This is a genomic window from Streptomyces violaceoruber (assembly GCF_033406955.1).
Classification (GTDB): domain Bacteria; phylum Actinomycetota; class Actinomycetes; order Streptomycetales; family Streptomycetaceae; genus Streptomyces; species Streptomyces violaceoruber.
In genome coordinates this window covers 7,388,123-7,445,242 of sequence record NZ_CP137734.1, presented here as the reverse complement: position 1 = coordinate 7,445,242, position 57,120 = coordinate 7,388,123, and the positions used below count along the sequence as shown (strand labels likewise).

The 57,120-nt window shown below is 72.7% G+C and carries 47 protein-coding genes and 2 pseudogenes (2 of these 49 only partly in view); 29 read left to right on the top strand and 20 right to left on the bottom strand.

What is annotated here, in order from left to right; genetic code table 11:
• From R2E43_RS33430 to R2E43_RS33410, 5 genes are all read left to right on the top strand, one after another.
• Nucleotides 1-1,092, top strand: the 3' portion of a protein-coding gene (locus tag R2E43_RS33430; RefSeq protein WP_332056837.1) for a helix-turn-helix domain-containing protein. The gene continues 135 nt to the left of window position 1, outside the view; 1,092 of the gene's 1,227 nt are visible here — the last part of the coding sequence; its start codon lies beyond the left edge, outside the window; it ends in the stop codon at nt 1,090-1,092.
• 59 nt (nt 1,093-1,151) lie between these two features.
• Nucleotides 1,152-2,402 carry a restriction endonuclease-related protein gene (locus tag R2E43_RS33425; protein ID WP_332057138.1) on the top strand — a complete coding sequence of 417 codons (1,251 nt, stop codon included), beginning with the start codon at nt 1,152-1,154 and terminating at the stop codon, nt 2,400-2,402.
• On the top strand, nt 2,399-5,698 hold the full coding sequence (locus R2E43_RS33420) for a hypothetical protein (protein WP_332056836.1): 3,300 nt from the start codon (nt 2,399-2,401) through the stop codon (nt 5,696-5,698). Before R2E43_RS33425 ends, R2E43_RS33420 begins: the two co-directional genes overlap by 4 nt.
• A 91-nt stretch (nt 5,699-5,789) precedes the next feature.
• A complete protein-coding gene (locus R2E43_RS33415; RefSeq protein WP_332056835.1) occupies nt 5,790-8,774 on the top strand; it encodes an RNaseH domain-containing protein in 2,985 nt (994 codons plus the stop codon).
• Between the two features lie 1,127 nt (nt 8,775-9,901).
• Nucleotides 9,902-11,290, top strand: coding sequence for an MFS transporter (locus tag R2E43_RS33410; protein WP_191848833.1), 1,389 nt, complete (start codon nt 9,902-9,904; stop codon nt 11,288-11,290).
• 42 nt (nt 11,291-11,332) lie between these two features.
• Here R2E43_RS33410 and R2E43_RS33405 read toward each other — a convergent pair whose 3' ends face one another.
• From R2E43_RS33405 to lnt, 4 genes are all read right to left on the bottom strand, one after another.
• Nucleotides 11,333-13,237, bottom strand: coding sequence for a helix-turn-helix domain-containing protein (locus tag R2E43_RS33405; protein ID WP_329432969.1), 1,905 nt, complete (start codon nt 13,235-13,237; stop codon nt 11,333-11,335).
• A gap of 56 nt (nt 13,238-13,293) precedes the next feature.
• Nucleotides 13,294-14,094 carry a 3-hydroxybutyrate dehydrogenase gene (locus tag R2E43_RS33400; protein ID WP_011027518.1) on the bottom strand — a complete coding sequence of 267 codons (801 nt, stop codon included), beginning with the start codon at nt 14,092-14,094 and terminating at the stop codon, nt 13,294-13,296.
• Nucleotides 14,095-14,149: 55 nt separating this feature from the next.
• On the bottom strand, nt 14,150-14,629 hold the full coding sequence (locus R2E43_RS33395) for an NUDIX hydrolase (protein WP_003977815.1): 480 nt from the start codon (nt 14,627-14,629) through the stop codon (nt 14,150-14,152).
• A 68-nt stretch (nt 14,630-14,697) separates the two neighbouring features.
• Nucleotides 14,698-16,311, bottom strand: a complete 1,614-nt coding sequence (gene lnt / locus R2E43_RS33390) for an apolipoprotein N-acyltransferase (protein WP_016325593.1) — start codon at nt 16,309-16,311, stop codon at nt 14,698-14,700.
• A gap of 291 nt (nt 16,312-16,602) precedes the next feature.
• Between lnt and R2E43_RS33385 the strand changes: the two genes are divergently transcribed.
• Nucleotides 16,603-17,616 carry an O-antigen ligase family protein gene (locus tag R2E43_RS33385; RefSeq protein WP_332056834.1) on the top strand — a complete coding sequence of 338 codons (1,014 nt, stop codon included), beginning with the start codon at nt 16,603-16,605 and terminating at the stop codon, nt 17,614-17,616.
• Nucleotides 17,617-17,672: 56 nt separating this feature from the next.
• Here R2E43_RS33385 and R2E43_RS33380 read toward each other — a convergent pair whose 3' ends face one another.
• Both R2E43_RS33380 and R2E43_RS33375 read right to left on the bottom strand, forming a co-directional pair.
• Nucleotides 17,673-18,215, bottom strand: coding sequence for a lipoprotein (locus R2E43_RS33380; RefSeq protein WP_003977812.1), 543 nt, complete (start codon nt 18,213-18,215; stop codon nt 17,673-17,675).
• Between the two features lie 79 nt (nt 18,216-18,294).
• Nucleotides 18,295-19,080 (bottom strand): glutamate racemase, encoded by a 786-nt coding sequence (locus R2E43_RS33375; RefSeq protein ID WP_030873288.1) that lies wholly within the window; start codon nt 19,078-19,080, stop codon nt 18,295-18,297.
• A gap of 57 nt (nt 19,081-19,137) precedes the next feature.
• Between R2E43_RS33375 and R2E43_RS33370 the strand changes: the two genes are divergently transcribed.
• Nucleotides 19,138-20,373, top strand: coding sequence for a glycosyltransferase (locus R2E43_RS33370; protein WP_079028373.1), 1,236 nt, complete (start codon nt 19,138-19,140; stop codon nt 20,371-20,373).
• Between the two features lie 18 nt (nt 20,374-20,391).
• Here R2E43_RS33370 and R2E43_RS33365 read toward each other — a convergent pair whose 3' ends face one another.
• Nucleotides 20,392-21,714 carry a TerD family protein gene (locus tag R2E43_RS33365; protein ID WP_332056833.1) on the bottom strand — a complete coding sequence of 441 codons (1,323 nt, stop codon included), beginning with the start codon at nt 21,712-21,714 and terminating at the stop codon, nt 20,392-20,394.
• A gap of 295 nt (nt 21,715-22,009) precedes the next feature.
• Here R2E43_RS33365 and R2E43_RS33360 point away from each other — a divergent pair, with 295 nt between their 5' ends.
• The 4 genes from R2E43_RS33360 (at nt 22,010) to R2E43_RS33345 (ending at nt 26,721) form a co-directional block, all read left to right on the top strand.
• On the top strand, nt 22,010-22,453 hold the full coding sequence (locus R2E43_RS33360; RefSeq protein WP_003977808.1) for a DUF6643 family protein: 444 nt from the start codon (nt 22,010-22,012) through the stop codon (nt 22,451-22,453).
• Nucleotides 22,454-22,495: 42 nt separating this feature from the next.
• Nucleotides 22,496-23,323 (top strand): MOSC domain-containing protein, encoded by an 828-nt coding sequence (locus R2E43_RS33355; RefSeq protein ID WP_093455566.1) that lies wholly within the window; start codon nt 22,496-22,498, stop codon nt 23,321-23,323.
• Nucleotides 23,324-23,565: 242 nt separating this feature from the next.
• Entirely contained in the window at nt 23,566-24,174 is a 609-nt protein-coding gene (locus R2E43_RS33350) for an Rv1733c family protein (RefSeq protein WP_003977806.1), read from the top strand.
• 108 nt (nt 24,175-24,282) lie between these two features.
• Complete coding sequence (locus R2E43_RS33345) at nt 24,283-26,721, top strand: right-handed parallel beta-helix repeat-containing protein (RefSeq protein WP_332056832.1); 2,439 nt, start codon at nt 24,283-24,285, stop codon at nt 26,719-26,721.
• A 50-nt stretch (nt 26,722-26,771) separates the two neighbouring features.
• Here R2E43_RS33345 and R2E43_RS33340 read toward each other — a convergent pair whose 3' ends face one another.
• Nucleotides 26,772-29,129 carry a hypothetical protein gene (locus R2E43_RS33340; protein ID WP_332056831.1) on the bottom strand — a complete coding sequence of 786 codons (2,358 nt, stop codon included), beginning with the start codon at nt 29,127-29,129 and terminating at the stop codon, nt 26,772-26,774.
• Nucleotides 29,130-29,386: 257 nt separating this feature from the next.
• On the opposite strand from R2E43_RS33340, the gene R2E43_RS33335 reads away from it, so the two are divergent.
• Entirely contained in the window at nt 29,387-30,211 is an 825-nt protein-coding gene (locus R2E43_RS33335) for a DeoR/GlpR family DNA-binding transcription regulator (RefSeq protein WP_003977803.1), read from the top strand.
• 131 nt (nt 30,212-30,342) lie between these two features.
• Nucleotides 30,343-30,816: an SRPBCC family protein gene (locus R2E43_RS33330; protein ID WP_003977802.1), complete on the top strand. Its 474-nt coding sequence runs from the start codon at nt 30,343-30,345 to the stop codon at nt 30,814-30,816.
• Between the two features lie 34 nt (nt 30,817-30,850).
• On the opposite strand, the gene cds1 is transcribed toward R2E43_RS33330, so the two are convergent.
• Complete coding sequence (gene cds1 / locus R2E43_RS33325) at nt 30,851-31,975, bottom strand: L-cysteine desulfhydrase Cds1 (protein WP_003977801.1); 1,125 nt, start codon at nt 31,973-31,975, stop codon at nt 30,851-30,853.
• Nucleotides 31,976-32,252: 277 nt separating this feature from the next.
• On the opposite strand from cds1, the gene R2E43_RS33320 reads away from it, so the two are divergent.
• Nucleotides 32,253-32,576, top strand: coding sequence for a hypothetical protein (locus tag R2E43_RS33320; RefSeq protein WP_193484599.1), 324 nt, complete (start codon nt 32,253-32,255; stop codon nt 32,574-32,576).
• Between the two features lie 185 nt (nt 32,577-32,761).
• Nucleotides 32,762-33,310, top strand: a complete 549-nt coding sequence (locus R2E43_RS33315; RefSeq protein WP_173668703.1) for an ATP-binding protein — start codon at nt 32,762-32,764, stop codon at nt 33,308-33,310.
• A 225-nt stretch (nt 33,311-33,535) separates the two neighbouring features.
• On the opposite strand, the gene R2E43_RS33310 is transcribed toward R2E43_RS33315, so the two are convergent.
• Genes R2E43_RS33310 through R2E43_RS33300 form a run of 3 tightly spaced genes read right to left on the bottom strand, consistent with a single transcriptional unit; the run spans nt 33,536 to nt 37,130 of the window.
• The gene (locus tag R2E43_RS33310) at nt 33,536-36,103 is read right to left on the bottom strand and encodes an ABC transporter permease (protein WP_332056830.1); all 2,568 of its coding nucleotides are present in this window, start codon (nt 36,101-36,103) and stop codon (nt 33,536-33,538) included.
• On the bottom strand, nt 36,100-36,849 hold the full coding sequence (locus R2E43_RS33305; protein ID WP_011027531.1) for an ABC transporter ATP-binding protein: 750 nt from the start codon (nt 36,847-36,849) through the stop codon (nt 36,100-36,102). The genes R2E43_RS33310 and R2E43_RS33305 overlap by 4 nt, the downstream gene beginning before the upstream one ends.
• Nucleotides 36,846-37,130, bottom strand: a complete 285-nt coding sequence (locus tag R2E43_RS33300) for an SHOCT domain-containing protein (RefSeq protein WP_030864673.1) — start codon at nt 37,128-37,130, stop codon at nt 36,846-36,848. The genes R2E43_RS33305 and R2E43_RS33300 overlap by 4 nt, the downstream gene beginning before the upstream one ends.
• A 192-nt stretch (nt 37,131-37,322) precedes the next feature.
• Here R2E43_RS33300 and R2E43_RS33295 point away from each other — a divergent pair, with 192 nt between their 5' ends.
• From R2E43_RS33295 to R2E43_RS33275, 5 genes are all read left to right on the top strand, one after another.
• The gene (locus tag R2E43_RS33295) at nt 37,323-37,886 is read left to right on the top strand and encodes a TetR/AcrR family transcriptional regulator (RefSeq protein WP_030864677.1); all 564 of its coding nucleotides are present in this window, start codon (nt 37,323-37,325) and stop codon (nt 37,884-37,886) included.
• Between the two features lie 10 nt (nt 37,887-37,896).
• A complete protein-coding gene (locus tag R2E43_RS33290) occupies nt 37,897-38,484 on the top strand; it encodes a DUF4865 family protein (protein ID WP_319122023.1) in 588 nt (195 codons plus the stop codon).
• Nucleotides 38,481-39,389 (top strand): phosphotriesterase family protein, encoded by a 909-nt coding sequence (locus tag R2E43_RS33285; RefSeq protein WP_332056829.1) that lies wholly within the window; start codon nt 38,481-38,483, stop codon nt 39,387-39,389. The genes R2E43_RS33290 and R2E43_RS33285 overlap by 4 nt, the downstream gene beginning before the upstream one ends.
• Nucleotides 39,390-39,498: 109 nt before the next feature.
• A complete protein-coding gene (locus tag R2E43_RS33280) occupies nt 39,499-39,900 on the top strand; it encodes a tautomerase family protein (protein ID WP_030864687.1) in 402 nt (133 codons plus the stop codon).
• Nucleotides 39,894-40,292, top strand: a complete 399-nt coding sequence (locus tag R2E43_RS33275; protein WP_030864690.1) for a VOC family protein — start codon at nt 39,894-39,896, stop codon at nt 40,290-40,292. Before R2E43_RS33280 ends, R2E43_RS33275 begins: the two co-directional genes overlap by 7 nt.
• Nucleotides 40,293-40,313: 21 nt before the next feature.
• Here the strand turns inward: R2E43_RS33275 and R2E43_RS33270 are convergent, their stop codons facing one another.
• A complete protein-coding gene (locus tag R2E43_RS33270; RefSeq protein ID WP_003977790.1) occupies nt 40,314-41,552 on the bottom strand; it encodes an ROK family protein in 1,239 nt (412 codons plus the stop codon).
• Nucleotides 41,553-41,589: 37 nt separating this feature from the next.
• Nucleotides 41,590-42,240, bottom strand: a complete 651-nt coding sequence (locus R2E43_RS33265) for an alpha-ketoglutarate-dependent dioxygenase AlkB family protein (protein WP_136208225.1) — start codon at nt 42,238-42,240, stop codon at nt 41,590-41,592.
• 165 nt (nt 42,241-42,405) lie between these two features.
• Between R2E43_RS33265 and R2E43_RS33260 the strand changes: the two genes are divergently transcribed.
• Nucleotides 42,406-43,539, top strand: coding sequence for a methyltransferase (locus tag R2E43_RS33260; protein WP_319122066.1), 1,134 nt, complete (start codon nt 42,406-42,408; stop codon nt 43,537-43,539).
• A gap of 122 nt (nt 43,540-43,661) precedes the next feature.
• On the opposite strand, the pseudogene R2E43_RS33255 reads toward R2E43_RS33260, so the two are convergent.
• A pseudogene (locus tag R2E43_RS33255) lies at nt 43,662-43,937 on the bottom strand (sugar isomerase); the annotation flags it as partial.
• A gap of 125 nt (nt 43,938-44,062) precedes the next feature.
• Between R2E43_RS33255 and R2E43_RS33250 the strand changes: the two are divergent.
• Nucleotides 44,063-44,842 (top strand): DeoR/GlpR family DNA-binding transcription regulator, encoded by a 780-nt coding sequence (locus R2E43_RS33250; protein ID WP_011027539.1) that lies wholly within the window; start codon nt 44,063-44,065, stop codon nt 44,840-44,842.
• 21 nt (nt 44,843-44,863) lie between these two features.
• Here R2E43_RS33250 and R2E43_RS33245 read toward each other — a convergent pair whose 3' ends face one another.
• On the bottom strand, nt 44,864-45,871 hold the full coding sequence (locus tag R2E43_RS33245; protein ID WP_332056828.1) for a hypothetical protein: 1,008 nt from the start codon (nt 45,869-45,871) through the stop codon (nt 44,864-44,866).
• 190 nt (nt 45,872-46,061) lie between these two features.
• Between R2E43_RS33245 and R2E43_RS33240 the strand changes: the two genes are divergently transcribed.
• From R2E43_RS33240 to R2E43_RS33230, 3 genes are all read left to right on the top strand, one after another.
• A complete protein-coding gene (locus R2E43_RS33240) occupies nt 46,062-46,295 on the top strand; it encodes a heavy-metal-associated domain-containing protein (RefSeq protein WP_003977784.1) in 234 nt (77 codons plus the stop codon).
• Nucleotides 46,296-46,381: 86 nt separating this feature from the next.
• A complete protein-coding gene (locus R2E43_RS33235) occupies nt 46,382-48,643 on the top strand; it encodes a heavy metal translocating P-type ATPase (protein ID WP_030864704.1) in 2,262 nt (753 codons plus the stop codon).
• A gap of 292 nt (nt 48,644-48,935) precedes the next feature.
• Nucleotides 48,936-49,589 (top strand): phosphatase PAP2 family protein, encoded by a 654-nt coding sequence (locus R2E43_RS33230; protein ID WP_398651037.1) that lies wholly within the window; start codon nt 48,936-48,938, stop codon nt 49,587-49,589.
• Here R2E43_RS33230 and R2E43_RS33225 read toward each other — a convergent pair.
• Both R2E43_RS33225 and R2E43_RS33220 read right to left on the bottom strand, forming a co-directional pair.
• Nucleotides 49,562-50,014: a phospholipase gene (locus R2E43_RS33225; RefSeq protein WP_319122015.1), complete on the bottom strand. Its 453-nt coding sequence runs from the start codon at nt 50,012-50,014 to the stop codon at nt 49,562-49,564. The genes R2E43_RS33230 and R2E43_RS33225 overlap by 28 nt on opposite strands.
• Nucleotides 50,015-50,141: 127 nt before the next feature.
• Complete coding sequence (locus R2E43_RS33220; protein WP_136208221.1) at nt 50,142-51,257, bottom strand: Gfo/Idh/MocA family protein; 1,116 nt, start codon at nt 51,255-51,257, stop codon at nt 50,142-50,144.
• A 209-nt stretch (nt 51,258-51,466) separates the two neighbouring features.
• Between R2E43_RS33220 and R2E43_RS33215 the strand changes: the two genes are divergently transcribed.
• Both R2E43_RS33215 and R2E43_RS33210 read left to right on the top strand, forming a co-directional pair.
• The gene (locus R2E43_RS33215) at nt 51,467-52,069 is read left to right on the top strand and encodes a Dps family protein (protein ID WP_003977779.1); all 603 of its coding nucleotides are present in this window, start codon (nt 51,467-51,469) and stop codon (nt 52,067-52,069) included.
• Nucleotides 52,070-52,080: 11 nt separating this feature from the next.
• Nucleotides 52,081-53,154, top strand: coding sequence for an ABC-2 transporter permease (locus tag R2E43_RS33210; protein ID WP_193484611.1), 1,074 nt, complete (start codon nt 52,081-52,083; stop codon nt 53,152-53,154).
• 24 nt (nt 53,155-53,178) lie between these two features.
• On the opposite strand, the gene R2E43_RS33205 is transcribed toward R2E43_RS33210, so the two are convergent.
• Nucleotides 53,179-53,847, bottom strand: a complete 669-nt coding sequence (locus R2E43_RS33205; RefSeq protein ID WP_011027545.1) for a helix-turn-helix domain-containing protein — start codon at nt 53,845-53,847, stop codon at nt 53,179-53,181.
• 316 nt (nt 53,848-54,163) lie between these two features.
• Between R2E43_RS33205 and R2E43_RS39040 the strand changes: the two are divergent.
• A pseudogene (locus tag R2E43_RS39040) lies at nt 54,164-54,355 on the top strand (aspartate/glutamate racemase family protein); the annotation flags it as partial.
• Nucleotides 54,356-54,518: 163 nt separating this feature from the next.
• On the top strand, nt 54,519-55,721 hold the full coding sequence (locus R2E43_RS33200) for a cysteine desulfurase-like protein (RefSeq protein ID WP_332056827.1): 1,203 nt from the start codon (nt 54,519-54,521) through the stop codon (nt 55,719-55,721).
• A gap of 108 nt (nt 55,722-55,829) precedes the next feature.
• On the opposite strand, the gene yicI is transcribed toward R2E43_RS33200, so the two are convergent.
• Nucleotides 55,830-57,120, bottom strand: the 3' portion of a protein-coding gene (gene yicI / locus R2E43_RS33195; protein WP_332056826.1) for an alpha-xylosidase. 980 nt of this gene lie beyond the right edge of the window; the window shows 1,291 of its 2,271 coding nt (coding positions 981-2,271); its start codon lies beyond the right edge, outside the window — the gene reads right to left on this strand; its stop codon occupies nt 55,830-55,832.

Sequence of the window (57,120 nt, the reverse complement as noted above, 5' to 3'; positions counted from 1 at the left end):
GGTGACCGAGCTTTCGGCCGATTGCTAGAGGTTCTGCGATGTGGTGCGCAGGATCTGACAGGGCGCGAACCGGGTACCGAGAATCTGGCCGACTTGCGTCGTGATGCTGGCTTGAGCACGGAAGAAGCCGCCTCAGTTCTACGACGCAAGCGTGGTGCGCACGGCCTACATATCAGCGCCGAGAAGATCCGCGATCTTGAACGCGGCAGACGTGTGCGCGGCTGGATGTGGGGATCTCCCGAGACCCTGGGGAGGGTGGCGCACATGATCGCCCAGGTCTATAAAGTCCCCGACCGGGTGGTAATGGATGCCTGGCGCCGCAGCCGCCCGGAGGACCCCCTTCCAGTGCTTCCCATCCGACGTCCCCGTCAGCCTTCCGAGGAGTCGATGGCTGTATGGAGGGCCCTCAACAAGCGGCAACGTACCTATCTGACGTGCATCTTCCGTCACGATCAGGAGGTAGAGGAAGAACAGCGGCAGGCCCGCTTGGTGGGAGCGGAACAGCGACCGGCAGCCGAGTGGCGGCGCATGACGTTGGCGGTCTCCGCCTCGTCTGATGTAGTCGGGTACACCCGCATTCAGGAGGGGCTGCGCGCAGCGGGGGTACATGACCCAGGAGCTGGATCGTCGGTGGCCGCTTTGGAGCGGCGTGGCCTGATCGTCGTGTACCGGGACCGGCTGTATGTCGACGGTCTGGGGGATATCCCCCGTACCCGGGTGGAGATGACCCGGCACGGGCGAGCGGTGGCCCGTGCGGCCCTCGGGGCTCCCCGGGAAGCAGGACCACCTGCGCCGCTGCTGTCGTTGTGGCTCTGGAAGATCATGGTCCGGGTCGCGCGCGCCGGAGCGCAGGGGGTGGACGGCAGCCTCGCCGGGCGTGGGCCGCATTACCTGGCGGTGGGGCAAAGCCCTGATGGACGGACCCCGAGCCGGGGCTTCATCGTGTTGCGGCACCCCGACGGAGTGACTCACGGACCGTACCGGTGGTTCCTCACCGACTCCGGGCGAAGCCACATCGCCGACCACCTCGACGCCTACCGCGGCCTGTATCCCAGCATCGACACCGAGGGCCTCGACGAGAGCTCTGGCTGAACTCCCCTCCGGATTCCCAGGGCCCATTGTCAGTGGCCTGCCGTATGGTCCGGCACGTGATGCAAGCTGACGACACAACGGACATTCAGCAGACTCACGCACTGCTGGAAATCGTCAAGGCGTTCGCCGTGTGCGAGCACGCGATGGTCGGCGAGGGACTGGACGGGCCGAGACGCCTGAACCGCCTCATGGAGGCCCACGGCATCCTGATGGCGGCATGCGGCCCGGGGCACCTGATCCTGTTCGACGAACTGATGGGCAGGCTCACTGGCGACCGGGCTGGCTCCCTGGAAGGGCTGCTGCCCGACTGGATCGACAGCGAGGCTCTCGCTGGCGTGCGGCTCATGGACAGCGAGGGCGTTGCCACGGAGGACGGGTTCGACTTCCGGCACGAAGCCCAGCGCGTCCTGCGGGCCGCGCAGAAGGTCGGGAAGTTCACCGGGCAGGTAACGAAACCGAAGCTGGATGACGAGTACAGCCAGGAAGCCGTCTTCAGCGCGATCAAGGGCTCCTTCTACCAGAGGCACCGCACCACTCTGGTTGAGAACCCGACGGTGCCGACGGGCAGTCTCACGGAGCTCAAGCTGCCCTCCCGGGCGAACGACTTCTACAAGCCGATCGCCCAGTACGCGCAGTTCAACGGCTGGTGGTGGCCCTGCCCCGCCTGCAAGTGGCCGATGAAGGTGACAACTGCCCGCACCGGCGCGCGCACAAGGGGAAGGGTGCGGTGTCTGTACCCCTGGCACGAGGAGACGGGCGCGTCGTACGAGTTCGTCGTGACCGCCCGGAAGAAGTCGGCCCCCGAACTGAGTCCGACGTTCGAATGCCGGGTCCCGTCCGGCCGGTTCGCACGCCTATGGACCGGGACCGTACCGCACGTGCCGCAGGCTAAGCCGGCCGCAGAGTACATGGCGCTGGTACGGCCGGTGTGGCGCTACACCGTCATCCCTGGCCTACCCGAACTGGCCCTGCACCGAGCCGCCGCGGCGGCCCTGGAGGGAACCGCCTGGACATCACATCTGTGGCCCAACGGGGACCAGTGTGACCTGTGGATCACCCGCGAAGGAAGCGAACAGCCGCACTTTCCCGCTGACTTCAAGGACTACACCTGGCCGAATCACCTGGTCAGCAAACTTCATATGGATGGCGGCGATAAGGGCGGCGCCGAGTACCTGGTAGTGCCCGACCATCGCCAGGACCAGGTGGCCCAGCTCCACGCGGTGTGCCGCACATACAGGATGAAGGCGGCGATGACCGCGACGGACTACCTCGAGATGGTCATCACGCAGATCAAGGAGGGCAAGGCGTGAGGGGGGAGATGACGGGTAAGGAAGCCGGCCTGGCTGGAGCACTCGCTCTGGCCGCGCACTACTTTCCCCGCAAGGACGACGAGGGGCGCATCCTGGCCGGCTTCGAAGAAGCCACGTTCTTCGCCCACCGCAAGCCGCAGGCATGGTCGGAGTGGGCGAGCTTGCCAGTGGCCGAGCGGAACCTGATCCGTCAGGTGATGGCCTTGATGGCTCCCGAATGGACGGATGCGAAGAAACTCAGGGCCGCCGTCCTCGCGCTCCTAGGCACCCTGGCCCCCGATCCCGACCTCGCGGACAGGTCGGGAGGTTCGCTGCGGCTGCCGACCGGAGACCCACAGCTGGCCGAGGCGGTGATCCCCAGGGTGGGAGGGGATTTCCTTGGCTACGCACAACGCGTCACCGGGCCGTTCTTCACCTTCGGCAAGCGCCCCAAGGCACAGGCGTTCGCGGGCCCAGGGACCCTCAAGACGAGGACGGCCTACCTGGGCCAAGAGCACGGCACGACCAGTAGAGAGATCCATATCCAGGCGACTCCCGGCTTCCTTGAAGCGCCCGGCCACGAGGTGCTCCCGCAGGTGCACACTCGCCCGCAGCGCGACCGGGTCGCGCCGACAGTGAACCAACTCCTGGATGTCGCCAAGATCCTTAGCGGCCAGGACAAGAGCGTCGCCTACCTGCACAAGGTGCTCAAGCGCTTCTTCAAGGCAATGAAGACGACCGACGGCGAGCTGACCGAACTGGACCTGACGTCCGGAGACCTGCAGGTCCTCAACGCCCCCACGGGAAGCGGCAAAACGGTACTCGTACGGGTCATGGCGTCCTGGGCAGCGCTCAACGACCGGCGAATCGCCCTCGCCGTCACCGATGTCCGCGCCACCCTGGACATGGCCTGGGACATCAACAACGACCTGGCCTATCTGCACAAGAACAAGCACCTAGCCGAGCCCGCTCACTGCACTCCGCTGATGTCCCCGTCGAGCATGCACCGGCGGGCCATGGACTACGCCGCCCTGGGTACCTCCACCCAGATCGACGAATGGGACCGGCGCGCCAGGACCGACATCGCGCTGCTGTCGGCCGGCTGCGCGCAGCGGGCGTTGATGGACCCGCCCACCCTGTATCCGTACGGGGAGGAGAACTGCACCTCGCTGACCTCTCCGGCCACCGGCTCCACCCGGCTCACCTGCTCCTTCGCCCCGGTGTGCGGCAAGTTCCAGCAGTTCTACCGGGCCACCGACGCGGCCGTGATCGTCACCAACCACGCCAACCTCCTGGAAGGCCGCACACGCATCGGTGTCGTCCTGGACGGGCAGGAGTTCCGCGGCAAGGCACGTGGCACCAGGGGCATGAGCGTGCTGGAGATGACGCTGCGCGCCTGCGATGCGCTGGTGATCGATGAAATCGATGCCTTCCAGACGGCCGCCATCAGCCGCTGTACCTCGGAGCTCACTCTGGCTTCCCGGAAACGGACGACCGCGTTGCGGGAGATCGACTCGGACGCCAGGAACCTGCCCGTCGTCCATGAGATGTCCCTTGCAGCGCCGGTCAGCCACGCGCGGCTCATGGCCGAGATGCTGCTGCTGTGGCTCTGCTCAGGCAGCGGGCTCAGGCTGAACCCGGGCAACGAGGCGGACAGCCCTGACGGGGCCAGCCGCGACAACACCGGCTGGCGCCTGGCCCGCTCGAGGGACCGTGAAATCCTTCAGCTCCTGTTCCCCCACCAGACCGCGGCCGACGACGTTCCGCCCGAGCTGTTCGCCTTCCTCGACGAGATCATGCCCGCCCGCTGGTACGCGGCCGGACCGGATGAGGAGGCCAAGCTTCCCGACGGAGCCGACTGGGACGCCATCCAATCAGCCCTGACGATCCTCACCGCGCAGCGCGGCCAGGACCACCTCACCGACACTCGCGACGCGATGCGCACGCTCCTGCGTGAGCTCGTGCCCGATGCGCATCAGCAGGCCGCCGTGGTGAACCTGTTGATCACCCGCACCGTGCTACGGGAACTCGACAGCGCGCTGGACGAGCTGCGCATGCAGGCCCAGACCCTGCGCTATCTCGACCTGGGATCGGTCCGCAAGATCCTTGAAAGCATGCGCAGCAGCACGGTCGCCACCCTCTACCCCCTGGCCATGCTGGGCCGCTCCATCCACGGCTACCAGGTCAAGGGCATGGACAAAAAGGAGCAGGAAGCGGAACTCCTGTCACGTTCTTTCGGCGGCGATCCGCACACCTTCGTCAGCGAACTCGGCGGCCTCACCGCTCTGCTGGCGGCCGGCGTGCAGCGCCCCGTCATGGGCCTGTCCGCCACCGCCTACCTACCACAGGCCGTACAGGAACACATCCATGCCCCGGTCCGCTGGTGGCTCCCCGACACCCGTCCGGAGTCCATCGTCACCCTCGCCACGCCTGTACGGGGCAGCAGCGGGGATGCCATGAGGATCGGGGGTCTCCCACCAGAGCTGAAGCCCAACGCACTGCGCGATGTCGGCCGGGGCCTGTACGAGCAGCAGCTCGCCAAGCGCCTGGCCCGCCTGGAGAAGCACGAACCGGAACGGGCCCGCGTCATCCTCGCCGTCAACTCCTATGAGCAGGCCGCCTACCTCGCTTCCGGGGTGGCACAGGCCGACGGGCTGAACCACCGGATCTGCCTGCTGGTGAAGAAGCCGGAGAAACACAACTACGAGGAGCACCTACCTGCCCACGTGGACCGGATGGTCCGCGAAGAGCTCAAGGAGTTCCCCGACCGCGGAGAGATCCTTATCGCCCCCCTCGCCGTCATCGGCCGGGGCCTGAACATCGTCGTCGGAACGCGCTCGGCAGTCCGCGACATCTATCTGTGCGTCCGGCCTGTCCTGAGCATCGAGGACACCGACTGGCTGCACGCAAGCGTCAACGCCGCCGGTTACAACACCCTTCCCGCCGGCGGCAGCGACGAGCCCTTGGCCGTCCTGCGCGCAGCAGGCGAAGCCTCCTGGAAGCAACTCACCAAGATCCTTCGCTCCCCGGCCCGGTTCTCCAACATGGACCACGACCTGCGCAAGGAACTCGTCGCAGGAATGCTCGTCCTGCTCATCCAGCTCGCCGGCCGTGCCCGGCGGGGCGAGACCGACATGACCCTCCACATCGTGGACCACTCCATCCACGACAAGAAGTTCAGCTCCGACCTGGCCACGATCATCGAACAGATCTACCGCGACTGGACTCCGAAACAGCGCGACATCATGAATGAGCTCTACGGTCAAGCGCTTCAGGCATTCCTGACCTATGCAGGGCTCGACCGCGAGACGCTCTGAACTGACCACGCCCGTCGCCGCCTTGCCGCGGCGGAGACGGACCCGCATCCTCTCCCAAGCGGAGAGACCGAGAGACGAGGTACCCCCGCTCATGGGGCGAAGCAACACGCAGCGGGATCTCACCGCGCACACCACATCGATCCGGTGCACCCCCGAGCTCCTGGACGGCATGACCGCCCTGGTCTGGGACTTCGGCGACTACCACTCGCCCATCCGCACGGCCTGGCGGGATTTGGGGAGCACGGCCTCAAAGAACGCGAAATGGATCAAGGGTGTCCAGGAATCCGACCCCTTCCTGGTCCCCTATTCCATCGCTGTCACCGTGCTCCAGCAGATCACCGATGGCTACGTCTACCTGGACAAGTACCTGGCCTTCATGGTGACGCTCAACCCCGTGGAGCCCGACGCCCTCAGGACGGTCTTCACTTACCTGGAAGGCATCGTCCGCCGGATTCCTCTGGATGAGATCCCCTTCATGGATCCACCCACCTTGGCCCGACTGGTCGCGGACGTCGCTCCTGAGCGCCGAAGCCTGGCTAAGAACATCCTCCAGGAGGAAGACGGCAAGCCCGCCAGTCCGGACAGCTGGGCCTATGAGGCGGTGAAGTGGCACATCGCCAAGAAGCTGGCGGCAAAGCCCTTCCTCGACCGGGAAGTCGAGCCGGTCCGTGAGGCGTACGAGGCGACGAACGGCCAGGTGAAACACAGGACCGTCGGCTGGCAGCCCTCCGACAACGTCGCGGCCGTGCAGTACCGGCCCATCAGCAACGGTGACCTGATCGCCTGGGAACAGCCCATCGGCCCGGTCTTCGCCACCCTCGCCCACCCGGTCGACCTCGCCGAAGCGCTCAAGGCCCGTCCCGAGAACCCCACCCGCAGTCAAGTCCAGTACGCGCTGTCCCGCCTGTCGGTGAAGATGGCCACCTACACGGCCGAGCCGAACCCCGTCCTGAATCTTGACGCTCACATCCGGCGCATCAACAACACGGTGATCCACGCCAGCACCGTTCTCGTGGACCAGGGAACAGACCGGCCGATCATGTCTGTGTCCCTGGATGGGCGCGGTCTGCGACAGACGAACAAGCATGCGCTGGAAATCCTGGCGAAGATGGACGCCGACCGGTCATCGCTCAACGCCATCGAGGAAAGCGTCGCCGGTGAGCGCAGCCGCCTGAACGCCAGGGACGAAAATGGCAAGAGGATCGACATCCTGACTCCTCCTCCTGGCGCGATCAGGCCGACCATGCCGAAGACGGACTCCTTCGCCGTCGGTACCGGCGCCGGCATCTACCATCTCTCCCTGCTGCGGGAACACATCCAGCGAGTCTTCGGTGACGCCGTCTCCCTGCTCGACCTGAAGTCGAAGGGGAATGTCTTCGGTAAGCGTTCCCACGAGCCCGCCACCGCCGCCCAGGAGAAAGAGAAGAAACAGAAGAAGCAGGATGGCGAATACGTCGATCTCATCGGCAAGCCCTCCCCGGAGGGTATTCGCCGTTCCATCGAAGCGGCCGGATACAAGAAACTCCGCATCCTGTGCCTGTGGTACCGCGACGCGACCCTCACGCGGATGATCCACGGTCTCGCCCACCCCTACGGGCTGGACCCGGAGGGCATCGATCCGGACCCTGGCGGAAAGAAGTCCTTCCCGCTCGCAGACGGCATCGAAGCTGTCTTCTGCAACGCCGAAGCCCTGCTGGAGCACGGCCCCGGCACTCAGCGCGCCACTGACGCCCAAAGGATCGCCGGCACCTTCGCAGAACCCGGCGTCCTCCTCGCCGCCTGGTGTGAGACAGAGATCCCGGTGCGCGGCGAGGAACACGAGGGCATGAAGCCCGCCGAAGTGAAGACCGCCCTGGCGGAGAACGACGCCAAGCACCAAGTCGTCCGGGAGCTCGCCAAGGCTGCAGTCCCGTCCCAATTCCTCGTCGGCCGCGAGTACGACCCGTTCACCAAGACCTTCACCATCATCAAGAGGCCCGCGAAAGCCTTCGAGGATCACCGCGTCTACATGGGTCTGCTGGACCTCTACCGTTCGTGCGGGGTCGTGGACAACCGCTTCGAGCGTGCCCTCTACCCCGGCGACGACCCCTACCCGCTGCCCTGCATGGCCTTCTGCGGCATCCACATCCGCAAGCAGGCCACGGACCGCAAGTACAAGGGCCAGCCCAAAAGGATCATCACCGCCAGCGTGATCATCCCCTCCCCTGAACCCGGCGGCCCGTGGCGCATGATCGGCTGGAGCAACATCCACCCGCAGTGGGAGCACTACGCCCTCGCACAGAGCAACTTCCACGCCGCCAACTACCCTCTTCACACTGAAAACGGCGACGGCGAAATCCAGCGCTGGGCACAGGCCGGTGAAGACGTCCGCACCGCCCTCCAAGAGCTCCACGACGAACTCGACGGCCTGCCCTACGCCTTGATGATCGACGGTCACGCCAGCCGCCGTGTATGGCCCGGCCTCCACAACAACAAGCAGGGCCTCGGAAAAGATCCCGGGGACCCGCGCCTCTGGCTCCCCGCAAGCGGACTGCCCCCGTCCTGGAATCCGGTCAGCATCATCCGCATGAACTGCGCGCAGGCGGAAATGCCCCGTCTGGTCGCCGTCACCGAGAAGCAGAAGAACGGCAAGACCGTCCCGCTCAAGACCTCCAGCGACCTCTACTACCCGGAAGCCCGGCCCGAAGGCCACCCCTGGTTCCTGTTCACCGAACCCCGCAACTACGGCAAGAAGCGCCATGGGCAGTGGAAGACCCGCTGGCGCGCCGACCCGGGGAAAGCATCGAAGAATGCCGACGAGCGCAAGGAGAACGAACTGAACGCACCCTGGTACAGCATGACCACCAGGGAGATCACCCCGATGCACACGCGGGACGGCTACGACCGAGAGATTCTCGCGGTTGCCGCGGCGCGGCTTTGTCACCAGGCGCTCTCCTGGTCAGACCGGACGCGATACCCGGCCCCGCTCCACGCCGCGCTTCAGATGGACCTTGGCCACCCCCAGTACCGACGCTCCGAGCCGAAGGACCCTGAGAGCATGGAAATCCTGAAGGAAGCCAGCGGCACCGACCTGTAGATACCGGGACGGCTCCGAGCCGTTCGGCGTGGCGGCCTCGAAGATGAGGCCGCCACGCCGAACGGCAGCAACGCTGGCCGCATTGCCCCTATGACGGGGCACCGCGATCTTCCGTCGATGGTTTGGACACCGCCTCCTGGTCGCGCTCTGAAGGCACACTGGCCAGTCGAGGGACTCGCCACATTCGCGAAGGCAAAGCCGTTCGGCGGGCTGAGCGAACGTGTGTGCCGTGTGGTCGGCCAGGCCCTACCACGCCCGGCATCCTTGCTCCCGGTGCTCCAGAGCCGGGAGTCCAAGCGTCAGTGCCCGTGCTGCCGGACGCCGCACTCTGTCATAGCCCCCTCCATGCGGAAGCCCCGTCGTGATGTTTCCGACGGGGCTTCGCCGTATCACCGGCGCTCTCACAAGTCTGTCACCAACTACGCCGACTCCCCCGGACCGCGATGCCCTGACCTGCTACTACGCACCTGCCCTGGACTGACGTGGACGCCCATGGACGGTCTTTACAACCTGTGCCATGTGGTACCGCAGATGCGGCGACTCCCATCCGGCGTCGCCCTTCCAGCAAGATCCGGACCATACGCGGACCAACTGAGCCACGAAGGCTACCTTTTGCGCCATCACCACAGTTCAGGGGCGCGCAACCGCTGTACCACCAGCAGACGAAGAACCTCCTGGGACCAGGATGCACCGTGCCCAGACGCAGCGCCTTGCCCGTGCCGACGGCGGCTGAGCGGCAAGGCCGGACTCGGTCTCTCAGTCCGGTCACCTGCCACGCAACGACTCTGAGTCGATCAATCCCAGATGCCCGAGTTCAACGGAGCGTAGTCAGCACCAAGTCAGCACGGAACAGGTGAGCACGGGTGATGACGTGGGATTTTAGTCAGCACCAAACCAGCACGGGAGTCAGCACCGCACCGTCAAATCGTGTTGAACTACGCGTCCCGGACGGCACTCGTTTCGATCACCACCGATCCCCTGCGACGCCTTTTCACAAGCCGGCATGGTGGCCGCGCGCATAGCTGACCCTCGAACTATGTTGCCCCGCCACATGTGCGGCTGACCTGCGGATTCCTACGGTGTGGCGACACGCAAACGTCCCCGTCACACCCCAGGAAGTGGTGCCGATGTCGTCGCCCGCAACCGCTCCACCAGCCCCGAACAACCTCAAGCGCATCGTCGCCGCGTCCCTCATCGGCACCACCATCGAGTGGTACGACTTCTTCCTCTACGGTTCCGCCGCCGCGCTCGTGTTCAACGAGTTGTTCTTCCCGGACTCCGACCCGCTGGTCGGCACGCTGTTGTCGTTCCTGACCTATGCCGTCGGGTTCGCCGCGCGGCCGGTCGGGGCCCTGGTGTTCGGGCACTACGGTGACCGGCTCGGGCGTAAGAAGTTGCTGGTGCTGAGCCTGTTGATGATGGGCGGGGCGACGTTCGCGATCGGGCTGCTCCCCACCCACGCGACCGTCGGCACGGCCGCTCCCGTGCTGCTGACCGTGCTGCGGCTCGTCCAGGGTTTCGCCCTCGGCGGTGAGTGGGGCGGGGCCGTACTGCTGGTGTCGGAGCACGGGGACGCGCGGCGGCGCGGGTTCTGGGCGTCGTGGCCGCAGACCGGGGCGCCGGCCGGGCAACTGCTCGCGACCGGGGTGCTGTCGTTGCTCACGGCCGTGCTGTCGGACGCCGCGTTCAACAGCTGGGGCTGGCGGATTCCGTTCCTGCTTTCCGGGGTCCTGGTCATGGTCGGTTTGTGGATTCGTCTGTCTGTCGACGAATCACCGGTCTTCAAGCAGGCCTTGGCGCAGGCGGAGTCGCGGAAGGCGAAGGCCGAGCCGCTTCCGCTGGTCGCCGTGATGCGGCACCACTGGCGCGACGTGCTGATCGCGATGGGCGCGCGGATGGCGGAGAACATCAGTTACTACGTCATCACGGCCTTCATCCTCGTGTACGCCACGACCACGGCCGACGTCTCCAAGCAGACCGCGCTCAACGCTGTGCTGATCGCCTCGGCCGTGCACTTCGCGGTCATACCGGCCTGGGGCGCCCTGTCGGACCGGATCGGCCGGCGCCCCGTGTACCTGCTGGGGGCGGCCGGTGTCGGGCTGTGGATGTTCCCCTTCTTCATGCTGATCGACTCCGGCCACTTCGGCAGTCTGCTGCTCGCGGTGACCGTGGGGCTGGTGCTGCACGGCGCCATGTACGCGCCCCAGGCGGCCTTCTTCTCCGAGATGTTCGCGACCCGGATGCGTTATTCGGGGGCTTCGATCGGCGCCCAGTTCGCCTCCGTGGCGGCTGGTGCTCCGGCGCCGCTGATCGCCACCGCGCTGCTGTCCGAGTACGACAGCTCGACGCCGATCTCGCTGTATGTCATCGCGGCGGCCGTGCTGACGCTGTTCGCCGTGGGAGTGGCCCGGGAGACCCGGCACCGGGACCTCGCGGAGGTGGACTCCGTCGCCGGCGACGCGGACGAGGACGGGCCGGTGTCCGACTCCCGTGCGCAGCGGGCGCGCACCGTCTGAGCCGCCCCCGTCACCGCCCCCGTGCGCCCGTGCGCGCGGGGGTCAGTGCCGTGCCGGGGCCGACAACCGGTGGAGTCTGAGGGCCAGTTGTATCTCCAGCGCGCGGTCGGGGCTCTGCCAGTCGTCGCCCAGGAGCCGGCCGACGCGCTCGAGGCGCTGGGCGACGGTGTTCACGTGGACGTGCAGGGCCTCCTTCGTCCGGGCCGGGCTCATCCCGCAGGCGAAGTACGCGCCGAGGGTGCGGACGAGTTCCGTGCCGCGCCGCTCGTCGTAGGCGACGACCTGGCCGATGGTGCGGTCGACGAACCCCGGTACGTCCTGATCTCCGGCCAGCAGCAGGCCCAGGAAGCCGAAGTCCTCGGCCGCCGCGCCGTCCCCGCCCCGGCCCAGCAGGCGCAGGGCGTCCAGGCAGCGTCCGGCCTCGGTGTAGGCGGCGGCCACGGCCTCGGGACGGGCGGCGAGATCCCGTACGGGCGCGGAGGCGCCGACGGTGACGGCCTCGTGGACCGCGCGGCCCAGGTGCCGGGCGGTGCGGCGGGCCAGATCGGTGGCACTGTCGCTGTCCGTCAGCGGCAGCAGCAGTACGGTGCCGCCGTCCCGGGCGGCGGCCAGGCCGTGCCGGGTCGCGGCGAGGTGGGAGGCCGCGGCCCACAGGCGCCGGCGCGCGTCCGCCTCCTGGTCGGCGTCGGTCTCGGTGGCGTCGAGGCGGGCGGCGAGGACGACGTGTGTGGCGGACAGGTCGGCGTGCAGCCGTCGGGCCCGGTCGTCCAGCAGGCGCGGATCGCGGTCGCGGGCGTCGAGCAGGTCGTCCAGGAGCTCGCCGCGGACCCGCTGTTCGGCCTCGGCGGCGGAGCGGCGGGCGAGCAGCAGCAGGGAGGTGACCATCGCGGCGCGTTCGAGGGTGAGCTGGTCGACGGGGTCGAGTCCGGGGTGCCCGCGCAGGACGAGGGCGCCGAACAGCTCGTCACCGGCGGCGACGGCGGCGATCCAGTCGTCCTTGTGCCGCACCACGTGTCCGTCGGCGCGGGACGCCTCCAGCGCGTACTCGGGTGCCGCGGCCGCCTCGGTGAACTCAACGGTGCCGTCCAGCACCTGCGAGACGGCGGCCGCCACGTCGTGCACCCCGCCGCCGCGCAGGACGAGCTCGGCGAGCCGGTCGTGGACGTCGGAGGCGCGCTCGATGACACCGCTGCGGTCCCGGATGATCTCGTTGGCCCGCTCCAGGCCCGCGAGGGCCGAGCGGGTCTCGGCGAGCAGGTTGGCGGTGTCGATGGCGGCGGCCGCCAGGGCGGCGAAGGAGCCGAGCAGGGCGATCTGCTCGCGTTCGAAGACCCTGGCCCGCCGGTCCGCGGCGAAGAGCACGCCGATGACGTGGTGGCCGAGCATGAGGGGTACGCCGAGGATGGCGACCAGGCCCTCGTCGCGCACGCCCGCGTCGATGGTGCCGGTGTGCTGGAAGCGGGCGTCCTTGAAGTAGTCGTCGGTGACGTAGGGGCGGGCGGTCTGGGCGACGAGGCCGCCGAGGCCCTCCCCCATGCCGAGCCGCAGTTGCTGGAAGCGGGCGGCGACCGAGCCCTCGGTGACCCGCATGTAGGTGTCGCCGCGGTCGGGGTCGTTGAGGCTGAGGTAGGTGACGTCGGTGCCGAGCAGGGAGCGGGCGCGCTGCACGATCGCGCGCAGTACCGCGTCCAGGTCCCGCAGTCCCGCGAGGTCGTGGGCGGTCTCGAACAGCGCGGAAAGCTCGGCCTCGCGCCTGCGCCGGCCCTCCAGCTCCGAGCGCACCCGCAGCGCGAGGTGCTTGGCCCGTTGGAGCGCGTCGGTCCGCTCGGCCGGTCCGCCCTCGGCGCGGGCGAGCAGCACCGGCTGCTCGTAGGCGTCGGCGGAGGCGCCGCGGGCCAGCAGCTCGAGGAACGGCGTCTCGGCGGACTGCGCGTGATCACGGGACATGCTCACAGGATTCCCCATCACCCGCTCGTCCCGGCAGCCCTGTGGAAAACCCCGGCTCAGTGCGCGGTCCAGCCGCCGTCCAGGACGAGTGAGGTGCCCGTGAGGCCTACCGTGTACGGGCCGCACAGGTATGCCACCGCTTCGGCGACCTCGTCGGGTTCGATCAGCCGCCGCAGGGCGCTGTCGCGCAGCAGTACGTCGGAGAGCACCTGCTCCTCGGGGAGCCCGTGGGCCCGGGCCTGGTCGGCGATCTGCCGCTCCACCAGCGGGGTGCGGACGTAGGCGGGGTTCACGCAGTTGGAGGTGACGCCGTGGGCGGCGCCTTCGAGGGCGGCGGTCTTGGACAGTCCCTCCAGCCCGTGCTTGGCGGACACATAGGCGGCCTTGTAGGCGGAGGCCCGCAGACCGTGGACGGAGGAGATGTTGACGATGCGGCCCCAGCCCTGCCCGTACATGTGGGGCAGGGCGCCGCGGATCAGCCGGAAGGGGGCCTCCAGCATCACGGTGAGCACGGTGTGGAAGACGTCCGGCGGGAACTCCTCCAGAGGCCGCACCAGTTGCAGCCCGGCGTTGTTGACGAGGACGTCGGTGCCGGCCGCTGCGCGTTCGGCGGCGTCCAGGTCGGTCAGGTCGAGGACCTGCGGCTCGACGCTGCCGGCGAGGTCCCCGCAGCTGCCGGCGAGCGCCTCGAGACCGGCGGCGTCCCGGTCGACCGCTCTGACCTCGGCCCCGGCCGCGGCCAGCCGCAGTGCGCAGGCGCGGCCGATGCCGCCGGCGGCGCCGGTGACGAGGGCGGTGCGGCCGTGCAGGTCGAGCGAGGAGGCGTGGGGGGCCTGGAGGACGCTGGGCGAGGTCATGCCCCGACCCTAGGCAGCGTCCGCCCCGGTCCCCCATGTGGTCACGCCCCATACTTCAGAAGGAACCAGTGGGTTCGAACCATGTGGGGGCGTCGGACAGGGCCTGCTTGACCCTGGTCTGCCCGAACTCCTTGATGTCCGGCAGCGCGTCCACCTCGAACCAGCCCACCTCGAGCGACTCGTCGTCGTTGACCCGGGCCTCGCCGCCCACGGCCCGGCAGCGGAAGGTGATGTCCATGAACTGGCAGACGTCACCGTTGTCGTAGGTGACCGGTTTCAGCGCCTGCACGAGGACCAGCCGCTCGACGACGCACTGGACGGCGGTCTCCTCCTCGACCTCGCGCACGGCGCAGGCGGCGGGCTGCTCCCCCGGCTCCGGAATGCCTCCGATCAGCGACCAGCGCCCGTTGTCGGACCGCCGGCCGAGCAGCACTCTGCCTTCGTCGTCGAAGACGACGGCGGTGACTCCGGGGAGCCAGAGGAGTTGATGTCCGGCCGAGGCGCGCAGGTCGCGGATGAAATCGGGAGTAGCCATGCGTCCGACCCTAACGGGGCGGCCGGACCGCTCCCGCCGTCGTCGCGGGGCGTGCACCGGGCGTACGGCTACACGTCACGGGCGCGTCGACCGCGCACACCGGCGCCGACGGCCCAGCCGAGCCCGCCGGCGGCGACCAGCACCAGGGCGATCTCGGGTGCGATGCCGAGCCGGGTGGCGGGCGTCTCGGAGGAGCGCAGGGGCACCTCCTGCACCAGGGAGTCGGCCACGAACATGCCGGTCTTCTGGGTGATCCGGCCGTCCGGCATGATGATCGCGCTGACGCCGCTGGTCACCGGGACGGTGACGGTCCGGCTGTGCTCGACCGCACGGATCCGGGACATGGCGAGCTGCTGGTAGGTCATCTCGCTGCGGTCGAAGGTCGCGTTGTTGCTGGGCACGGAGATCATCTGGGCGCCGTCGGTGACCTCGGAGCGCACGGCCCAGTCGAAGGCCGCTTCGTAGCAGGTCACCAGGCCCACCTTGGTCCCGGCCATGGTGAACACGCCGGGTTCGGTGCCCCTGCTGAAGTCCCGGCTGACCATGGAGGTCCACTCGTCGTTGATCGCCCCGATGAGCGAGCGCAGCGGCAGGTACTCGCCGAAGGGCTGGATCTGCCGCTTGTCGTAGGTGTCGACGGGCCCCTTGTCCGGGTCCCACAGGATCTGCTCGTTGAGCAGCTTGCCGTCGCGTTCCACGACGCCGCCGACCGAGATGGGCGCGCCGACGGCCTTGGCGGCCCGGTCGATGACCAGGCGGGCGTCGGCATTGGCGAAGGGGTCGATGTCCGAGGAGTTCTCCGGCCAGAGGACGAAGTCGGGGCGTGCCACCTTGCCCGCCTTCACCTCGTCGGCCAGCCGCTGTGTCTCGCGCGCGTGGTAGTCGAGTACGGCCCGGCGCTGGGCGTTGAAGCCGAGTCCGGCGCGCGGCACGTTGCCCTGGATCACGGCGACGGTCGCGGTGCCGTCCTCCGCCGTGTCGCTGACCAGCGGCCGGGCGGCCACGGCGCCCACCACGGGTACGGCCACGCCGAGGAGTGCCACCGCCGCGGCACCGCGCCGCACCTCGTCGCCGCGGCGGGCCCGGACGGCCAGGCGCACGGCCTCGTGGAGGGCGAAGCCGCACAGGACGACCGCGAAGCCGAGAACCGGCGTGCCGCCGACCGCGGCGAGCGGCAGGAACACGCCGTCCGCCTGGCCGAACGCGATCTTGCCCCAGGGGAAGCCCTCGAAGGGCGCACGCGCGCGTGCCGCCTCCCCGGCGATCCACACCGCCGCCGCCCACACCGGCGACCCCGGCAGCTTCGACACGGCGGCGACGCCCGCGCCGACGGCCGCCACGAAGAGCGCTTCGATCGCGGCCAGCGCGAGCCAGGGGCCCGGGCCGACCTCCACGCCGGTCCACACCAGCAGGGGCAGCAGGAAGCCGAGGCCGAAGAGGTAACCGAGGCCGAGGCCCGCTTTCCAGCCGCGGCCGCGCAGCACCCAGCCGAAGACGGCGAACGCGGGCAGCGCCAGCCACCACAGGGTGCGCGGCGGGAAGCTGATGTAGAGGAGCACTCCGGAGAGCGCCGCGGCGGCGGCCGGGAGGAGGCGCGCGAGTCGCGAGACGGCCCGGGAGGCGGGCGTGGGCTGCGGTTGCGTCCGGTCCGGCTCGCCGACGGTGGTTGCGGTGGCTGTCACCCCCCGGAGTGTACGGCGGGTGACCTGGCCGAGGACAGGACGGTCCGAGGACGTCGGCGGGCCGTGGGCGACCTGTGCCGCATCGTTTCGCCACGACCGGGCGCCGACCGGTCCACAATCCGCCGACCAGCCGTTACGGTGTGGCCGAGCCCCGGTCGCCGGTCCGATTCCGCCGGGCGGCGGGGGCCCGTCAGGTCGGGGGCGACGCGGGCGGGGGACACGGTGGGTTCGAGGGGGACGGCGGCTGCGGCCGGTGCGGTCGCGGACGGCCCAAGACACGGCGGCGTGGACATGGCGGGGGCGGTGATTCTCGCCGCCTGCGCCTCCTGGTCGCTGATCACCGCGGCCGCGCGCGACGGCCGCCCCGAGGGTGTGCTGCTCGCGGTGCTGGCCGTGACCGCCGGTTACGCGGCGGGTCGGATCGGCGGGGCGCTGCTGCCCGTTGGCGCGCCCTGTGCCGTCGCGCTGGCCGGGGGCGTCCTGGCGGTCGCCGTCCCGCACCTCGCGCCGGGGCCGCGGCTCACCGCACCGCTCGGGCACGCCGGTGCGACCGCCGCCCTGCTCGCGCTGTCGGCGGGCGCCGCGTGCTGCGGGGCGTGGGCGGGCGGGACCCCGGCCGTGCGGGCCGCGTTACGGCTGCTGGCCGCCGTGATCGGCGTGATCGCGGCCGTACTGGGCTCGGTCGCCGGATGCGTGGCCTGTGCGGTGGTGCTGCTGTGCTCACTCGCCGCCGGCCGGGTGCGCCGCCGCGGGGCGGGGATCGCCGGGCTGGGCCTCGGCGCGGGGCTGGTGACCGGCCTGAGCTGGGCGGTGCCGGGCGGCTTCGTGCCGGACGGGCTCGCCGCGGCCCTCGAGGGACAGCTGACCTCCCATCGCGTCCGGCTGTGGGCCGACGCGCTGGAGTTGCTGCGCCAGGAACCGGCCCTCGGCGTCGGACCGGGACAGTTCGGGGCGTCGAGCCCGACGGCCGCGGGGTCGCCGGTGCCGGACGGCCGCCCGCACTCCGCGGTGTGGCAGCAGGCTGCCGAACAGGGGCTGGTGGGGGTGGCACTGCTGGCCGCGGCCTTCTGCTGGCTGCTGTACGCGTTGTGGCGCTCCCCGCGCCCCACTCCGGTCGTCCTCACCGCGGGCGCGGCCCTCACCGGGCTCGCGGCCATCGCCGTCGTCGGCAACGCGCTGAGCTTCACCGCGGTCCCGCTGGGCGCGGGGCTCCTCGCGGGCCTGGCCACGGCCCGTCCCCTCGCGGCGGAGTCACCGGCCCGGGGCGCGGACGTAAGGCCGCAAAAGGGCCGACTGCCCCGCTGAGACACTGCGGCTCGGCCTCTCGTCCCGCGGGCTCGGCGGGCCGGGCCCGCCCGGCCTCAGTGTGCCGGGCCCGGTGCCTTCGGGCGCAGACGGTCCTTGATGACCTGGACGGCCGCCTCCGCGTCGTCCACGGTGATCGTGAAGGTGTGGCCGTCCAGCAGCCGCAGGATCAGGCCCTCCCCGCGCCGTACGACGACGGCCGTGCCCATCTCCGGCCGCCACCGGTAGCCCCAGCCGCCCCAGTGGCGCGGGGTGACGTGCGGCGCGAACTCGGCGCCCGCGACGAGGGAGAGGGGGATGCGGCGGCGGGGCACGCCGATGTGGCCGCAGCGCACTTCGAGGCAGTCCTCGTCGACTCTGAGCGCGACGTGCACGAACGCGAGCGTGCCGAACAGCACCAGCAGTCCGGCCGCGATGCAGCCGACGACGGCCATGGCGAGCGGGGCGACGCCGGACTCCCAGGCCGATTCGACGGCCAGGGCGATGCCGAGCGCCATGCAGGCGGCTCCGATGAGCGCCAGGAACCACTGGACCCGGTTGGTGGCACGGCCGGTCCAGACGTTGGGCTGGGGGACGGTCTCGCCGTGGCGATGCCTCATGGCTATGAGGTTACTCATGTTTCGCTGTGCGGGTACCTCGTCGCGCAGGGTGACTGGGCCGACCGGGCGGGCGGGCCCGTCAGCCGGCCGGCGTGACCGCGCGCAGCAGCCGACCCTCGTCGTAGGCCAGCGCGGGCGCGGGCAGAGTGCCCTCGCGTCCGCTCAGCAGCACGGTCAGGGTGCCCGTCGCCGGGGCGCCCGGGTCGGGGCGGGCGCCGATCCGGCGCAGCGCCTGGGCGGCCACGGCTCCGGCGGAGCCGTGCAGGACGAGCCGCGGGGCACCGGGGCGCTGCACGGCGGCGCGGATGCGTTCGGCGACCAGTTCGTAGTGGGTGCAGCCCAGGACGACCGTCGTCACGTCGTCGGGTGTGAGGGCGGCCGCGGCGGCGACGGCCTCGGTGATCGCGGTCTCGTCCGCGTGCTCGACGGCGTCGGCGAGGCCCGGGCACGGCACCTCGGTGACCTCCGTGTCCCCGGCGAAGTCCTCGATCAGGCCCCGCTGGTAGGGGCTTCCCGTGGTGGCCGGCGTCGCCCAGATCGCCACCGGGCCGCCACCGGCCGCGGCGGGCTTGATCGCCGGCACGGTGCCGATGACGGGTACGTCGGGCTCGAGCCGGGCGCGCAGCGCGGGCAGCGCGTGCACCGTGGCGGTGTTGCAGCCGACGATCAGGGCGTCCGGGCGGTGCGCCGCGGCGGCCTCGGCCACGGCGAGGGCACGCCCGGTCAGGTCCTTCGGGGTCCGCGGGCCCCAGGGCATCCCGTCGGGGTCCAGGGAGAGGATGAGATCGGCGTCCGGTCGCAGCCGCCGTACCGCGGCGGTGGCCGCCAGCAGACCGATTCCGGAGTCCATGAGCGCGATCTTCACCCGGCCACCATAGACGATGCGCCGCCACCGGCCGGTGCCGTGCGGCAGACTGCGCACGTGAGCGCCGATGCGTGGACTTCCGTCGTGACCGTCGTGACCTTGGTGTCAGCCCTCTCCCTCGCCGCCTGGCTGTGGCTGCTGCTCGCCCGCGGCTTCTTCTGGCGTACCGACGTCAGACTTCCGGCCCGCGAGGAGCCCGACGACTGGCCCTCGGTGTGCGTCGTCGTCCCCGCGCGCGACGAGGCGGCGGTGCTGCCGGCGAGCCTGCCGTCCCTGCTCGCCCAGGACTACCCGGGGCGGGCCGAGGTCTTCCTGATCGACGACGGCAGCACGGACGGCACGGGCGGGCTGGCGTGCGAGCTGGCCCGGCGGCACGAGGGGCTGCCGCTCACCGTGGCCTCGCCCGGGGAGCCGCCGGCCGGCTGGACCGGGAAGCTGTGGGCGGTGCGGCACGGCATCGGTCTGGCACGCGCGCGTGAGCCCGAGTACCTGCTGCTGACGGACGCCGACATCGCGCACGCGCCGGACAGTCTGCGCGCGTTGGTGTCCGCGGCCGGCACCGGAGGTTTCGACGTCGTCTCCCAGATGGCCCGGCTGCGGGTGGAGAGCGTCTGGGAGCGGCTCGTGGTGCCGGCCTTCGTCTACTTCTTCGCCCAGCTGTACCCGTTCCGGTGGATCGGTGGTGGCCGCGCCGGCAGCGGGCGCGGGAGGGCCACGCGGACGGCGGCCGCGGCGGGCGGTTGCGTGCTGCTGCGGGCCGACGCCGCCGAGCGGGCGCGGATCCCGGACGCCATCCGGCACGCCGTCATCGACGACGTGGCCCTCGCCCGCGCGGTCAAGGGCACCGGCGGCCGGGTCTGGCTGGGCCTGGCCGACCGAGTGGACAGCGTGCGCCCCTATCCGCGGCTGCACGACCTGTGGCGGATGGTCTCGCGCAGCGCCTACGCGCAACTGCGGCACAACCCCCTGGTGCTGGCCGGAACGGTGCTCGGCCTGGCCCTGGTGTATCTGGTGCCGCCCGCGGCGGTGCTCGTCGGAGCGGCGACGGGGCAGGGCACGACGGCCGCCCTGGGCGCCGCCGCCTGGCTGGTGATGGCGGGGACGTACCTGCCGATGCTGCGCTACTACCGGCAGCCCCTGTGGCTCGCGCCGCTGCTGCCGTTCACCGCGTTCCTCTATCTGCTGATGACGGTCGACTCGGCGGTGCAGCACTACCGGGGGCGCGGCGCGGCCTGGAAGGGCCGCACCTACGCCCGTCCGGACGCGGTGGCCGAGGAGGGCCGGGCGGGCTGAGCGCTTCCCGGGGGCCGGTCATTTGCGGCCGGGGGTCCAGTTCATGCCCCAGCCGTAGGCGTAGTCGACCGTACGCTGCGGGCTCACCCCGCGCTCGGGCACCAGGTAGCGGGCCTCGCGCTGGACGACGAGGTCGTTTCCGGTGTTGGTGATCAGCGCGAGGGCGCACACCGTCGAGGGCACGGTGCACTCGTCGAGCGAGAAGTCGACCGCCGCGCCGTATTGGGGCTGGAGGGTGACCGTGGCGTGCAGGTCGGCGAAGGAGCGGGCGCCCTCGTAGATGGTCACGAAGACGAGGATGCGCCGGAAGTACCGCTGGTGGTCGAGGCTGATGGTGAGGTTCTCGCCGGTCGACACGGCGCCGGTGCGGTCGTCGCCGTCGAGGTGGATGAACGGCGGCTGGTGCAGCGCCCCGAAGGCGTTGCCGAGCGCCTGGACGACGCCCTTGCTGCCGTCGCTCAGTTCGTACAGGCAGCACAGGTCGAGGTCGAGGTCGTCGTGCATGGCGACCGGGCGGCCGAGCTTGCGGGCCCAGCCCGAGAACTGCTTGCGCACCTGCCAGTTGAGGTTGACGCGCATCGCGCCGGAGGTGCCGCCCTGCTTGGTGAGCGAGACGGAGGGCGCGGCCTTGGTGAGCGTGACCTTGGTCAGCCGGACCGGCTCGGCGGCGGGCGCGGCCGGGGGCCGCGGGGGCGCGGCGGCCGGCCGTGCCACGGGAGGCGCGGGAGGCGCCGGTGGGGGCGGGGGCGTCGTGGCCGCGGGGGCGGGCGGGACCGGCGGGGCCGTCGTCGCCGGCCGCGCGGGCGGAGGCGGGGCGTGCTGCGGCTCGTCCACCGAAATGCCGTAGTCCGTGGCCAGGCCCTCGAGTCCGCTGTCGTACCCCTGTCCGACGGCGCGGAACTTCCAGGCGCCCTGGCGGCGGTAGAACTCGCCGAGCACGAAGGCCGTCTCGACGCTTGCGCCCGGGTTGTCGAAACGGGCCACGACGGTGTTCCGCGCGGTGTCGCGCACCTCGATGTAGAGATCGGGGACCTGCCCGAAGGCTCCGCCGTCCGAGGAGGCGGCGAGGATCACCGTCTCGATGGCGGGCTCCACGCGCGTGAGGTCGACGAGCAGGCTGTCGGTCACCCGGCCGCCGGCGTCCCGCTTGCCCTCGTGGCGGACCGAGCCGGAGGCGTGGGCCGGCTGGTTGTAGAAGACGAAGTCGGCGTCGGAACGGACCTTGCCGCCCACCAGCAGGAGGGCGGAGGCGTCCGCGTCGGGCACGCCGGGGCCGGATCGCCAGCCCAGTTCGACCCGCAGCGCCGTCGTCGGCACCGGGGTGTTCGATCCTTTCGACATTGACATGTCCGCCCCCATCACGTGTCACCGAGCCGAGTCTTGTCCCGGCGAATCGTCGAGTTCCTGACGCACAACCTATTCTCCGGGCCGCCCGCCCCTGAAGAAGAGTCCGGCGGAAGGTTCGGTCAACCGCCGGTAACCCGCCCAGAACTCGGCCTTTACCGCAAAATCGCGTGGCGTGACGCCCTATTTTGCCAAGTTCGCTCGCATTGGGGATGCCCGGTCACTGCGGACACGGAAAACAACCCTCTTATCGGTCTCCCCAACCAGCACATCGTGGGCTTAACTTATGGCCATGACCTCCCCCCGCTCCACTTATGGCGGCGGCTACTACTCCGCCTCCTTCCCGGACACCCCGATCTACGACTCGCTCGTGGCCGAACGGGGCACACCGCAGATCGCCCCGATCCGGGTTCCCGCCGCGTACGACATGCCGAGCAGCAGCCATCTGCCCGCGCTGCCGTCCGCCCTGCCCGCCCTCCCGGCGGGCCCCTCGCAGCCCTCCTACGGATACCCGCAGCAGGCCCCGCAGCCCGCCCCGCTGCAGCAGGCGCCCGCCGCGTACATCCCGCACCAGGCGACCGCGCCTCGCGGATACCCCGGCCCGCAGCAGCCGCAGCAGCCCCGTCCGGGCGCGCCCGGCCCCGCGGGGTACGAGGCGATGCGGCCCGCGGCTCCCCGGCCGGCGCCAGCGCCGTACCAGGATCCGTACAACCAGCAGCAGTACCGCGGCTACTGAGCCGTCCTCCGGGTTGTCGGTGCCGGCTGGCACGATGACCTCATGGGGTACGCGCGACTGCAGTCGATCCACGTCCATCCGGTCAAGGCGTTCCGGAGCCTGTCGCTCCAGGAGGCCGTCGTGGAGCCCTGGGGGCCGGCCGGAGACCGACGCTGGATGCTGGTCGACCACGGGGGAAAGGTCGTCACGCAACGCCGGCAGCCGCGCCTCGCCCTGGCCGCCGCCGAGCTTCTGCCCGGCGGCGGCGTACGGCTGTCCGCGCCCGGCATGGCACCGCTCACGGTGCCGGTCCCCCGCGCGGTGGGCACCGTTGCGGTGCAGATCTTCCGGGACAAGGTCGAGGCGCTGCCGGCCGAGGACGCGGCCGCGCACGCCTGGTGCAGCACGCTGCTCGGAACCGACGTCCGGCTGGTGCACCTGGACGATCCCGCCACCCGCAGGCCCGTGGACCCGGCGTACGCGCTGCCGGGTGAGACCGTCTCCTTCGCGGACGGCTTTCCGCTGCTGCTGACCACCACCGCCTCGCTCGACGCCCTCAACTCCCTGATCGCGCGGGGCGAGCACGCGCACGAGGGCCCCCTGCCCATGGACCGCTTCCGGCCGAACCTGGTCGTCTCCGGCACCGAGCCCTGGGCCGAGGACCGCTGGTCCCGCGTCGTCGTCGGCGAGGTCGTCCTGCGGGTCGCCAAGCCGTGCGGGCGATGCGTCGTGACGACCACCGACCAGGGCACCGCGGACCGCGGCGCCGAGCCCCTGCACAGCCTCGGCCGGCACCGTCGCGTCGACGGCAAGCTGGTCTTCGGGCAGAACCTGGTCCCCCTCGGCCCGGGCACGGTCCGGGTCGGAGATCCGGTGCGAATCGCCCAGTGACGTGCGGCCGTTCGTCCGGACGGGGTCAGGGGTCAGGGGTCAGGGGTCAGGGGTCAGGGGTCAGCCATCAGCCTTCAGGGCCCGGTGTTCAGGTTTCGGACAAACGACCCGGTAACGGGAACCCCGTCCTGGGTCCGCGCGTTGGGCTTTGTGAGAGGTTCATGAGAACCGGGCCGGGACGGGCCACCGAGTGGGGGCGGCTCGACGGGGAAGGCGGAGCGGAGCGGCAAGGGGGTGTGCGCGTGCGAGCGGTCGGAGGTCTCTGGCGCTGGAGGGGCAATCCGCTGCGCCGCGGGACCGACCTGGCCGAGGCCTGGGTGGCCCTGACGGCACTGCTGTTGATCCTGTCCGTGGCGCCCCTGATCGGGGTGCTCGCCGGGGGTGCGGCGCAGAACGCCCTGCAGCGGTCGGTGCGCGAGCAGCACGAGTCCCGGCACCGGGTGACGGCCACCGTGCTCCGTGCCCTGGAGCGTTCGCCCCTGACCGTCGACCCGGAGGGCGCCTCCTCCGGCGAAGAACTGCGCAGCCGTGTCCTCGCCGCCTGGACCGGGCCGGACGGTTCGCGACACGAGAGCCCCGTCCTGGTGGGCATCGATCGCCCGGACGGCGGCGACCGGTTCGCGATGTGGACGGACGCGCGGGGCCGTGAGGTGGCGCGCCCGCTGGACGCGGAGACCGCGACCACCCACGCGGTGCTCGCCGGGACGGGCACCGCGGTGGCGGTGGCGGCCCTGGTGGAGGCCGCCCGGCGCGCAGTGGTCTGGCGCCTGGTCCGCCGCCGGTACGCGCGCCTGGAGCAGGAGTGGGAGCGGGCGGGGCCGGACTGGGGCAGGACCGGCGCGGGCAGTTGACGGGCTTCCGCCTCCGGTCAACTCACCACCTGTGCGCACGCTACGGTGGACCGGCCGAACCGAATCGGCGACGACCCGCGTACGACGAGGTGGGGGCACAGCAACGCCATGGCACAGGGCACGGTCCAGGTGACGCACACCGGCACCTCGCGGTGGCGGCGCCGCACGGGTGAGTACGCATCGCTCGCCGCCGCCCTGGAGGCCGCGGCCGACGGTGACGTCCTCACCGTCGCCCCCGGGACCTACCGGGAGAACCTCGTCGTCCAGCGGGCGGTGACCCTGCGCGGGCCCGAGGGCGCCCAGGGTTCGGTGCGCATCGCGCCGGCCGACGGCGTCCCGCTGACCGTGCGCGCCTCGGCGGTGATCCAGGATCTGCACGTCGAGGGCCAGGACGCGGCGGCGCCCGCGGTCCTGGTCGAGGACGGCACGCCGGAGCTGCTGGGCCTCAGGGTCGTCGCGCGTTCCGCCTCCGGGATAGAGGTGCGCGGCGGCGCGCGTCCCACGGTGCGGCGCTGCACCGTCGACAATCCGGCCGGTGTCGGCATCGCCGTCCTGGACGGCGGGGGCGGCGTGTTCGAGGAGTGCGAGGTGGTCGCGGCCGGCCAGGCGGGCGTCGCGGTGCGCTCCGGCGCCCACCCCCGCCTCGAGCGCTGCCGGGTGCACCACGCGGCGGGTTCAGGACTGACCGCGACGGGCGAGGGCTCCGCGCTCGAGGCCGTGGGCTGCGAGGTCTACGAAGTGCGGGGCAGCGGCGTGCAGGTGACCGCCCGGGCCACGGCCCACCTGACCGACTGCGACGTGCACCGCACCACCGGCGACGGTGTCACGCTGGACACGGACGCGGTGCTCACCCTCGCCGACTGCCGCATCCACGACATCCCGGAGAACGCGGTCGACCTCAGGTCCCGCTCGGTCCTCACCCTGACCCGCACCAGCGTGCGGCAGTTCGGGCGCAACGGCCTGTCGGTGTGGGACCCGGGCACGCGGGTCGACGCCAACCAGTGCGAGATCTTCGACAGCACCGGCGACTACCCGGCGGTCTGGGTCAGCGACGGCGCCACCGCGGTGCTCGACTCCTGCCGGGTGCACGACGTGCCGGACGCGCTGTTCGTCCTGGACCGCGGCTCGCGCGTGGACGTCGTCGACAGCGACCTCTCCCAGGTGCGCAACACCGCCGTGTCGGTGAGCGACGGCGCCACCGCGCAGCTCGACGACTGCCGCATCCGGGACGCCGCCACCGGCGCCTGGTTCCGCGACCACGGCAGCGGCGGCACCCTGAACAACTGCACCCTGGACGGCAATCGCACCGGTGTGATCGTCACCAAGGGCGCCGACCCCACGATCGAGCGCTGCACGGTCGACCTGCCGTCCGAGGCGGGCGTGTACGTGTCGGCCGGAGGCCGCGGCAGCTTCCTCAACTGCCGGGTGACCGGCAGCGCCGGCTACGGCTTCCACGTGATCGACGGATGTCGTACGACGCTGCGGAAGTGCCGCACGGAGCGGTGCGCGCGCGGCGGTTACGAGTTCGCGGACGGCGGCCCCGACACGGCGTACGATTCCGGGCCGCTCGTCGAGGACTGCACCGGCGACGAGAGCACCGGCCTGACGGCGCCCGCCGCGCCCGAGCCGGTGGTGCAGACGGCGGCCCAGTCCCCGGGTCTGCTGGGCTCGATCCCCGGGCAGCGCACCACCGAGCAGGAGCCGCTGATCGCGTCCGCCGCCGCGCCGGACCCTGCTCGGACCTCCAAGGCCGTCCTGGGCGAACTGGACGCCCTGGTGGGCCTGGACAGCGTCAAGCGCGAGGTACGGGCGCTGACCGACATGATCGAGGTGGGCCGGCGCCGGCAGCGGGCGGGCCTGAAGGCCGCGTCGGTCAAACGGCACCTGGTGTTCACCGGCTCCCCCGGCACCGGCAAGACGACGGTCGCCCGGCTGTACGGCGAGATCCTCGCCTCGCTCGGCGTGCTGGACAAGGGCCACCTGGTGGAGGTGTCCCGGGTCGACCTGGTGGGCGAGCACATCGGGTCCACGGCGATCCGCACCCAGGAGGCGTTCCAGCGGGCGCACGGCGGCGTGCTGTTCATCGACGAGGCGTACGCGCTCTCCCCCGAGGACGCGGGCCGGGACTTCGGCAAGGAGGCCATCGACACGCTGGTCAAGCTGATGGAGGACCAGCGGGAGTCCGTCGTCGTGATCGTCGCCGGGTACACGGCGGAGATGGAGCGCTTCCTGTCCGTCAACCCCGGTGTGGCGTCCCGTTTCTCACGCACCATCACCTTCGGCGACTACGGCCCCGGGGAGCTGCTGCGGATCGTGGAGCAGCAGGCCGACGAGCACGAGTACCGGCTGGCGGAGGGCACGTCCGAGGCGCTGACGAAGTACTTCACGGAGATCCCCAAGGGTCCCGCCTTCGGCAACGGCCGCACCGCCCGCCAGACCTTCGAGGCGATGGTGGAGCGGCACGCGAGCCGGGTCGCCCAGCTGGCCGACCCCAGCACGGACGACCTGACGCTGCTGTACCCCGAGGACCTGCCCGGGCTGCCGTAACGGAGCCGGGGCGTGGCGCGCCGGGCCGGGTACTGGCAGTCCCCCGCGTTCTAGCAGTCCCCCGCCGTGCCGTCGGCCGCCGGGACGGTGGCGGCCGCACCCCCGGTGTGGCGCGGTGCCGGCAGCCCCGGGCGCAACCGGGCCAGCAGCCGTCCGCGTTCCTCGGCGAAGACCGGGTCGGCCTGGTAGTCGGAGTGGCCGAGGATCGGCGCCGGCAGCGGGTGGAGTTCGGTCCGGCCGTACGTCAACGGGTCTTTGAGGGGTGCGCGGTCCACCGCGGGGCCCGCGTCGCCCGGCAGCCGCACCGGTCCGCCGATGGGGTCGGTGCGCCGGTAGAGGTTGCGCCAGCAGTCGACCTCCTCGTGCAGCGAGGCGAGCGCGTCGGGACCGAAGTGGGCCGGGAACCAGCGGCCGTACAGCCGCTCCAGCGGGGAGCCGTAGGTGAGCAGGGCGACGCGCCTGCGGGCGGACGGTTCGAGCTGCCAGGACGCGGCGGCGGCCAGGACGCTGCCCTGCGAGTGCCCGGAGATGACCAGCCGGCCGCCGGTGGCGCGGGTCCAGGTCGCCATCCGCCAGGTCAGGTCGGGCACCGCGCGCTCGGCGTAGCAGGGCGGTGCGAAGGGGTGTGCGGCGCGCGGCCAGAAGGTGCCGACGTCCCACAGGACGCCGATGGTGCGCCGCGCGGAGGCGTCCTTGTAGGCGCGCCTGCCCCAGGTGACGAACAGTATGAAGCCGAGGCCGATCAGCCAGGACCCCAGATCCTGCGCGGTCTGCGCGGCCCCCTGGACTACGGCGTACGTGCCGCGCGCGGCCTCGCCGGGCACCTCGCCGGTCGTCAGGGCGCCCACCAGGGCTCCGGCGCCGAGGAGCAGGGTGGCGGCGGAGGTGATGGCGACGAGGAGGGGCGCCCGGTCGGTGAGGGTGGCCATGGCGCGGGCGAGGGCGATGCGCCGGGTGCGCCCCGGGTCCCCGGCCTCCCCCGGGTGGTCGCCTTCCACGGCGTCCCGTTCCGCTCGGGCGAGGCGCAGGGTGTGCAGGGCGAGCGCGGCGCACATCAGCAGGACGACGACGAGCAGCGGCGGGATGACGGACGCCTGCCAGGTCAGCAGGACGGGCGGGCCGTCGAGGGAGGTGCCGGTGCCGTCCATCCAGTCGGCGACGCGCTGGGCGACGCCGCCCGACATCACGCCTCCCAGCGCGCAGGCCAGCATGGCGACGGCGGGGCCGCCGAGGCCGCGGATCGCGGCGCGGACGTCGGGGCGGCTGCGGTGGAGCAGGTGGGCGACCACGGCCAGGGCGACGACCAGCAGGCCCTGTACCAGGGCGATGCCTCCGAAGGCGGTGTTCCCGGACAGCCGGCCGTCCGAAGTCCAGTCCGGGCGGGACCAGCCGCCGTAGAGCAGGGCGAGGACCAGCAGGAGGAGGGCGGCGAGCGGCAGGCGGCGGACGAGGTGCTCGTCGAGTGTCCGGTCGATGAGCCGCTCGCTGCGGCCGCGACGGCACACCACCGCGGCCACGGCGACCGCCCCCGCGGCCATCGCCCCCAGCAGCGCCCATCCGAGCGTGTCGAGCGGCGCGGGCCCGCCCGGCCGGCGGTCGAAGCGGGCCGCCGGGGCGGCCACCCCCACGGCGACGGTCAGCAGACCGGCGGCGGTGTGCGCGGCGCGCAGCCGGGCCACCAGGCGGCGCCCGTACCAGAACCCGGGACGGCTCAGCGCGGCGCGGCGGGGGTCGTCCTCGGAGTCGGCCTCGCGGTCCATCGGCTGCTGGGACTCGTACGCCCGCCAGGTGCGCAGCGAGAGGTACCACAGCAGCCCGGTCAGGGCGGCGGGCACCGCGGCCGCGAGGGCGAGCCTGCGGCCGGGCGTGCTCCACCAGCCGCCCTCCGACAGTGCCGGTGACAGGAAGCCCAGCCAGGAGTGCCGTTCGGCGCACGCGCGCGTGCCCGCGCACTGCCAGGCCACGAGGTCGAGGGCGACCTCGCAGGCGGCGGCGAGGAGCAGCACCGTCAGGGTCAGGCCCGCGAGCCGCAGCAGCAGTCCGTAGAGGCGGACCGTGCGGATCCGGCCGTGGGCGGCGGGCCGCATCCAGTGGGCGATGTTGACCACCATGAAGGGCAGGAGCAGCAGCCACAGGGCTCGGGTGCCGTTGCCGGAGGTCAGGTTGCACCAGACGTAGGCCTCGGGGACCGGCCGGCCCCGGTAGTCCTCGGGCCGGGACTCGGCGTCGGCGTCCTCGGTGCGCCGGAAGACGGCCGCGACGTGGTCGCCGGTGATCCGCACGGTCCGCGGGTCGTCCAGCATCTCGGTGGGTGTCGTACCGCCCACTCCGTGGACCAGCAGTTCCAGGGCGGTGCCGCTTCTCGCGTCGCGCCCGCCCGTCCCGGACCGTTCCTGCGCCTTCTTCACTGTCCGCACTCCCCCGTGACGTGCCGTCGGCTCTGTCCGTGCGGGCACAAGGATCTCCCGTCCGCGGACGTCGTACACCCTTCGGCACGGAATCTCCCCGATCCGTGTGGCCGGTGGTGCCGGGGACGGGCGGTGGCGCGGGCCGTGGCGGGGCGTGCGAGGATGGGACATCCGCGCACGGGTGCGGGGAGAAGTCCTCATCCGAGCGAGCGCGGCGGCGTGTCGGACGGGTTTGCGGCGAAAGGACCGGGGCGTACGTGAGTGAGAATCCGAACCTCCTCGCGGAGCAGCGGCGCGCCCTGATCCTCGACGAGGTGCGCCGCCGGGGCGGGGTCCGGGTCAACGAGCTGACCCGCAAGCTCGGCGTGTCGGACATGACGGTCCGCCGCGACCTGGACGCGCTCTCCCGGCAGGGTGTGCTGGAGAAGGTGCACGGCGGCGCGGTCCCGGTGGCCGAGGCGAGCACGCACGAGCCGGGATTCGAGGCCAAGTCGGGTCTGGAGCCGACCGCCAAGGAGGACATCGCGCGGGCCGCGGCGGAGCTGGTCGCGCCGGGCGCCGCGATCGCCCTGTCGGGCGGTACGACGACGTACGCGCTGGCGCACCGGCTGGTGGACGTGCCGGATCTGACGGTGGTCACCAACTCGGTGCGGGTGGCCGACGTGTTCCACGTGGCGCAGCGTACTTCGGGGGCGCGGCAGGGCGGGGCGACGGTGGTGCTCACCGGCGGTGTGCGCACGCCCTCCGACTCGCTGGTGGGCCCGGTCGCCGACCAGGCGATCGCGACGCTCCACTTCGACGCGCTGTTCCTGGGCGTGCACGGCATATCGGCCGAGGCCGGCCTGTCCACGCCGAACCTCGCGGAGGCCGAGACGAACCGGCGGCTCGTGCAGTCGGCACGGCGTGTCGTGGTGGTCGCGGACCACACCAAGTGGGGTGTCGTGGGCCTGAGTTCGTTCGCCGCGCTGGAGCAGGTGGACACGCTCGTCACCGACTCCGGCCTGTCGGCGGATGCCCGCGCGGAGGTCGCCGAACACCTCGGGCTGGTCGTGGCGGGCGAGCCGGAGCCCGAGGCCGACTGACGTCGGCGTCGGCCGTGCGCGGGGCCTCCGTCGGGCCCCTGCCCCGCTGACACCCGGCGCGCCCGGGTCTATCGTGGCGCCACCCAGCCGATCGTCCGCCGCACGCGGCTTCGCACCAGGGGGTGGTGTCCATGGCTCGCCGTCTGCGTCCGGTGGGTCTCGACTTCGTCGAGACAGCGCCGGTACGCCTGGTCTTCGCGCGTGAGGTCGCCGCCGCTCCGGACGCCGTCTTCCGCGCCCTGGCCGAGGACGTGCCGGGCTGGACGGCGTGGTTCTCCGCGGTGACGTTCGCCCGGCCCATCGGTGAGGGCGCGGGGCGCGAGATCCGGCTCAGGGGCGGTGCGCGCTTCGTGGAGACGGTGCTGGCGGCCGAGCGGTCCGACGTGTACGCCTACCGCATCGACGTCACCAACGTGCCGGGGGCCCGGGCCATGCTCGAGGAGTGGCGTCTGACGCCGGCCGGGACCGGCACACGGGTGCGCTGGACGTTCGCGGCGGACGGTACGGCGCCGTTCCGTTTCGTGCTCGACCGGGCGCGCCCGGGGCTGGGGCGGGCGTTCCGGAGCGCGGTCACGTCGCTGGACCGCCGGCTGCGGCGGCCGTAGCCCGGCGACCGGCGACCGGCGACCGGCGACCGGCTCAGTCGAGCAGGCTGCCGGTGCGCAGCAGGGACTCGATCGCCGCCGTGTACGGCTCGATGTCGAGGCCCTGTTCGGCGAGCCAGGCGTCCGAGTAGTACTTGTCGAGGTACCGGTCCCCCGGATCGCACAGCAGTGTCACGACGCTGCCCCGCTCCCCCGCGGCCACCATCTCGGCGACGATCTTCAACGCGCTCCACAGCCCGGTGCCGGTGGAGCCGCCCGCCCTGCGGCCGATGGCCCGCTCCAGGGACCGCACGGCCGCGACGCTGGCCGCGTCCGGCACCTTCATCATGCGGTCGATCGCGCCGGGTACGAAGCTCGGTTCCATCCGGGGCCGGCCGATGCCCTCGATGCGGGAGCCGCGGTCGCAGGCCACGTCGGGGTCGCCGGTGGTCCAGCCCTCGAAGAAGCAGGAGTTGTCCGGGTCGGCGACGCAGACGCGGGTGTCGTACTGCATGTAGTGGACGTAGCGGGCGAGGGTCGCCGAGGTGCCGCCGGTGCCGGCCGTGGCGACGATCCAGGACGGCTCGGGATACCGTTCCAGCCGCAGCTGACGGAAGATCGACTCGGCGATGTTGTTGTTGCCGCGCCAGTCCGTGGCGCGTTCGGCGTAGGTGAACTGGTCCATGTAGTGGCCGCCGGTCTCCGCCGCGAGGCGGGCCGACTCCTCGTACATCCGCCGGGAGTCGTCCACGAAGTGGCACCGTCCCCCGTGGAACTCGATCAGCCGGATCTTCTCGGCGCTCGTCGTCCGGGGCATGACGGCGATGAAGGGGACACCGACCAGCTTGGCGAAGTAGGCCTCGGAGACGGCCGTCGAGCCGCTGGACGCCTCGATCACCGGGCGGTCCGGCCGGATCCAGCCGTTGCACAGGCCGTAGAGGAACAGGGAGCGGGCGAGCCGGTGCTTGAGGCTGCCGGTCGGGTGGGTCGACTCGTCCTTCAGGTACAGGTCGATGCCCCAGTGCTCGGGGAGCGGGAACAGGAGCAGGTGGGTGTCGGCCGAGCGGTTCGCGTCGGCCTGGACCTTGCGGACGGCCTCTTTCAGCCAGGCACGGTAGGAGGCGTCGCTGCGGTCGACGTCGAGGGTGGTGCCGGTGCCGGTCTGTCGGTCAGTGCTCACTTCGGGGCTCCTTACGCTGCGCGCCGACGGCGGACAGCGCGGCCGACACCTGGATCATAATCACCTTGCACACGCTTCTCACCTGCATAAACGCCCCTTTGAGCGCCTCAAAGGCGCCCCTGGGGTACGGCGGTCGACGCGACGGGGGCGCGACGGGGGGCGCATTCACGCGAGTGCTCCGGTCGCCTCCGGAAAGGACCGGCGCGTACTGGTGCTCGGAGCGTGGTGCGGGCAGACTGCCAGCGGCGGAACCGACGCGCACGAGGGGGCGACGGCCATGGTGGAGCCGGAGTTCAGGGCCACGGGGGTGCGGATCGGCAAGCGGCTGCGTTCGCTCACCCGGGCCGGGACGGTCCGGATCAGCGGTGGCCGGGTGGAGTTGCTGACCAGCTACGGCAGTGAGATAGACAGCGCGCCGGTGCAGGCGGTGCGCGTCTCCCGCCCGTGGTTCGCCCCGCAGGACCGGGCGCTGGCCGACCTGGACGGGAAGCGGTATCTGCTGACGCTCGGCGAGCGCGACCCGGCCCCCGGGGAACCGGGGCCTCCCGCGGCCCGCCGCTTCATCGAGGCGGTGCGCAGGGCAGCCGGACGCCGCACCTGAGAGATGTCCGTAACTTGCGGTGCCTCACCCCTTGCGTCACGCTGGTCTCACGTCACTCTGGGTTTACCGGCGATAACGCTGCGAACCAGCCCGCCGGCCATGACAGCGGGCGACGTGCGCCACGTGCGGCTCGCTGGATCCGAACTCCGTGTTCTTCCGGACCTCTATGTCGGGGAGTCGCAGCCGTGATCACTCACCCAAGCAGACACTGCACGGTGGAGCTCCAAGCCCTGCCGTCGCGGATCGGCCAGGTCCGCAGAATCGTATCTGCGCAATTGCGCTACTGGCATATGGATCTCCTGATCGACCGTGCGGTGCTCGGCGTGACGGAGTTGCTGACCAATGTCCATCTGCATGCGCGACCCGACAAGACGTGCACCGTGGAGATAGAACTGCTCCTGGACCGGCTGACGGTCTCGGTGCGCGACCACGATGCGCGACTGCCCGTCGTGGACGACGCCGAGCCCCTCGCCACGTGTGGGCGCGGACTCGCCATGGTGGCCGCGATGAGCGAGAGCTGGGGTGCCCGGCCGGACGGCGAGTCCGGCAAGGTCGTCTGGTTCACGCTCCCGACGGCCGTGACCGCCGCGCCGGTCACCGCGCCACCCGTGTCGGCCCGCCCGCCGCGCCGCCTGGTCGAGGAGGTGCCGGCCGCCGCGTTCGCCGAGGTCGAGCACGAGGTCGGCCTCGGCAGCCCCCAACCCGCTCCCGCCCGGTCGGCCGTTGCAGGCTGACCGGGCGGTGACCGTCCGCTGCCGCGGACCGTGTGCCCCGGTTCCGGCGCCGGCCGGAGCCCTGGTTCGCGTCCTGGGCGGTCGGCAACCGGCGGCGCCGGTACCGGCCCTGACGGCGCGTCGGCCGGCCGGAAGGGCGCGGTGCGGGGACGAGCGGTGGCACGCGGCGGGGCGGGTGCCGCACCGGTGGCCGGGTGCATCCGTGGTCCGCCGGGCCGGCGCGGGCTACTCCGTCGCGACGGCGCGCAGTACGTCCAGGCGGGACGCCCGCCGGGCCGGGCGCACACCCGCCAGGGCACCGGCCGCGAGGCCGACCAGCGCCACCACCGCGAGCTGCGCGGGCGGCACGGCGAAGGCGAAGGCGCTGTCCGAGGCACCGTCCGAGGCCGCCACCAGGACCCAGCCGAGGAACGCGCCGAGGCCGAGCCCGCCGACCGTGCCGAAGGCGGCGACCAGGACGGACTCCCAGCGGACCATGGCCCGCAGCTGGGCCCGGGTCTGCCCGACGGCGCGCAGCAGGCCGAGTTCACGGGTGCGCTCGTGGACCGCCAGGGTGAGGGTGTTGGAGATGCCGAGCAGGGCGATGAGTACCGCGAGGGCGAGCAGCGCGTAGACGAGGGTGAGCATCATGTCGATGCCGCCCGCCGAGGACTCGGCGTACTCCTCACGGGTCTGCACCTCCGGGTTGCCGTACCGGTCGGCAACCTTCTCGACCGCCGCCTTGCCCGCGTCCGCGCCCACGCCGTCCTCGAAGGCGACGGCGACCAGTGTGTCGGAGTCCTGGGTGCGGTGCGGGGCCCAGGCCGCGCGGGTGATGACGTAGTCGCCGGCGAGTTCGGACTGTCCGTAGACCGCGCGGACGGTGAAGGTCCCGCTGTGTCCGTCGGTGAAGGTGAGCCGCGTGGTGTCGCCGGTGGTCAGCCCCCGCTCGTCCGCCTCGTTCTTGGTGATCGCGATGCCGTAGGTGCCGAGGTCGTCCAGCGAGCCGTGGACGGCGCCCAGGTCGAAGGTGCGGTTCAGGGCGGCCGGGTCGGTGACGGTCAACGCCCTTCCCTGGCCGTCCACTTCAGCGACGCCCCGGCCGAGGCCGACGGCGGTGTCCACCTCGGGCAGCTCCTGGATTGCGCCCGCCAGCCGCGGGCTGAGGCCGCTGCCGCCCGCGCCGAAGGACGGCGCGCTGACGGCGACGTCGCCCGCGAAGGACCGGGAGACGGTCTGGTCCATGGTCGCCTTGAGCGAGGCCCCGAACACGGTGAACAGCGATACGACCGCCACGCCGATCATCAGTGCCCCGGCGGTGGCCGCCGTGCGCTTGGGGCTGCGCAGGGCGTTGCGCCGGGCGAGGCCGCCGGTGACGCCGCGCAGCCGGTCCAGCGGAACTCCGAGGACGCGTACGGCGGTGGCGGAGGCGACCGGGCCGAGCACCACGAAGGCGGCCAGGGTGAGGACGGCGCCCAGTCCCGCGAGCCACACCGACGGGGAGAGCAAGACCCCGACGAGCGTCACCGCGAGGGCGAGCGCGAGCAGCGCCGTGCCGGTGACCGCCCGTGCTCGGGAGGCGCCGGAGGTGTCGACGGCCGTCTCGCGCAGCGCCGCCAGGGGTGCGGTGCGGCCGGCCCGGGCCGCGGGCAGCAGGGCGGAGCCGAGGCAGACCACGACGCCGACGGCGAGCGGGAGCAGCAGCGACAGCGCGCTGATCACCAGGGTGCCCTCGGGGAAGGGGAAGCCGATCGCGGGGAACAGTGCCTGGAGTCCGGCCGCGATGCCGATGCCGCCCGCGAGCCCGGCGGCGGACGCGGTCACGGCCACGACGGCCGCCTCGACGAGGGTGGCGGCGGTGACCTGGCTGCGGGCGGCGCCGAGGGCGCGCAGCAGGGCGTTCTCGCGGGTGCGCTGGGCGACCACGATGGCGAAGGTGTTGTGGATCGAGAAGGTCGCGACCAGCAGGGCGATGCCGGAGAAGACGAGCAGGAAGGTCGTGAAGAGGGTCAGGAACTGGCTGGAGATCATGTCGGTGTTCTCCGCCGCCGACTCCTGCCCCGTGATGGCCTCGACACCGTCGGGCAGTACGGGTGTCAGCCGGTCGACGAGTTCCCGCTGGCCTACGCCCGGCCCGGCCCGTACCTGGATGCTCGCCGCCTCACCCGGCCGCGCGGTGAGGTACTTCTCGGCGTCGGCCCGGGTCATGCCGGTGAAGGTCACCTGGGCCATGCCGTCCTCGCCGCCGAAGGTCGCGAGGCCGACCACGGTGACCTCGACGGGGTCGGGGGTGCGCAGGGTGGTGGTGTCGCCGATCGCCAGGCCGCCCTTCTCGGCGGTGCCGCGGTTGACGACGACCTCGCCGGACTTCTGCGGGGCGCGGCCCTCGGCCAGGCGGTACGGGTTCAGCTCGGGGTCGGTGATCCAGTTGCCGGCCAGGGTGGGTGGACCCTGGCCGCCGATCGGGTCGCCGTTGGCGCCGACGAGCTGGCCCGCGCCCTGGATGCTGGGGGCGACGGCGGCGACGCCGTCCACCCGCTCAAGGGTCCGCACCAGCTCGGTGCCGACCGGCTGCCGTACGCCCTGGCTCTCGCCCGGTGTGGTGATGGCGTCGGCGCTGCGCACCACGGCGTCGGTGCCGCCGGCGGCGTTGCCGAACAGGGTGTCGAAGCTCGCGCGGAGCGTGTCGCCCATGACCAGGGTGCCGGTCAGGAAGGCGACGCCGAGGACCACGGCGAGGAACGTCCCGGCGAAGCGGCGCTTGTGGGACCTGAGCGACGAGACGCTCAGACGGACGGGGACGGGGGCGTTCACGACGGCACCTCGAAGGCTTTCATCCGGTCCAGGACCTTGTCGGCACTCGGCGCGTCCATGCGGTCGACGAGGCGTCCGTCGGCGAGGAAGACGACCTCGTCCGCGTGGGCGGCGGCGACGGGGTCGTGGGTGACCATGACGACGGTGCGGCCGGTCTGCCGGACGGTGCGGCCGAGCAGGCCCAGTACCTCGCCGCCGGAGCGGGAGTCGAGGTTGCCGGTGGGCTCGTCGGCGAAGACCACGTCCGGCCGTCCGGCGAAGGCGCGGGCCACGGCGACGCGCTGCTGCTGCCCGCCGGAGAGTTCGGCCGGCCGGTGGTGGAGGCGGTCGCGCAGTCCGACGACGTCGATCAGCGCGTCGACCCACTCGGTGTCGCCCCGGCGCCCGGCGAGGTCGAGGGGGAGGGTGATGTTCTCGGCGACGGTCAGCGTCGGCACCAGGTTGAACGCCTGGAACACGAAGCCGACGCGGTCGCGGCGCAACAGGGTCAGCCGGCGGTCGTCGAGGGTGCTCAGGTCGGTGTCGCCGATGCGGGCGGTGCCCGAGGTGAGCGTGTCGAGTCCGGCGGCGCAGTGCATCAGGGTGGACTTGCCGGAGCCGGAGGGCCCCATGATGGCGGTGAAGCGGCCGGCCGGGAAGTCGACGCTGACGCCGTCGAGGGCGCGTACGGCGGTGTCGCCACCGCCGTACACCTTCACGGCGTCCACGACCCGGGCGGCGGCCCGGGTGACGGTCGTCGTGGTCATGCCGCACCGCCCTTGCCCGTCCGGCCGAACTGCTCGTCCAGCACGGACAGCCGGCGCCAGTACTCGTCCTCGTCGATCTCACCGGAGGCGAAGCGGTGGCCGAGCACGGTGGTGGGCGAGTTGTCCTCGACGGCGCCGGGCCGCCCGGGTCCGCGGCGCCCGCGCCACACCGTGCGGCGCAGCAGGGTGATGCCGCCGCCGATGACCAGTGCCCAGATCACCGGGAAGAGCAGGATCCACGGGCCGGGCCCGCCGTCGCCGAACTGTGCCAGGGTCTCCATGTCGTCCAACTCCTCGGTCGCGATGTCCCTCGTGTCGCTTCCGAGCCTCGCCCCGGGAGGGGGTCCCGGTCGTCGTACGGCCAGCGGCAGTGGGCGTACGACGTGGGGAGTACCGCGCCGGCCCGGGTCTGCTTCCCGCCGCTCCTCTTCGCGCGCTCGACTCCTGTAACTACTAGTATGTACAGTACTTGCATGAACACCTCGGAACGGCTGATCGAGTCCACCCGCGAGCTGCTGTGGGAGCGCGGGTACGTGGGCACGAGCCCCAAGGCGATCCTGGAGCGGGCCGATGCCGGGCAGGGCAGCATGTACCACCACTTCAAGGGCAAGCCCGACCTTGCGCTCGCCGCGATCCGGCGCACCGCCGAGGAGATGCGGGCCGCCGCCGGGGCCGTGCTCGCCGGTCCGGGGACGCCGTACGAGCGCATCGAGGCGTATCTGCGGCGCGAGCGCGACGTGCTGCGCGGGTGTCCGGTCGGGCGGCTGACGATGGACCCGGACGTGATCGCCGACGACACCCTGCGCGCCCCGGTGGACGAGACCCTCGACTGGCTGCGCGAACAGATCGCCCAGTTGGTGGAAGAGGGCCGGGAGCAGGGCGAGTTCGCTCCCTCACTGGACGGCGAGGAGATCGCGGCGGCGGTCGTCGCGACCGTGCAGGGAGGCTACGTCCTGGCCCGTGCGTCCGGCTCCCCCGCCGCCTTCGACGCGGGCGTCCGGGGCCTGCTCTCGCTGCTCGCGACCCACAAGAACTGAGGGGCATCCGATGCATGCCATGCAGTACGCCTTCACCCTGCCCGGCGACTATCCGATGGACGTCATCAGGGAGCGGGTGGCCCGCACCGGCCACCTGCTGGACGACTGGCCCGGTCTCGGGCTCAAGGCGTATCTGGTCCGCGAGCGGGGCAAGGACGGTTCGCCGGTCAACCAGTACGCGCCGTTCTACCTGTGGCACACCGTGGAGGGCATGAACTCCTTCCTCTGGGAGGGCGCCTTCCAGCGGCCCACCGACGACTTCGGCCGGCCCGCGGTCCGGCAGTGGACGGGCCTGGCGTACGAGGAAGGCGGCGCCGCCGGCAGCCCCGCGCGGCACGCGGTCCTGCGGCGGCACCGGGTGCCGGAGGGGGTGCCGCTGTCGGAGGTGGCGGCGGACGCGGTGCGGCGGACCGGGCGGCTGGCGGCCATGGGTGGGGCGCTGCTCGCGGCGGCGGTCGTCGACACCGGGCGCTGGGAGCTGGCGCACTTCTCGCTGCACGCGGGCGAGGCGCCCGACGGGGTGGAGGGCGAGGTCTTCCAGGTCCTGCACCTGTCCGCGCCGGGGCGGGCCCTGCTGCCGAGGGGACGCCAGTGGTGAGCGCCGTCCGCACGGTCCTCGGGGACGTGCCCGGCGGGGAGTTGGGGGTGTGCGACGCCCACGACCACCTGTTCTTCGCCAGCCCCCGGCTGCCCGGCGAGGAACTGCGCGACGCCGCGGCGGCACGGGCGGAGCTGGCCGCCTTCCGGGAACAGGGCGGCGGCACGGTGGTGCAGTGGAGGCCGTACGGACTGGGCCGGCGGGCCGCCGATCTGCCGGCCCTGTCCCGGGAGACCGGCGTCCACGTGGTGGCCGCCACGGGACTGCACCAGGACGTCCACTACGACCAGGACACGCTCGCCGCGCTGCGGGGCCCGGCCGCCGACGTGTTCGTGGCCGAACTGACCCGGGGCATCGGCACGTCGGGCGTCCGCGCCGGGCTGATCAAGGTGGCGGGCGGCTTCCACGCGCTCGACGCGCACGCGCGGTGGACCATGTCGGCGGCGGCCGAGGCGCACCACGCGACGGGTGCGCCGATCGCCGTGCACCTGGAGCTGGGCACCGGCGCTCTGGACGTACTGGAGCTGCTGTGCGGCGGGGCGGGCGTCCCGCCGGACCGGGTGATCCTCGGTCACCTCAACCGCTCCCCCGACCCCGTGACGCACCGGCAGGCCGCCGGGTCGGGGTGCTGGCTGGCCTTCGACGGGCCGTCGCGGGGGAACCACGCCACCGACTGGCGGATGCCGGACGCCGTGCGGGACCTCGCCGAGGCGGGCTTCGGCGACCGGCTGCTGCTCGGCGGCGACACGACCACGGCGTCCGCCCGGTCGGTCGACGGGGGCCCGGGGATGCCTTACCTGCTGCGCCGTGTGGCTCCCCGGCTCGCGCTCGCCGTGGGCGACGAGTTGGTGCGGCGCATCCTCACCGAGAACCCGGCGCGGGCGTTCGCCGTCGACTGGCACTGACACCCCCTCGTTCCGCAGCCCCCGTCCCGGTCCAGTCCGGTCCAGTCCGGTCCAGTCCGGTCCAGTCCGGTCCAGTCCGGTCCGGTCCAGTCCGACAGGAGACTCCTTCATGCCCTTCGTCCGCATCGACGCCCACGGCGGCGGCACCGACGACGACCGGCTCGACGCGCTCGGGCGGGCCGTGCACGACGCCCTGGTGGAAGCCCTCGGCATCCCGCCCGACGACCGCTTCCAGGTCCTGACCGCGCACGACGCCGCCCGCGGCACCCTGCGCTACGGCGACTATCCGGGCGTGCGCCGCGACGCGGGCATCGTGTTCGTGGCGATCACGCTGCGGGCGGGCCGGACCACCCGGCAGAAGGCGGCGCTGTACGGCCGGATCGCCCAACTCGCCGAGGAGTACGCGGGGACGGACCCCCGCAACGTCTTCGTCACCCTGACCGAGAACACCTCCGCGGACTGGTCGCTGGGCAACGGGCTGGCTCAGTACGTAGGGTCGGGATCATGCTGAGACTCGGAATCCCCGTCGTCGGTGTCGCGGATCTCCCCCGCGCGGTGGCGTTCTGGACGGCCGCGCTGCCGCTGGTGGCCGCGGCGGAGTGGCAGAGCGAGACCTGGCGCACGCTGGAGTACGCGGACGGCTCCGGGCGGGCCCTCGGGCTTCTGCGCAGTGACTCGCCGCCCGAACCCCGGCCCCGGCTCCACCTCGACCTGTTCACGGACTCGGCCGAGGAGCAGCGGGCGGAGGTGCGGCGGCTGATCGGCCTCGGCGCGCGGGCCGTCGAGTGGGACCTGTACCCGCCCGACCCCGACTTCGTCGTCCTGGCCGACCCGGACGACAACATCTTCTGCGTCGTCGACCTCAGCCACGCCCCGAGCGGCGGGGACCGGCCCGCGCCCTGAGCGGCGGGCACGTCCGGTCGCCTACGCCGGCACGCCGAGCGGGTCGTCCAGGACCGGCTGCCAGGCCAACTCGGCCGCGCCGACCAGGCTGTTGTGGTCGAGGCCGCAGGGCAGGATCGGCACCCCGCCGCTCTGGCCCCACAGGCTGCGCCCGGCGACGACCGCGCGCAGCCGCTCGGGGTCGGCGTCGAGGAGGGCGCGGTGGAGTCCGCCGAGGATGATGCGGTCCGGGTTGAGGATGTTCACCAGGCCCGCCAGTCCCAGGCCGAGGCGGTCGATGAGGGTCTCGGTGGCGGTGCGGACGGCCGGGTCGGCGTAGTGCTCGCGGATCAGGTCGTAGGACTGCTGGAGCAGGGACACCTCGGGTCCCGGCTCCCGTCCGGCCGCCGTGAGGAAGGCCAGCGGGTCGGTCTCCACGTCCAGGCAGCCGCGGCTGCCGCAGTGGCAGGGGCGGCCCTCCGGGTTGACGGCGAGGTGGCCGACCTCCAGGGCGAGTCCGGAGCTGCCGGTGTGCAGGCGGCCGTCCAGGACCAGGGCGCCGCCGACCCCGCGGTGGCCGGTGGCCACGCACAGCAGGTCGCGGGCGCCGCGTCCGGCACCGTGGCGGTGCTCCGCGAGGGCGGCGAGGTTGACGTCGTTGCCGGTGAAGGCGGGGCCCTGGATTCCCGCGGCCCGCACCTGCCGCGCGAAGATCTCGCGCACGGGTGCGCCGGCCGGCCAGGCCAGGTGCAGCGGGTTCAGGGCCAGGCCCTCCGGTTCCGCGACGGCGGACGGCACGGCGAGCCCCGCGCCGACGCAGCGCCGCCCGGTCTCCCGCAGCAGCTCCGCGCCCGCCTCGACGACGGAGCCCAGCACCTTCGCCGGGTCGGCGTCGACGACCTCGCAGCCGGGCGCGGTCGCGACGATCCGGCCCCCGAGGCCGACCAGGGCCGCGCGGAAACCGTCGGCGTGGATCTGGGCGGCGAGGGCGACGGGTCCGTCCTCGGCGACCGAGAGACGGTGCGAGGGGCGGCCCTGGGAGCCGCCCGCCGCGCCGGGTCTGGCGTCCACCCGGATCAGGCCGAGCGCCTCCAGTTCGGCGGCGACCGCGCCCGCCGTGGCCCGGGTCACGCCCAGTTCCGCGGTGAGGACGGCCCGGGTGGGGGCGCGCCCGGTGTGCACGAGCTCCAACGCGGGTCCGAGCGCACCGCGCCCCCGGTCCAGCCGCGTCCTCGAGGTGGTCCCTTCCCCCGCCGCCCGGGGGTCCGCCTTGCCGCTCATGAGGGGGAGTCTCCCATGATCCGTCCGCACGGGGTGCCTAGAAGCCACTGACCCGGAGCGTGATGTTCAGCCGCCCCCGGAGTCCCAACTCGGGCGGCGCGGTGCCCGGGTGCACCCTCGGCACCCCGTGGTACGCGAGCCGCGAGGGGCCGCCGAAGACGAACAGGTCGCCGCTGCGCAGTTCGGTGTCGGTGTAGGGCCGGGTGCGGGTCTCGGGGTTGCCGAACCGGAAGACGCAGGTGTCGCCGAGGCTCAGGGAGACCACGGGGGCGTCGGTCCGCTCGTCGGCGTCGCGGTGCATGCCCATGCGGGCGTCGGCGTCGTAGAAGTTGATCAGCGCGATGTCGTACGGCGCCGGTGCCACCGCCCCGGCACCGAGCGCGTCGGTCACCGCGCGGCGGGCGAGGTCGTCGAGCCGGGCCGGGAAGGGCTTGACCGGGGCTCCGTCGCCGTCCACGGCGGTGGCGGCGTAGCCGTACGGGTACCAGTGCCGGCCGAGGCAGACCTGCCGGGCGGTCATGGTGCCGCCGCCGGGGGTGCGTACCGTGCGCAGTCCGGCCGGCGGGCGGGCCCACTCGCGGCAGGCGTCCAGCAGCTCGCGCTGCTGTCCCGGGGACAGCCAGTCCGGCAGGTGGACGGCGCCGGGCGCGGTCTCGGCGCGGGTCCTGGGGAACAGCTCGGCGTCCATGTCCCCATCCTGCCTCCGCGCCCCGCACCGGGGGCGACCGGCGCTGAGCTGCGGCTCGGCTAGCCTGGACGCACGATGAACGACCGCAGCAGGAACGACCGCAGCACGGACGACCCCGGCACGAACCACCGCGGCACGAACCACCGCGACGACCGCGACGACCGCATGACGACTCCGTGGGGCGAGCGTGTGCTGTCGCGCTTCCCCGAGGACCCGCGCGACCGGCTCCGTGCCTGGGACGCCTCCGACGAGTACCTGCTGGGACACCTCGCGGAGCAGGAGGTCCCCCTGTCCGGCACGGTCGTGGTCGTCGGCGACCGGTGGGGAGCGCTGGTGACGGCGCTGGCGGCGCACCGTCCGGTGCAGATCACCGACTCCCACCTCGCGCGGGAGGCGACGCGGGTCAATCTGGAGCGGAGCGGTGTCGAGGCGGGCTCGGTGCGCCTGCTCACCACGCAGGACCCGCCGCCGGACCGCGTCGACGTGCTGCTGGTGCGGGTGCCGAAGAGCCTCGCCCTGCTGGAGGACCAGCTGCTGCGGCTGGCGCCCGCGCTGCACGAGGGCACGGTCGTGGTCGGCACCGGGATGGTGAAGGAGATCCACACCTCCACGCTCCGGCTGTTCGAGCGGATCGTCGGCCCAACCCGGACGTCCCTGGCCGTGAAGAAGGCCCGGCTGATCTTCGCGGAGCCCGATCCCTCGCTGAAGCGGCCGGCCAACCCCTGGCCGCTCGGCTACCGACTGCCCGACGACGTCGGGCGGCTCTCCGGCCGCCCCGTCGTCAACCACGCCGGTGTCTTCTGCGCCGACCGGCTCGACATCGGCACCCGCTTCTTCCTCCGGCACCTGCCGGCCCCCGGGCGCTTCCGGCGGGTGGTGGACCTGGGCTGCGGCAACGGTGTGGTCGGTACGGCGGTGTCGCTGGCCGATCCGGACGCGGAGCTGCTGTTCACCGACGAGTCGTTCCAGGCCGTGGCCTCGGCCCGGGCGACGTACCGGGCGAACGAGGTCGCGGGCCAGGCGGAGTTCCGGGTCGGCGACGGGCTGGCCGGGGTGCCGGACGGCAGTGTCGACCTGGTGCTGAACAACCCGCCGTTCCACTCCCACCAGGCGACGACCGACGCCACGGCGTGGCGGATGTTCACCGGGGCGCGGCGGGTGCTGCGCCCCGGCGGCGAACTGTGGGTGGTCGGCAACCGACACCTGGGCTACCACGTCAGGCTGCGGCGCCTGTTCGGCAACAGCGAGCTGGTGGCGGGCGACCGGAAGTTCGTGGTGCTGAAGGCGGTCAAGGAGTAGCCGACGGCGGAGCGCTCGGCCCCTGCGCGGCCGACGAGATCGCCGGTGGTGGCGAGGGGCACGGTCGGTTCCGTCCCGGGCGTATGGGAGCGGGCGTCAGGGGGCGAGGATCACCGAGCGGGTACCTCGGTGGTGATGCCGGAGCGGGTGAGGGCCACGACCCGGTCGTACGTCCGCCTCCGCGGGAACGCGGACGCGGCGAACGCGTCCGTCTCACCCTGTCCCGCGTCCTCGCGCAGCGCCGCCGCCGACTGCGCCATGAAGTACGAGGTGCCGCAGCCGACGATCGCCACCCGCTCCCCCGCCGCCGGCAGTGCCGCCGCGTGGCACGCCGCCTCGGCCGCGGCGCGCGTCCAGCACGCGGGCTGGCTGTTGGGCTCGTCCTCGACATCCGTCATGCCGCACCCCCCTCATACGGATTGATTGTTTCTGCAAGATATAGCGAGTTTTCAATCACAATCAAGCAGCCTGAGGGAAGTGTGCGTGCGCTAGGGTCGGCGGGGATCGAGGAACGGAGGCGCGGATGTCGCGCGACGCCCGCTGGAAGGCGCTGCTGGAACTGCTCGTCGAGCGCGGCCGGCTGGACGTCGAGGAGGCGGCGACCGAGCTGGAGGTCTCGGCCGCGACGATCCGCCGCGACTTCGACCGGCTCGCCGAGCAGCAGATGCTGGTGCGCACGCGCGGTGGCGCGGTGGTGCACGGGGTGTCGTACGAACTGCCGCTGCGTTACAAGACCGCCCGCCGCGCCTCGGAGAAGCAGCGCGTCGCGCAGGCGGTCGCCGCACTGGTGGCGCCCGGCGAGGCGGTGGGACTCACCGGGGGCACGACCACCACGGAGGTGGCGCGCGCCCTGGCCGTGCGCGCCGACCTGGCCTCCGGCACCCCCGCGCTGACCGTGGTGACCAACGCGCTCAACATCGCCAACGAACTGGCCGTTCGCCCGCAGTTCAAGATCGTGGTGACCGGCGGGGTGGCCCGGGCGCAGTCGTACGAGCTGATCGGCCCGCTCGCGGACGGCGTGCTGGGGCAGGTGACCCTCGACGTGGCGGTCCTGGGCGTCGTCGCCTTCGACGTCGCCCACGGTGCCGCGGCCCACGACGAGGCCGAGGCCGCGATCAACCGGCTGCTGTGCGAGCGCGCCGAGCGGGTCGTCGTGGCCGCCGACTCCAGCAAACTGGGCCGGCGGGCGTTCGCCCGGATCTGCGCGACCGAGTCGGTGGACACGCTGGTGACGGACGGCGCGGCCGACCCGGAGCTGGTGGGGCGGTTCGAGGAGGCGGGGGTCCGGGTCGTCACGGCCTGAGGGTCGCGGAGGGATCGCCGGTCAGTGCCCGTGGCCGTCGGTGCCGTCGGTGCCGTCGGTGTGCTCCGGCGTGGCGGCCGGGGCGGTCTCCGGCGCGTCCGGCACCGATCCGGCGCGGACGGTGAACGCCGCGGTGTGGACCTCGCCCCCGTGCCGGAAGTCCAGGAAGAGGCGGTAGGTGCCGGCGCTGGGCGCGGTGGCGGTGAAGGAGACCTCGGGGCCCGGCCTGGTGGTGCCGTCGCCGGGTTCGCCGTTCGGGTGGACGTGGAGGTAGGCGAGGTCTCCGGAGCGCAGGGCGACCAGGTGGCCGTAGGCGCCCAGGTAGGGCTGGAGGTCGCCCACGGGTCGGCCGTCGCGGGACACCTTCAGCTTCAGCTCGCTCGCCTTGCCGGGGCGCAGGGAACCGTCGAGTTCGACCTCGTAACCGTCGGTCCGGGCGGTGCCGTCCGGGGCCGGGAGCCGTGCGGGCTCGTATCGGCCGGAGGCGGCCAGGTCGGCGCCGAGGGTGAGGTTCTCCGCGCCCTCGCCGGCCGGGGTGAAGTCGGCGAAGACGCGGTAGCCGCCCGCGGCGGGCAGGTCGACGGGGGTGCTCCAGGTGCCGTCGGCGGCCCGGGTGGGGTGCAGGTGGCGGTAGGTGACCAGGTCGCGTGAGGCCAGGACGAGATGCAGCTCCTTGTCGTGCTCGCGCTGGTACGCGGTCACGGCCGCGCCGCTCGCGTCCCGGACCGTGAAGCGCAGCTCGGTGCGCCGACCGGCGGTGACGCGCGAAGTGGCGAGGTCGAGGGTGTAGCCGCCCTCGGAGATCTGCAGGCCGCCGGGCGGGGTGCTCTCGTGGCCCCCGTGGCCGCCGCCCTCCTTCGGCCGCGGCGTCGGTTCCCGCGGCCCGTCCGATGCGCCGTGCTCGTCGTGGGGCGCGGGCGCGGCGCCGTCCGCGACGAGCGGGTCCACTCCCGTGCCGACGCCGTAGGCGGTGCCGAAGGTGGCGGCCAGCGCGGCGGCGAACGCGGTGATCCTCAGTCCGGTGTGCATGACGGTCGTCTCCTCGGATCCAGGGGCTCCGGCTCACTCGGCGGCCCTCTTCATGCACGTCACCATACCCCTGGGGGGTAACGAGTCAAGCGATGGAGACGCTTGCGTTGGGTACCCCCTAGGGGTATACATGGATGGGCCGGGCGGATACCCCCGCCCCGTATTTGTGTCCACACCTCCGGAGGAAGCAATGCCCTCGAATGTCACCGCCCCCGTCACCACCGCCTACGCCGTCGCCGGCATGAGCTGCGGTCACTGCAGCGCGACCCTCACCCGGGTGATCGGCGAGCTGGACGGCGTGACCGGCGTCGACGTCCAACTCGACACCGGCCGGGTCACCGTCACCGCCGACGCGGAGCCGGACGACGCCGCGATCGCCGAGGTGGTCGACGAGGCCGGGTACGAGCTGACCGGCCGCGTCTGACCGCCCCGCACTCCCCCGCCCGCAACGCCGCAACGCCGGGACCCGCGACGCCGGGTCCCGGCCGACGACCCGCATCAGGAGCAGCCATGACCACCAGTACGACCAGCGCACCGGCCGAGGTGGAACTCGCCATCGGCGGCATGACCTGCGCCTCGTGCGCCGCCCGGATCGAGAAGAAGCTGAACCGGATGGAGGGGGTCACCGCGACCGTCAACTACGCGACGGAGAAGGCGAAGGTCAGCTATGCCGGTGACGTGTCCGTCCCGGAGCTGATCGCCACCGTCGAGGCGACCGGGTACACGGCCCGCGAGCCCGAACCGGTGCGTACCGGTGCCGGGTCCGGGCCGGGGGGCGCCGAGACCGTCGACGAGCTGCGGCCGCTGCGGGAGCGGCTGGTGACGTCGGTGGTGCTGGCGGTCCCGGTGATCGCGATGGCGATGGTGCCCGCGCTGCAGTTCGAGTACTGGCAGTGGCTGTCGCTGACGCTGGCGGCGCCCGTGGTGACGTACGCGGCCTGGCCCTTCCACAAGGCGGCGTTCACCAACGCCCGGCACGGCGCGGCCACCATGGACACCCTGATCTCGGTCGGCACCTCGGCAGCGTTCCTGTGGTCGTTGTGGGCACTGTTCCTCGGCACCGCGGGCACGCCCGGCATGACCCACCCCTTCGAGCTGACCATCGCGCGCGGCGACGGCTCCGGGAACATCTACCTGGAGGCCGCGGCCGGGGTGACCGCCTTCATCCTCGCCGGGCGCTACTTCGAGGCGCGGTCCAAGCGCAAGGCCGGTGCCGCGCTGAAGGCGCTGCTGGAGCTGGGCGCCAAGGACGTCACGGTCGTGCGGGGCGGCCGTGAGGAGCGGATCCCGGTGGGGGACCTGACGGTCGGCGACCGGTTCCTGGTCCGCCCCGGCGAGAAGATCGCGACCGACGGCACGGTCGTCGAGGGCAGCTCTGCGGTCGACGCGTCGATGCTCACCGGCGAGTCGGTGCCGGTCGAGGTCGCCGCGGGCGACGGGGTCACCGGGGCGACCGTGAACGCGGGCGGCCGACTGGTGGTCGAGGCGACGCGGGTCGGCGCGGACACCCAGCTGGCGCGGATGGCCAGGCTGGTGGAGGACGCGCAGAACGGCAAGGCCGCGGCCCAGCGGCTCGCCGACCGCATCTCCGGTGTCTTCGTCCCCGTCGTGATCGCCCTCGCGCTGGCCACCCTCGGCTTCTGGCTCGGCAACGGCTCCGGACCGGCCGCCGCGTTCACCGCCGCCGTCGCCGTCCTGATCATCGCCTGCCCCTGTGCGCTGGGCCTCGCCACCCCGACCGCGCTGATGGTCGGCACCGGTCGCGGCGCCCAGCTCGGCATCCTCATCAAGGGCCCCGAGGTCCTGGAGTCCACCCGAAAGGTCGACACCATCGTCCTGGACAAGACCGGGACCGTCACCACCGGCCGCATGACCCTGCTCGCCGTGCACACCGCCGACGGCACCGACGAGGCGGACGTGCTGCGGCTGGCCGGAGCACTGGAGCACGCCTCGGAGCACCCGATCGCGCAGGCGGTGGCCGCGGGCGCCACCGAACGGGCCGGCGCCCTGCCCACCCCCGAGGACTTCGCCAACGTGCCCGGTCTCGGCGTGCAGGGCGTCGTCGAGGGCCACGCGGTCCTGGTCGGCCGCGAGAAGCTGCTCGCCGAGTGGGCCATGGAACTGCCCGCCGAGCTCGGGCGCGCGAAGACCCGGGCGGAGGCCGCCGGCCGCACCGCGATCGCCGTCGCCTGGGACGGCGAGGCCCGGGCCGTCCTGGAGGTCGCCGACGCGGTCAAGGACACCAGCGGCGAGGCCGTCACCCGGCTGCGGGCGCTGGGCCTGACACCGATCCTCCTCACCGGTGACAACCGGGCCGTCGCCGAGGCGGTGGCCGCCGAGGTCGGCATCGCTCCCGCGCACGTGATCGCCGAGGTCATGCCCGAGGACAAGGTCGCCGTCGTCAAGCGCCTCCAGGGCGAGGGTCGTTCGGTGGCGATGGTCGGCGACGGGGTCAACGACGCCGCCGCGCTCGCCCAGGCCGACCTGGGCCTCGCCATGGGCACCGGCACCGACGCCGCCATCGAGGCGGGCGACCTCACCCTCGTCCGCGGCGACCTGCGCGCCGCCGCCGACGCCATCCGGCTGGCCCGCAGGACACTCGGCACCATCAAGTCCAACCTGTTCTGGGCCTTCGCCTACAACGTCGCCGCCCTGCCGCTCGCCGCCGCCGGACTCCTCAACCCGATGATCGCCGGAGCGGCCATGGCCTTCTCCTCCGTCTTCGTCGTCGGCAACAGCCTGCGGCTGCGCGGATTCAAGGCCGCCGACTGACCCACCGCCGCCGCACCGGGCCGCCGGCCGACTCCACGAGGGCCGGCCGACGGCCCTCCGGTGCGTGGACCCGGCGGGGCCGAGCCGCACCGCCCGGGCCACACCGACCGAGCCGCAACCGCCATCCCAGCCCGCCACCCCACGGACCGCAACCGCCATCCCCTGCCCGCCACCCCACGGACCGCGACCGCCATCCCTGCCCGCCGTCCCCCGGACGGGCCCCGCCCACGCGCCGCCGGGTCCGGGGACGATCAGGATGGCGGGGTCGCGTCTCCCCGCGGAGCTGGAGCCCATGACCGAACCGACCGACGCCGACGGCGGCACCCGTGGTCCCCTCGGGCCGCCATCCGGCCCGGGGTCAGCGGGCAGGCGGGCCCTCGCCGCCGTACTCGCGGAGCTGCGGGCCGTGGACGGCGCGCTGTACGCGGCGGTGGCCGCCACGTCCACCCCCACGCTCGACCGGGCGCTGCGGCGCCTGTCCCACGCCGCGGACCATTCGAAGGTCTCGCTGGGAATCGCCGCCGCGCTCGCGCTGAGCGGTGCGCGGGCGCGGCGGGCGGCCCTCGTCGGCGTCGGGGCGATCGCCGTGGCGTCGGCCTCGGCGAACCTGCTGGGCAAGCGTCTGGTGCACCGGGCGCGCCCGGACCGGGAGGCGGCGCGGGTGACGGTGGACCGGTACGTGCCCATGCCCGCGTCGGCGTCGTTCCCCTCGGGACACACGGCCGCGGCGGTCGCGTTCGCCACGGCCGTGGGCGTCGTCCTGCCCGAGGCGGCCGTACCGCTGGGCGCGCTGGCGGGCGCCGTCGGCTACTCCCGGGTCCACACCGGCGTGCACTATCCCGGTGACGTCGCCGCGGGCGCCGTCCTGGGCATCGCCAGTGCGGCGGCCGCGTTGGCGGCGGCGCCTGCCCGGGCTCGTCAGCCGAACACCTTCACGGCCTGGTAGTAGGTCCAGGCCGTGCTGTTGCAGGCGGTCTTGGTGGCGCCGCCGTAACCGGCGCAGACGCGCTTGAGGTCCTCGTAGAAGGCACTGTCGAGACGGGACTTGTTGGCGCTGAAGGTGCCCGCGTCCTTGTAGTTGCGGTAACCGAAGTCGTGCCGTGCGCAAGAGGTGTTGAAGGGGAAGCCGAACGGGTTGTCGGGCGAGGAGGAGCAGTAGTCGGTGGTCCAGTCGAAACCGTAGGCGGACCAGGCGGACTTGTTCGCCCGGGCGGCGATCCAGGCCTGGTAGCTGGACGCGCTGGTCTGCGTCCAGCTCGCGAGGACCTGTGCCTTGTCGGCGGGAGCGGCGTCGGCGGCCGCGGCGGTGGCGACGACGGTGGTCACGGCCAGGGCCGCGGCGGAGAGTCCGGTGGCGAGTCTGCGGTGCATGCCCACACCTCCATGAGGACGCGGCCCGCCCCTCGGACCGCAGTTCATGCAGGGATGATGCGCATCTCGACCACCCGTTCACACCTCCGGCGGCCCAACTCGCTGTGAATATTCCAGCCTTGGGCCGTTACGCGGGTTCTCCGGGGGCCCAGTCGGGGTGGTCGCCGTGCATCGCGGAGTAGAAGGGGTCACCGGCGGCGATCTCGCCCGCGCGCACCGGCCGGCCGGTGAACGCCGCCTTGTACAGGGCCGCGGCGAACTCCAGCGTGGCGCGCGCCTCCTGGCCGCTGCCGGGCGGGCGGGCCCCGGCGTCCCAGGCGTCCAGTACGGCACCGAGCTGCGCCGTGTGGGAGCTGGGCACGTCGGCGCCCGGGGTGCGCCAGGCGGCGGCGCGTGCGGGCGCGACGTGCCGGGCCGGGGTGTAGGTCCAGTCGTCGTTGCGGTGTCCGTACAGGTGCGTCAACTCGACCGTCGCGTCGGCGCAGTCGACGCGAATCCGGCTCACCTCCTCCGGGGACAGCACGCTGTTGACGACGGTGGCGAGGGCGCCGCTCCCGAAGCGCACCAGGGCGGTGGAGACGTCCTCGCTCTCGGTGTCGTGCACCAGGCGCGAGGCCATGGCCCGTATCTCCGCCCAGGGGCCCAGCAGATGCAGCAGCAGGTCGTACTGGTGGATGCCGTGGCCCATGGTCGGGCCGCCGCCCTCGGTGGACCAGCGGCCGCGCCAGGGCACCGCGTAGTAGGCGGCGTCGCGGTGCCAGGTCGTCTGGCAGTGTGCGACCAGCGGGGCGCCCAGCTCGCCGCTCGCGATCAGGTCGCGGGCGTGCGCCGCGCCGGAGCCGTACCGGTGCTGGAAGATCACGGACGCGTACGCCCCGGACGCCTCCTCGGCCGCCGCGATGTCGTCGTACTCGGCGAGGGAGAGGCACAGCGGCTTCTCGCACAGCACCCAGGCACCGGCCTTCAGCGCGGCCACCGTCTGCTCCCGGTGCAGCGACGGCGGTGTGCCGACCAGGACGAGGTCGGGGCGTACGGCGTCCAGCATGGCGTCCGTCGACGCGTACCCCGCGACGTCGCCGGGCGCCTGCGCACGGAAGGCGTCGAGCCGCTCGGGGTCCACGTCGACGGCGGCGACCAGTTCGGCGCGGTCGGCGTGGGCGGCGAGGGCGGGCAGGTGGCTGCCGGTGACGATGGCACCGGTGCCGACCACCGCGACGCGGCGCCGGGCGGGACGTGCGGACATGCGGTCCTCCTCGGACGGCGGCGCGGTCGCACCCGCCCGTCGGCTAGAAAGCGCTTTCAGACGGGGCCGACCCTAAGCGGGGACGGATGGCCCGGACAACCCCCACCGTTTGCGGGCCGGGCGTACGGCTGGTCGACTGGCGCGGGGGGACCGGGACCGGCGGTATCGCGCCGGCCCGCTCTTCTGTCCTCTCCGGAAGGAGTCCAGGCGTGAGTTCCCCGAAGCCGAAACCCCCGTCGTCCGCGGAGCACCGGTCGGACGGCAGCCAGCCCTGGCTGCACCAGAAGGGCCGGACCATTCAGGAGTTCGGCACCGTCAAGCAGTTCCCCGTGGCCCTGACCATGGACACCCGGCTCTACTCCTGCCAGCGGCTCAACAAGGTCCTGGCGGACACCCGGATCCTGCACGATCTGTACAAGAAGTACCACTGGCTGATGCGCGGGGCGACGTTCTACCAACTGCACCTGCTGCTGGACAAGCACGCGGGTGAGCAGCTGGAGCTGATCGACACCGTCGCCGAACGCGTCCAGACGCTCGGCGGCGTCGCGGTCGGCGACCCCCGGCACGTCGCCGAGATCACCACCGTGCCGCGCCCGCCGGACGGGGTGGAGGAGGTGCCGTCGATGCTCTCGCGGCTGCTGGAGGCGCACGAGCTGATCCTGACCGAGTGTCACGACGCGGCGGCCCGCACCCAGGAGTACGGGGACGACGGCACCAACGACCTGCTGGTCTCCGAGGTCCTGCGGACCAACGAACTCCAGGCGTGGTTCGTGGCGGAGCACCTCGTGGACACGCCGCTGGTCCACGCCTGACCCGGCCGGACATGGCACACACGTCGCAGGAGACCGACGACGGCGGGCCGGCGCGCGGGCGGTGGTCCGCGTTCCGGCAGTCGCCGTTCTGGCCGGCCACCGTGCTGGTGCTGATCCTCGCCGCCGCGGCGGGCTTCTTCGCGGGCTCGTACACCTACTCGATGGCGAACCCGACGCCGCGCCTGATTCCCACGGCCGTGGTCGGCTCCTACGAGAAGGCGGGCGGCCGGGCCTTCCTGCGCGGCCTGGAACAGGCGCTGAACACCTCGGTGCGGGTGCATCCCTACGAGACCCGCGCCGCGGCCCGCGAGGCGATCGAGCAGCAGGAGGTCTTCGCGGTCTTCGAGCTGCGCGACGACGGTCGGGACGCGGCCCTCGACGTGTCCGGCGCGTCCGGCGCCTCGGTCGCCGAGCTGCTCGCGCAGACGGCACCGGCCGTGGGGAAGAAGCTCGGCGTCCAGGTCACCGTCCGGGACGTCAACCCCCTCCAGCGGGGCGACCCGCGCGGGCTGGCCATCTTCTACATCTCCCTGGCCGCCGTGATCATCGGCTTCGTCGGGGCGATCCAGCTGAGCGTGCACGCGCGGGCGCTCACCCCGTTGGAGCGCATCCTGTTCACGGTGGCCTACGCGCTGCTCGGCGGGTTCGTCATCGCGGCCACGGTGGACTGGCTGCTGGGCGCGGTGGACCTGCCGTTCGCCGAGTCGTGGCTGATCCTGGCGCTCACGATGTTCGTGTCCGGCATGGTCTTCACCATGTTCAACACCATGTTCGGCCGGTGGGCGATGCTGCCGACCTGGGGCCTGATGGTGATCATCGGCAACCCCTCCTCGGGCGGCGCGGTGTCCTGGCCGCTGCTGCCGTCGCCGCTGGGGGTGATCGGCCGGTGGCTGCCGCCCGGGGCCTCGGTCAACGCGCAGCACACCGCGGTGTACTTCCAGGGCCACCAGCACGTGTTCCCGTTCCTGGTGCTGGCCGGGTGGGCGCTGCTGTCCTGCACGGTTTTCTGGGTCTGGCGGCACCGGCATCCCGGCGGGCGGGAGAAGGAGCCGCCGGAGGCCGAGCCGGAGGCCGCGGTGTCCTGACGCTCCCGCGGTGGCCGGGCGGGCTCAGGGGGAGGTCGGGGCACGGCAGGCCATCTGGAGGGCGAGCCGGTTGCTGGGGTCGTCCAGAGGGACGCCGAGGCGTTCGCGGACCTGACGCAGCCGGGCGGCGACGGTGTTGCGGTGCAGGCCGAGGGCGCGGGCGGTGGCGGCGGAGCCGCCGTGCTCGAGGAAGACCCGCAAGGTGGTGAGCAGGTGGGCGTGCTCGGGGCCGCCCAGCGGGGCGAGCGCGCTCTCGGCGAAGGCGCGGGTGATGTCGGACTGCTGCCAGGCGGCCGGCAGTCCGCCCACGCCGAGTTCGTCGGTGTGTTCCACGGACGGCCGGACGGCCGGACGTCCCTGGCGGTGGCGAGCCGGGCCGCGTTGCGGGCCTCGGTCAGGGTGTCGGCCAGGCCGCCGGGGCCCTGGCGGGGCCTGCCGATGCCGGCCACCAGCCGGCGGCCGCCGGCCGGTGGGAAGTTCGGCGAGCGCCCGGCGCACCCGGCGCAGCGGCTGGCGGGGTTCGTCGTCGTCGGGCCGGGGACCGCTGCCGGACCACAGCGCCCGGTCTCCGTCGCCCTCCGCGACCGCCTGGGCGGTGACGCCGTGCCGGGACAGGGCGGCGAGCAGCGGTGCGGGGACGGTGTCGGGACGGTCCGCCACGGGCGGTTTCTCGGCGCGTACGGCCAGACCCACGTGCCGGTCCTCCAGCCGCCGGCCCAGGTCGACCGCCTGCTCGACGACCTCCCGGCCGACGGTCCCCCGGCCGGTGACGACCTCCGCCGGCAGGCGGCGGCGGACGGCGCTGTCGTGGTCGGCCCGGGTGCGGGCTCCGGCGAGCCAGGACCGGACGAAGGGTTCGCGCAGGGCGAGGCCCAGCGCGACGGTGTCGGCGCGGTCCTCGTCGGCCCGTTCGAAGGGTCACACCGGCCAGGCGGTGACCGGCGCCGCACCGCCCGGCAGGTGGCCGGCGAACGGGACGGCGTGCACGGGGTGGGCCAGCGGACCGGGGGTGCGCTGGGGCACGGCCGGCTCCGTCCTCGACCTGGACCCCGGCGACCGGCTGGTCGAGGCGCTCGCCGGGCAGGCCCGGGCGGCGGTGGCGGCGCGGGAGGCGGACGTGATCGTGCTGGGCTGCACCGAGATGCCGGGCGTCGCCTCGGCCCTCCGGGAGCGCCTGGCCGCCGAGGGCCCGTTCGTCCCTGTCGTCGACCCACCGGGGCTGCGATCATGTGGCTGGAGTCGCAGGTGCGGCTCGGGGTGCGGCCCAGCCGTACCACCTACCTGCCGCCCCGGCCGAAGGACCGCATCGCCTGACGACCATCCGCCTCCCCGTCCGCCTGGCCCCACGACCCTGGAGTTGCCCCATGGCCCTCGACGTCGCCGCGATCCGCGCGCACGTGCCCGCCCTGAAGTCCGGTACCGCGCGGTTCGACGCGCCGGGCGGTACGCAGACCCCGCAGCCGGTGATCGACGCGATCGCGGCGGCGCTGACCGCCCCGCTCGCCAACCGGGGGCGCAACACCGAGGGCGAGCGCAACGCGGACCGGATCGTCGACGAGGCGCGGTCCGCGCTCGCCGACCTCCTCGGGACCACGCCGGGGACGGTCGTCTTCGGGCGCAGCTCCACCCAGCTCGCCTACGACCTGTCGCGGACCCTGGCCAAGGGCTGGGGGCCGGGCGACGAGGTGGTGGTCACCCGGCTCGACCACGACTCGAACATCCGGCCGTGGGTGCAGGCGGCCGAGGCGGCCGGGGCAGACGTGCGGTGGGCGGACTTCGACCCGGCCACCGGCGAGCTGCGTCCCGAGCACCTCGCGGCGGTGCTGGGCCCGCGCACCAGGCTGGTCGCGGTCACCGCCGCGTCGAACCTGATCGGGACCATGCCGGACCTGCCGGCGCTGGCGTCCCTCGTCCACGCGAACGGGGCGCACTTCCACGTCGACGCGGTGCACTACGCCTCGCACGCCGTGGTGGACCTGGCGGCGACGGGCGCGGACACGCTGGTGTGCTCGCCGTACAAGTTCCTCGGCCCACACCTGGGCGTGCTGACCGGCCGGGCCGAGCTGCTGGAGTCGCTGCGCCCGGACAAGCTGCTGCCGTCCGCCGACACCGTGCCCGAGCGTTTCGAGCTGGGCACCCTGCCGTATGAGTTGCTGGCCGGGACGAGCGCGGCGGTGGACTTCCTGGCGGGGCTCGAACCGGAGGCCGAAGGCTCTCGCCGGGACCGGCTGGTCGCCTCGTTCGCCGCGCTGGAGGCGCACGAGGAGGCGCTGCGCGAGCGCCTCGAACGAGGGCTCGCGGAGCTGGGCGGGATCACCGTGTACTCGCGGGCGGCACGGCGCACCCCGACGCTGCTGTTCACCGTGGCGGGCCTGCGCCCGGCCGACGTCTACCGGCAGCTCGCCGAGCGGGCGGTCGACGCGCCTGCCGGTTCCTTCTACGCCGTGGAGGCCGCGCGCCGGCTGGGCCTCGGCGACGAGGGCGGCGTACGTGTGGGCCTCGCTCCGTACAGCAGCGCGGAGGACGTGGACCGGCTGCTGACGGCGCTCGGCGCCCTGGAGCGCTGAGGCACACACCCCGCACCCCCGCGGAACACCCCCGAGGATGCCCGGCAGAGCGAAGCGGCACGCGCCCCCGCGTGCCGCTTCGCCGTGTGGTCCACCCGCTCACCGGGGTCAGGTCAGCGGCACGGTCACCTCCCCGGCCCCCGCCGCGCTCGCGCCGCCCGCGACCCGGACGGTGAAGGAGCGGTCGGTGCCGCTCGCGGCGACCCGCAGGACGTCACCGTCGCGGCGCACGCGGAAGGTGGCGGCCGGCGTGCCCAGCAGGTCGGGCACGGTGACCTCGGCCGCGTAGTCGGCGGCGGCGGACGGGTGGACCAGCAGGGTCGGGGCGTCCAGCCAGTCGCCGTCGGGACGCTGGTCGTCGGAGCCCAGCGGCAGGACGGCGCCCTCGCGGACGTACAGCGGCAGGCTGTCGTAGCCGTGCCGTTCGGTGCGCCAGGCCGGGCCGGTGACGCGCTCGCCGGTCAGCAGGTGGGTCCAGGTGCCCTCGGGGAGGTAGACCTCGACCTCACCGTCCTCGGTGAAGACCGGGGCGACCAGGACGTCGGAGCCGAGCATGTACTGGCGGTCCAGCGGACGGCATGCCGGGTCGTGCGGGAACTCCAGGACCATCGGCCGCATCAGGGGCACGCCGGTGCGGTGGGCCTCGGCGGCGACGCCGTACAGGTAGGGCATCAGGCGGTGCTTGAGGAGGGTGAAGCGGCGGGCGACGTCGACCGCCTCCTCGCCGAACTCCCACGGCACCCGGTACGACGAGGAGCCGTGCAGCCGGCTGTGCGAGGACAGCAGGCCGAAGGCGAGCCAGCGCTTGAAGACCGCCGGGTCGGGCGTGCCCTCGAAGCCGCCGATGTCGTGGCTCCAGAAGCCGAAGCCGCTCAGGGACAGGGACAGGCCGCCGCGCAGTGACTCGGCCATCGCCTCGAAGGACGACCAGCAGTCGCCGCCCCAGTGCACGGGGTACTGCTGGCCGCCCGCGGTCGCCGAGCGGGCGAAGAGGACGGCCTCGCCCTGGCCGCGCTCCTTCTCGAGGAGTTCGAAGACGGTGCGGTTGAACAGGTGCGTGTAGTAGTTGTGCATGCGCTCCGGGTCGGCGCCGTCGTGCCAGACCACGTCGGTGGGGATGCGCTCGCCGAAGTCGGTCTTGAAGCAGTCCACGCCCTGGTCGAGCAGCGGCTTGAGCTTGCCGGCGTACCAGTCGCGGGCGGCGGGGCTGGTGAAGTCGACCAGGCCCATGCCGGCCTGCCACAGGTCCCACTGCCAGATGTCGCCGTCCGGCCTGCGCACCAGGTGCCCGAGGGCGGCGGCCTCGTCGAAGAGCGGGGACTTCTGGGCGATGTAGGGGTTGATCCAGGCGCTGACCCTGAGCCCCTTGGCCTTGAGCCGGGCGAGCATGCCGTCCGGG

What these genes read in the sequence shown, in the direction of transcription:
- R2E43_RS33425 (WP_332057138.1), top strand. Translation starts at nt 1,152, where the DNA reads ATGCAAGCTGACGACACAACGGACATTCAGCAGACTCACGCACTGCTG.
- R2E43_RS33415 (WP_332056835.1), top strand. Translation starts at nt 5,790, where the DNA reads ATGGGGCGAAGCAACACGCAGCGGGATCTCACCGCGCACACCACATCG.
- R2E43_RS33410 (WP_191848833.1), top strand. Translation starts at nt 9,902, where the DNA reads ATGTCGTCGCCCGCAACCGCTCCACCAGCCCCGAACAACCTCAAGCGC.
- R2E43_RS33405 (WP_329432969.1), bottom strand. Translation starts at nt 13,237, where the DNA reads ATGTCCCGTGATCACGCGCAGTCCGCCGAGACGCCGTTCCTCGAGCTG.
- R2E43_RS33400 (WP_011027518.1), bottom strand. Translation starts at nt 14,094, where the DNA reads ATGACCTCGCCCAGCGTCCTCCAGGCCCCCCACGCCTCCTCGCTCGAC.
- R2E43_RS33395 (WP_003977815.1), bottom strand. Translation starts at nt 14,629, where the DNA reads ATGGCTACTCCCGATTTCATCCGCGACCTGCGCGCCTCGGCCGGACAT.
- R2E43_RS33385 (WP_332056834.1), top strand. Translation starts at nt 16,603, where the DNA reads ATGGCGGGGGCGGTGATTCTCGCCGCCTGCGCCTCCTGGTCGCTGATC.
- R2E43_RS33380 (WP_003977812.1), bottom strand. Translation starts at nt 18,215, where the DNA reads ATGAGGCATCGCCACGGCGAGACCGTCCCCCAGCCCAACGTCTGGACC.
- R2E43_RS33365 (WP_332056833.1), bottom strand. Translation starts at nt 21,714, where the DNA reads ATGTCGAAAGGATCGAACACCCCGGTGCCGACGACGGCGCTGCGGGTC.
- R2E43_RS33360 (WP_003977808.1), top strand. Translation starts at nt 22,010, where the DNA reads ATGACCTCCCCCCGCTCCACTTATGGCGGCGGCTACTACTCCGCCTCC.
- R2E43_RS33355 (WP_093455566.1), top strand. Translation starts at nt 22,496, where the DNA reads ATGGGGTACGCGCGACTGCAGTCGATCCACGTCCATCCGGTCAAGGCG.
- R2E43_RS33345 (WP_332056832.1), top strand. Translation starts at nt 24,283, where the DNA reads ATGGCACAGGGCACGGTCCAGGTGACGCACACCGGCACCTCGCGGTGG.
- R2E43_RS33330 (WP_003977802.1), top strand. Translation starts at nt 30,343, where the DNA reads ATGGCTCGCCGTCTGCGTCCGGTGGGTCTCGACTTCGTCGAGACAGCG.
- R2E43_RS33320 (WP_193484599.1), top strand. Translation starts at nt 32,253, where the DNA reads ATGGTGGAGCCGGAGTTCAGGGCCACGGGGGTGCGGATCGGCAAGCGG.
- R2E43_RS33305 (WP_011027531.1), bottom strand. Translation starts at nt 36,849, where the DNA reads ATGACCACGACGACCGTCACCCGGGCCGCCGCCCGGGTCGTGGACGCC.
- R2E43_RS33300 (WP_030864673.1), bottom strand. Translation starts at nt 37,130, where the DNA reads ATGGAGACCCTGGCACAGTTCGGCGACGGCGGGCCCGGCCCGTGGATC.
- R2E43_RS33295 (WP_030864677.1), top strand. Translation starts at nt 37,323, where the DNA reads ATGAACACCTCGGAACGGCTGATCGAGTCCACCCGCGAGCTGCTGTGG.
- R2E43_RS33290 (WP_319122023.1), top strand. Translation starts at nt 37,897, where the DNA reads ATGCATGCCATGCAGTACGCCTTCACCCTGCCCGGCGACTATCCGATG.
- R2E43_RS33280 (WP_030864687.1), top strand. Translation starts at nt 39,499, where the DNA reads ATGCCCTTCGTCCGCATCGACGCCCACGGCGGCGGCACCGACGACGAC.
- R2E43_RS33275 (WP_030864690.1), top strand. Translation starts at nt 39,894, where the DNA reads ATGCTGAGACTCGGAATCCCCGTCGTCGGTGTCGCGGATCTCCCCCGC.
- R2E43_RS33270 (WP_003977790.1), bottom strand. Translation starts at nt 41,552, where the DNA reads ATGAGCGGCAAGGCGGACCCCCGGGCGGCGGGGGAAGGGACCACCTCG.
- R2E43_RS33265 (WP_136208225.1), bottom strand. Translation starts at nt 42,240, where the DNA reads ATGGACGCCGAGCTGTTCCCCAGGACCCGCGCCGAGACCGCGCCCGGC.
- R2E43_RS33260 (WP_319122066.1), top strand. Translation starts at nt 42,406, where the DNA reads ATGACGACTCCGTGGGGCGAGCGTGTGCTGTCGCGCTTCCCCGAGGAC.
- R2E43_RS33250 (WP_011027539.1), top strand. Translation starts at nt 44,063, where the DNA reads ATGTCGCGCGACGCCCGCTGGAAGGCGCTGCTGGAACTGCTCGTCGAG.
- R2E43_RS33245 (WP_332056828.1), bottom strand. Translation starts at nt 45,871, where the DNA reads ATGCACACCGGACTGAGGATCACCGCGTTCGCCGCCGCGCTGGCCGCC.
- R2E43_RS33240 (WP_003977784.1), top strand. Translation starts at nt 46,062, where the DNA reads ATGCCCTCGAATGTCACCGCCCCCGTCACCACCGCCTACGCCGTCGCC.
- R2E43_RS33235 (WP_030864704.1), top strand. Translation starts at nt 46,382, where the DNA reads ATGACCACCAGTACGACCAGCGCACCGGCCGAGGTGGAACTCGCCATC.
- R2E43_RS33230 (WP_398651037.1), top strand. Translation starts at nt 48,936, where the DNA reads ATGACCGAACCGACCGACGCCGACGGCGGCACCCGTGGTCCCCTCGGG.
- R2E43_RS33225 (WP_319122015.1), bottom strand. Translation starts at nt 50,014, where the DNA reads ATGCACCGCAGACTCGCCACCGGACTCTCCGCCGCGGCCCTGGCCGTG.
- R2E43_RS33220 (WP_136208221.1), bottom strand. Translation starts at nt 51,257, where the DNA reads ATGTCCGCACGTCCCGCCCGGCGCCGCGTCGCGGTGGTCGGCACCGGT.
- R2E43_RS33210 (WP_193484611.1), top strand. Translation starts at nt 52,081, where the DNA reads ATGGCACACACGTCGCAGGAGACCGACGACGGCGGGCCGGCGCGCGGG.
- R2E43_RS33200 (WP_332056827.1), top strand. Translation starts at nt 54,519, where the DNA reads ATGGCCCTCGACGTCGCCGCGATCCGCGCGCACGTGCCCGCCCTGAAG.